Origin of the sequence: Coleofasciculus sp. C1-SOL-03 (assembly GCF_040220555.1) — a bacterium.
Lineage (GTDB): Bacteria > Cyanobacteriota > Cyanobacteriia > Cyanobacteriales > Coleofasciculaceae > Coleofasciculus.
On sequence record NZ_JAVJUO010000195.1, the window covers coordinates 1 to 57671 of the forward strand.

Genomic DNA, 57671 nt, shown 5'->3' on the forward strand with positions numbered 1-57671 from the left:
ACTTAGACTCAAACTGAAAGTGAGACTGCACAGGAATAGAACCAGGAGAAAGGGGCGGATTTGGAATCGGCGGTGTTGGCTTTTCATTTCGTTTGTAGTTGCGCTTTAGCGCCATAAACATTCGCCGCCCGTCGTACAACCTAGTTTGTAGTTGCGCTTTAGCGCCGATCAAACTCACGCATCTACTAATATAGAACTATTGCTATCATAACTCCCATAGCATACAACCATGGAGCCAAACTTAACCCTAATTGCCAAAGGACTCTCTCCACTTCTCGCACCAGTCAGTCGTCAGGTAGGAAAGCATCTCATTGGCGCAGAAATCCTAGAACGCCGGAAACTCAATGAAACAGCCTTACAACCTATTCTCCAAAAAGCCGCCGAGACAGTATCAGAACGAATCCAATGTTATGAACCCGCCGAAATTGACCAAATTTGCTTATTTCTGGAATCTCCACCCGCCGAAACCATCGTCCGTCAAATTTACACCGCCAAACTTTCAGATAATCCGCAAAATAATTTTGAACTAATCCGTCAGGAATGGTTAGCCGCATTCTCCTACTATACCAACATCCCAGAAGCTGAACTGCAAGACGCAGCAAATCTCATTTTAGATGATCTAATTGAGGGATGTGAAGAAGCGCTACAAAGCGCCATTGATCAGGGTAGACTTTCCGCGCATGAGGCAAAATCCGCCTTCCGTCATCAAATCGTGCGGGATGAACTGGCGACGATTCAAAAAACGCTTAACCTATTAACAGCGCCACAAAAACCCGATATTAAAGCCATTCTAACCTTTGAGGAAAACTATCGCCAGCAAGTTGGAGAACGCCACAAATATATTATTCCTCCCGATTTCGATAAGGCGCAGAAACTCCCCATCAATCGCCTATATGTTTGCCCCAACTTTATCCCAACTCCCACCAAACAAACCAATCAACCAGAATCCCTAAAAATTACAGTCTTTCTCGCTAGCATTTATCGCGTTGTCCTGCTGGGGAATCCGGGTGGCGGTAAATCCACCTTTACCCAAAAATTTGCCCATGTTTTAGCAACCTGCTATTCAGAACGCCCCTTTGCGGGTAGACAAGTTACACCAATCCTAGTTATCCTGCGGGATTATGGCGCAAAGAAAAAACAACTAAACTGCTCCATCGTACAATATATCGAAACAAAAGCGAATTCTGATTATCAAACACCGCCACCGTCTGGAGCCTTTGACTATTTACTATTGACAGGTCGAGTCGTAGTAATTTTTGATGGATTAGACGAACTCCTAGATACTCGCTATCGCCAGGAAATTAGCAGCGATATTGAATTATTCTGTAATCTTTATCCCTCAGTTCCTGTGCTGGTGACATCCAGAGAAGTGGGGTATGATCAAGCACCCCTTGACCCCGAAAAATTTGAGGTTTTTCGGCTGGCTCCCTTTGATGAAAATCAAGTCAAAGAATATGTTACGACATGGTTTAAGGTCAACGAAGAACCAGAAGAAAAGGCAGAAGCATTTCTCAACGAGAGCCAATTTGTCTCCGATTTGCGTTCTAACCCGCTTATGTTAGCGTTGATGTGTAACCTCTATCGGCGCGAAGGTTACATTCCCCGAAATCGCCCGGAGGTGTATGAAAAATGCGCTGAAATGTTATTTGAGAAGTGGGATAAAAATCGAGATATTCCGGTTGAGTTTCGCTTTGAGGATAATATTCGACCAGCGATTGCATACCTCGCCCATTGGCTTTATTCTGATGAAAGTTTACAGGGAGGCGTAACCGAACGCCAGCTTACGGCTAAACTCTCTGAGTATTTGTTAGAACATCGTTTTGATGACCGTGATCAAGCAGAAAGGGCGGCGCGTGAGTTTATCCAATTCTGTCGGGGACGAGCGTGGGTATTTACGGGGATAGGAACAACGGCAGATGGTGAGGAACTTTATCAATTTACCCATCGTACTTTTCTCGAATATTTTACCGCACTCTATTTGTTTAGAACTCAAGAGACAGCTAAGGTGTTAGCCGAGTTCCTTTTACCCAAAATTGCTAAGAAGGAATGGGATGTTGTCGCACAATTGGCTTTTCAGATCAAAAGTAAGAATTCTGAAGGTGCTGGGGATAAATTACTGACTACGGTTCTTTATGCCGTTCGTGAGGCTAAAGCGGAGGAAGTAGAAAATTTACTGTCTTTTGCGGCACGATGTTTAGAGTTTATGGTGCCTAGTCCTAAGGTGACTCGGAAGATTACCACAGCTTGTATTGAATACTTACTAGAGTGGGGGATTAAACAGGTTAATCTAGATGAGTATTCACAGGGGAATTCCATAAACTTTATAAAATCGGGAAAAACTTTATTACTGTTCAATGCTGCAACCGAGAATCGGGGAACTATTTCAGAGACTTTAGAAGAATTACTGATCGAACGATTTAAGATGAATAGTAATGAACGCGAAGCCATTGTTCTTTTTGAGATTAGCTCGCATGTTTGGCAAAGTGTCTCTAAAAAGGTTTTTGAAGCTTGTTCTGATTACCTGGAGCCACTGTATCCGAAATACTTTATAGTTTGCCATAAAACTTGGCTACAGGGAAAAGTATCTTTGGAAAACTTGATTACTTGGCATGGTGTAGATAGCCTTTTTCGTGAGGCAATATTTCCTCTATTTCTAAGTTGCTGGGGTTCTGTTGCTGAATGTTTAATGCAATTCATGAATAAATACCGCGACTTATACAACGAAATGACGGACGTTGAGAGCCAGCTAAATGACTTAAGGGAAATAGGGAAAATTTTGCTTACGTCTTCACAACCTTGGATTAGTGGCAATGAATATGACACAGAAATATTATCGAGCTTTAGGTGTTTCTATGGAGATAACTTACAGAAATCTTTAGAGCAAGGTTCTGATGTCATATTCGGAGTATTTGCAGTATTGTCTACGGCATTAGAATTGGAGCAAATATTATACCAGGATTATGCCCCTTTCCTTGTTGAGGAGCTTCAAGAAAATGATTGGTATTGCTTTGGTGGTATCCGCTGGGTATTAATCGCACGTTTTCAGCCAGTAGCCGACGATAAAGTGCAAGCAGAAATGGATCGATGTGGCTTCTCGCCTGAACAACAAGACTTTATTTGGCGGTGGATACGACGAGACATCAATCTTGTCGCAGATATCGCAGACGAAGAGATTGGCTAAGTTGTCACCGTATTTGGCGAGATTGTAGAGACGTTGCATGCAACGTCTCTACAAGATGGTTGGGGAAACCAAAAAGGTTTAAAATAGGGCGACCCGAACAAATTGAGCAGATTTGAGTAGTTCATTGATGCCAATTTGATACAAGCAGGTATCCGTGTCAACGTTAATAAATCTAAAGAACCCAAGGCGGTTTAACGAGGTCCAGCTTCAATCGCAGAATTAGCCATGTTGACCATCATCGCTTCGGCTTGATTAACATCTGTCCCCAACCCTTTTAAAGCAATTCGATAATGGGTATCTCGCCACACCCATTCAATCACAGATGGTGTACAAAAACCCTGACATCGACTTGGTGTAAAATATCCCCAGATTCCATTGGTGAGGGGAATTTTTTTAATGAATCCATCGTCAGGAGAATACCGAGAATTTACTGGCGTAGCGCTAAAAGCACCTAAGGTACAATTGGGCATTCCATCGCAGTTTTGCTTTAAACTTAAGGCAATACTATAGGTATTCGGTTGAATAAAGCTATTCACATAAATCCGCTGTTTAAACTCCGGTATTTGACTGGGTAATAAAATCAACGTGTCGGTTTGTCGTTGGAGTTGCGGTAAGACAGAGGTGAAGAGATTCGCAACAGGGGGTGGTTCTGACGGTGTATTCGGATTAGCGCGATCGCGATTAATTAACTGTCGCGCCGTCTGACGAGGAATCCCATAACTAGCCAGGGTGCTGGGGGTGAATGGAGTTTGGGTTGACGCGATCGCTTGCCATTGATTATTCTGATTAATCACAACCGTCTCCCCCGTACTATTGTCCCAAAACCAGTGCGCGATCGCATAATTATCAACCACTGTAATTTGGGTAACTTCCGGGGACAGGCGAAACCCATTACCCTTTTCCCATAAATCCAGGAGGACAACTTTCCGAATCACGCCTGTATCATCCGCTACAGCCGGAATCGGATTTGTCAGCATTGTCAGCAAAGGAGAAGTAGCCAATAAAATCAGGCTGGCGATGTACCCAAGTCCAAAACTAACCTTCATAATTCCCTTTCATCTGCTAAAAAAGTTTGTAGTTGCGCTGTCTTCGCCGATCAAACTCCCCCATTCATTAATATAGAACTATTCAGTTATTTCTGCCTTCTTGCCCTAGGGATTCCTATACAGAATCATCCCACTGACTCTCGGATCATTAGGATCGACGGCTTGCCCACATATCAACCCTATAGACCACTGATATTCTATATTAGAATCTATGGCTGGAGCATCGGTTGGCAACTCTAAACGATACATACCCGGAGTTGTAGGGAGTGGGAGTTGTGTCTGATAAAAATAGTCTTCATCAGCATCTTTTAAGCTGAAAAATACTTGTTTAGCTCCGGTTTTGGGAAGATATACGGCAAAACTGGGACGTTCGACATCCGTTTCGCTATGGCTGGGCATTAACGAGGATAAGCTTTCATTGTCCATTAGTTCATCCCCCGGACACATTCCCCGAGAGGCACCACCAGTTGTATCGTATGGAGTTCCTTCTTTGGGCGGATCAAACGTTACCCACAACTGGGTATCAATTGAGTCAGATTGTGCCATTAAATCCGAACCGACTAACACGTCCAAGGATAACGCTATGCCGAATAGGGATAAAGATTTAACTACGTTCATGATTTCAATCCTCCTCGGATTTATGTTTGGTAATTGAGCAACCTCTGACCCCAAAATAATACGGTTTTGAAACCTGCTCTGATCAATAATTACAGCCAGTTCCCCACTAAAATAAAAGGTGCCCAGTAATAGGGATGCTGATAGGCTTCTTGCTTTAATAATGATAACTGAGCTTGCCGCAGGGCTTCCGCTCGGTTGCCATCACCTTGGCGCAAATGATGATAAAATTCAATCATCGCATCGGCAGTGGATTGGTCATTCACTGACCAAAGCGTAGCAATGGTACTCCGAGCGCCAGAACGCACAGCTAATCCAGCTAATCCTAAAGCGGCTCGTTTGTCTCCAGTTGCCGTTTGACAAGCACTGAGTACTAACAGTTCAATCGGTTCAGAGTTACTTTGTTCTCTCGTTTTCAGCAATTCAGATAAGGTATTAGCATTGAGACGTTTATCCCAGGTAAGAATAAACGTGTCTTTGGGTTGAGAACTAAACTGACCATGGGTGGCAAGATGGAGAATGTTAACGGAATGGTTTTTGAGTTCCTTTTCTATTTTGGCATAAGTAAAGGTTTCATTCAATAGAATTTCTGACGGTAAATCATCACTAATTTCTTTAACTTCTTGCTTAACGGCTGGTAAGGGGACAAAGCCTTGACGGGCTTCTGTTAATCCTGCGGTTAAAGAAAATAGGGGAACTTGTTTGAGCGATCGCGGCTCAAGTAACTGCAATCCCGGTGTTAACGCCACACTGTAGTTTTCAATCAAATACTGGTTGCCATCATGGAGGGCTGTCATAGGGATATTCCGCAAAACGCCATCCAAAACAAAGACTAAGGTTTTAATCTGGTTACTGGTTGGTATTTAAGATGGGGGCTAGAATCGCGGGATTGGCTTGGGGTTGGAGTAAGTCAAGACTTTGGTTAATCGCCGCTTCTGCTTGTTGCCATTGTCCCACGTCTTGATAGACTAAGGATAAGTAATGTAACGCTAACGCCTGATTCATGCGATCGCCAGCTTTTTCATAATTCTTTACCGCCTCTTGCCAAGCCTTTATTGTATCAGCTAAATGTCCAGTTTCCTCTTTGATTTTACCTTGACTGACAAGGTTAGAAGTATCTATACTCCCCTCTCCTAGATTCTCTATCTGTCTCCCCTCTCCTTGTAGGAGAAGGGTAGGGTGAGAGGTCAAAAAACGGTTAGAAGAATCCTGTGCCGCGACAGAACGAACCGTCGTCACCACGAAGCAAGTGACTAGGACTAATCCCCAGAAAAATAGTTGCTTTTTACTGCTTCTTCTTAACCGTTTCATAACCCCTCATTTACTCTAAGTCGTCGGTATCTGGGTCAATCCTCATTTCCCGCAATCGTGCCGCTAATTTTGCCGCTTTTTGTTCGGCTTTTTCCGCCCGTTGTCGTTCCAACTCCGCCCGTTCTTCACCAATGTTCCCATTGTCATTTGTCATTCGTTTTTTGTCCGATCATCTCCAGTTATTTCCCCCATTCTATAAAATTATTGCCCCCATCCTTCAATCCCCTCTGCGCCCTCTGCGAAAACCTCTGCGTCCCTCTGCGTTAAAAAATATAATTGCAATCTCACCTATTAAATTTAGTCTAATTAAATTTAGTCTAAGTCATTTCTCCCCTCACAGGAAGACGATCCTCCCCCCAAATCCACCCTTTTTCCTCCACTCGATTCAGCCGTTAGAATCACCGTACCCTCTTCATCCACAATCCAACCTTGAGCTTCAATTATCCGGTTTTCAGATGTCTCAGATGGCAAGTTTACAGCAGGTTGCTGATCAGAAAACGCTGCAACATTTCGCCGATCTCGCCAAACTGCATTTCCCTGCAAATAGTCACGGGGATTATCGGGAATACCGCCACGTCCGATAACCGTAAAGCGATTCCCGGTATCCGCCGGACAACCCGCAATAATTTGATTGGACGGATCAGTAAAATTAAAGGGTAACTCAGTTAAGCCGCGAGATGGATCAACATTAGGAGTATTAATCGTAATTGTGCCATCAATCCCTAACTGAGAACTCGCCGTAATATCACTATTTGGGGTAAGTTGATCACTCACCTGCAAGCCAAAAATCCCTTGCGTGGTTAACAGCCGCACCGGGTTCATTGCCAATAATTTCTATGGATTCAGCGTTAATGGTTAAATCCCCCGCATCACCACTACTATTAGTTCGGGCGGCTGTAGAAATACCCGTTCCTACCTCTGAGGTAGTTTTCGTATTTTGAATCAGCATTAATCTGAATATTACCCCCTTGTCCAGAACCAACCGTAACGCTAAAAATTTTCGACCCACCACTCAACACCAGAGACGGGGCAAAAAGTCCAATGTCGCCGCCTTTGCCTAAACTGGTGACGCTAGTAATAATTGAATTATCGATAGTTAGGGTTGCGCCACTATTATTAACCAGTTAACAAGCTGCTTAAAAGCAGCTACATTATGTTCCTTATAGCCTTCTGCCATCTGCCTTCGGACTTCTGCCTTCTTGTACTAGCCTGCTACATCTCTACTTCTGACAGCGTTGCCGATAAATTTTAGCGGTTTTATCCTCAGGCACAAATTCTAGACACCGTTGAAATAATTTAGCCGCTTTACTAAACTCTCGTTGCGAATAAAGGCATAACGCTTGTTCAAATATCGTCTTTGTTTTCAGCTTGCGCTGACGAACGGGAGGCGGATCAGCATCAAATACATCAAACACAGACACGGTTTGGGATTTACCTTTAACCTTGACCCGACCAATGAGACGAAATGAATAGTGAGAAGGGTCACGCAAATGGTCAAAGGTGTAATGTGAAATCAGCAGCGATACCCCATACTCTTTGGTCAAATGTTCCAAGCGAGAGGCTAAATTCACCGCATCACTCAGCACTGTACTATTAATATGGGTTTTACCGCCCACTGTTCCTAACATCATCAAGCCAGTATTAATACCAATCCCAATTTCGATAGGATATTCCCCAGCTTTTTGTCGCTCTTGATTATAGCGTTTAAGGTGTTGCAACATAGCAATTGCCGCGTTGACTGCATCATCGGCACTGCCACTAAATAACGCCATAATCGCATCACCAATGTATTTATCGATAAACCCTTGATTCTGGATAATAGCAGGTTCCATATAGGAAAGATAACGGTTAATAAAATTAAAGGTTTCTTGCGGTGTCATCGCTTCCGATAGACTTGTAAAGTTGCGAATATCCGCAAAGAGAACCGACATATTTTGCTGAGATTGATCGCCTAATCTAACATCACAAATACTGTCTTTTTTCAGTAACTGCAAGAATTGCCGAGGGACAAACTGGGAGAAGGATTGATTCAACTGGAAAAGTTCTCTGGTAAACGTTTCACGCTCGACTTGCGCCTGTTTCCGTTCGCTAATATCTTCAATAAATCCCTGATAGTAGAGAACATTTCCCTGATCATCACAAACCGATCGCGCATGTTCGCAAATCCAAATAATGCTGCCATCTTGGCGATAAACTTGAGACTCAAAGCCGACAACTTCTCCCTGTTCTTCCATCAGTTGAATAAAATAATCTCGCCGCTTCGGGTCAACATAAAGCTGGGTTTTTATATTAGTAATTTTGCTGATTAACTCCTCTGGAGACTTATACCCATAAATCTTTGCCAACGCCGGATTCGCACTGCGATAGCGTCCATCAAGGGTGGTCTGAAAAATACCTTCTAGGGCATTTTCAAAGATACGGCGATATTTCTGTTGGGCTTCCTGCTGTAACCGCCGACTCTGATAATCGGCAGTGATCACGGCTGAACCGGTCAAGGCGAGTAATGAAGGAATTACAGGTAACCACCACCCGGCTAAAAATAAGAGATACGTGCCAATTAAACTACAACCACTTGCCAGTAGAATATAAATACCTAGGGCGAGTAATTGGAGTAAGGTGTTGGGATTCAACCATTTATTCTTGAGCCAAACTAAACTGCCGACTGCCCCCAGAAACGACCAACAAACAACCAGTATCACTTCGACTGGATTGGGTAAGACTTTAATCAAGGGGCGTCCATCGATAGCACTACTGATAATTTGACTGGTTAAATTCGCGTGAATAACAATAGCAGCAGCGCGACGGGGAGGGGCAAAGATTGTGCTATCATAAGGGGTGAAAAATAAAGCGTTGGTACTTTGGGCTTTAGACCCAATTAGGATAATGCGATCGCGGAATTTTTCTGGGGGAACGCGATCAGCTAAAACATCGCTTAAAGAAACGGTATCAAAGCTGGCTGAAACACCGCGAAAATTTAACAGAATCTGATACCCTCCCGCATCGGCATCCACATACCCCCCATCATCAGTCTGAAACGGCGTAAAGATAGCATTCCCCAAGCGATAACGCTGCTGATTGGTATTAATTCCCTCTAACGTAATCCCCTCATCCTCTAAATAGAGTAACGCCAGACGGGCGGCTAAACTTAATTGTAAATCTCCATTCTCCCGTTGAATCGATAATAACCCTCTGCGAATCTTGCCATCTGCATCCACCATTAGATCCGCCAAAGCAACTTGGTTTAAAGCGTCCAGAGTGGGTGGAGACGCCACGCGATCGCCCACTCGTTTTTCTACCCCAATTAAATTGGGCGTAGACTGCATCACCTCCACCCATTGCTGATGTCCCGGTTCTACAGGTAAATCTCGATACAGATTTAAACCAATCACTCGGGGTTCAGCCGCTTTCAGCGTAGTAATTAAGTCAACCAAAACCCGATCCGGAATGGGCCACTGTCCCACTTGATTAATATCCGTTTCATCAATCGTGACTAAGAGAATGCGAGAGTCTGGGGCTTCCTGAGGGCGCAGCCGAAAATATTGATCCAGCGTTGCCCATTCCAATAACTGAAATAAACCCGCCGCATTCAGGGCAAGGATAATCAACGTCACACTCGGCGCGATCAATAGTACTCCTTGCCACTGCTTAATCCAGGTTTTCAGCTTTGAACCCATCAGATATCTCCCGTCTGATATCTCCCGTCTGAATTCCTCCATCTCCAACTGCTAACTCCACCATAGCGATTGGAGGTAACATGTTACCATTACTATCAAGGTCTTTTAGGAAAATTCCGGTAAACTTTGTCTATAAATTAATGTAATATTACGCTTCGACAATTTAAAATTACGCTATTACTAGCATTAAAAATTATATAGGACAAGGATTTGCTTAACACACCTTAATCTCTTAGACTAGAAAATAGAATCCTTTAAAATAGCGATAAAATGCTCAAGTCTATTAACGCTCTCCTCGGACGCCATCCCGAACGCATCAACGCCAACGTGGAAATTTACACCTGGCAAACTTGCCCCTTTTGTATTCGTGCCAAGCTATTACTGTGGTGGAAGGGCGTTAACTTCACCGAATATAAAATCGATGGCGATGGAAGTGCCAGAATGAAAATGGCAGAACGGGCAAATGGACGGCGAACCGTTCCCCAGATTTTCATCAACAACCAGCATATCGGTGGCTGTGATGATCTCTACAGTTTAGATAGTCAAGGCAAGTTAGATCCCTTATTATATCAGCCTGCTCAAGCGTGAAACAGTGTAGAGACGTATTATGCTACGTCTCTATTGTGACCCTTCACAACCTTCGAGGAAACCGGGTTTGTAGGGGCGGGTTTTACTACTATCGTTTCTGACTCACCCGGATGTGACTAAACCCGCCCTGACCGAGTGTAGGAGCAGGTTGTACAATTATCGTTTTTTAAGTTGTCTGTTCCCTGTTCCCCGTTCCCCGTTCCCTGTTCCCTGTTCCCTGTTCCCCGTTCCCTGTTCCCTGTTCCCTGTTCCCTAAAAATAACAATCAACAATCCGATAAATTTAGAGAAAGCTGCACATACTCACCCCCTGCATCACCCTCTGTCTGAATTTTTACCTCTTTTGAATAAGCATCAAGCTGTTGACAAGACGTCTCTAACACCTGACAACTTCGCGCCAACCATTGCTGAAACACCTCAAACCGCCCATCTGATGGATGCACCACCTGATACACACGCACCCGCTTTAAACGCTTACTATCACGACCAATACATTCAAGCCCATAGCCAATTTTATCCAACAAACGCCGGACAATCCGAATCGGTGTGGCATTTCGCGCCAATCCAATCCCCAACGTGGTTTTAATCGACGCCCGATTCGATAATGCCAATCGCGCCATCGCCTGCAAATCCTCATCGGTTCCTCTTAATTCACGCCCCCTATCTGTCAGCAAAACGGGAACTCCCAGAAGTTCCATCGTTCCTACCGCCGCCCCCAATTGAGAACGATTAAAATCGGGTAAGAAAATACTCCCACCGCCTAACTCAATCAATCGACGTGCCATCGCCGCATCCCGTTGTGCCAAAAGGTCTCGCCCTAAGGTGAGAAAATAATGGAGTAATAGCTTTTGATGCCAGCCATCATCATCCTTAGCCACCAGTTGGGCAGTCACTGGAATCCGATACCGCTGCTTTAACTCATACTTGCGAATCGCCCGTCGTTGGGCAAGGGTTTTCACTAATCGTTTTTGTCCGGTATGATATTGGTTATCACTCAGATTTTTAGCCCGGGCGATCGCTAAACATTCGGCTTGATAGTTTTGGTCTTTTACTGCCGCTATAGCAGCCGTCAGCGAATCGGGTTCATCCTTCCCCTCTGTCTGGGAAGCCGAGGAAACCATAACCTCTCCCCCCATCTCCTCCTCCGCAGCCTCAACCACCTGATGCCCTTCCCCACGCAGCGCCGCCAGTACCGATTCCCGATACTGAAACATCGACGCATTATGCCTTACCGCCATTCTTGCCCAACACAATAGGGATTCGGCTTGAAAACCCGTCTCAATATCATCCAGGGCATCAAAATCAGATTGTTGTAATAATCGAATATTAACCTGAGTCAAACGGCGTCCCGAAGTCAGCAAAGCGGGAATCGACGTAGAACCATTCCCCACCCGATTAAACCCACAGGGCGCCACCCAGAGAAACCGAGGCAGATTTTGTCGCACTCGCCCCAACGCCTGACGCACCGAGTTCTCACTTTGTACCCCAATTGCAATTCCCCAAACCGAGGTGAAATGTCCCTGCAACTCAATGCTGACTCCCGTTTCAATCACCGGACTCGCCAGAACAATATCATACTGACTCAACACCCCATCCAAATCCCGCATACAGCCATACGCCGGATGCGTCGGTTCAGCCAGGGATTCTGAATCAATGCGGAGAATCTTCGCCTCTGGAAATCGAGAACGCAGATAGGCTTCCAACGTACAGGTTCCCCACTGACTCCCCCGTTTCTGGGCGGACAGGCAAACAAAGGGTTTCCCTCCAGCAGTAATGTGTCGTTCTAAATCCTGAATCAAGCGTTCTGGCTTCGGTTCGGGATAATAGTTGACTCGCCATGATTCAGACTCAGTAGGTTTCCAGGTATTGTGAATAATATAAGGATGGTGGGGAATCCCCGATAAAGAAATCAAGTAATCGATAGAAACATCACTCAAATCCGCATCCGCCACATAGACTTGCCCGTCACCGCCTAAAACATTCTGCATCAACGTCTTCAGAGATTTCAGAATCGCCACGCGATGACTACTGCAAGTATCCGAATCCAACCCATGCCAAAGAACCTGTTCGACTTCATCAATAATCACCACCCCATCTGACCAGTTTACCGCCTCAAACCTCGCCTGAGAGGTAGGATGGAGAGAGTCCACGCAGAGACCATAACCTAACGTAGCCCCCGTCTCTGTATCCTGTATCTGAGTGATATAATTCAAGCCAAAGCGCTGACACAACGCCTCCACGAGTCGCACCCGATGACCAATCACCAACACCCATTTCTGCCGCTTAATCGCCTCTTTAACAATTGTTTCTAACCACTGGGTTTTCCCGGTGCCTTTGGGAGATTTAATTCCAATCAGTTTAGCATCGTCAGGAATCGAGAGTTCCCCTAAATAGCGACGATTCACCTGTACTGTGGGCGAATACGTCAGGCGAGTTAAGGATTGGGCTTTCCAGGTATCCAGGGGGACAGCCGTTTGATAGGCTTGGTCAAAGGCTGTCTGAGTCTGGTTGGCAATTAAGTCATCTACCCCTTTTCCTTGGTCTGGATGCCAACTGATGACTTTGACAGAACATCCCTGTTGGGTTAACAGATATCCTAATTGACGAATCGCAGCATTGACAGCTTTGATGGTATTCGGTTTAGTATCTTGGTCAAAGGCAATATAAATCGTTCTCCCCGGCGTTGCTAATTTGAGTAACTGGGGGATGAGGCGAGACTTACCGATACGATTTCCCTGGTCATCTTTAGGGACACGATAGCCCCCAAATACACCAGGGAGGGCAATAGCCGCATAGCCGGCGGTGAGTAAAGCCCCCGCTTTCTTTGCGCCCTCAGTAATACACAACGGAATTTCGGGATGGACAATCAACCACTGCCAAAATTCGCCGGAGACATTTTGAGTTTGTAGGGGCGGGTTTAGGGACTCCCCTGGGACGATTGATGATAACGTTTCTACAAAACCCGCCCTGACCGAATGTTCACCCTTAGCAACTATCGAGAGCATGGTTTGTAGGGGTGGGTTTAGGGACTCGCCTGGGGCGATTGATGATAACGTTTGTACAAAACCCGCCCTGACCGAATGTTCACCCTTAGCGACTATCGAGGGCATGGTTTGTAGGGGCAGGTTTAGGGACTGACTTGGGGCGATTGATGATAACGTGTCTACAAAACCCGCCCTGACCGATGCGTCGGGGAGGGTTTCATTTCCCGTGACGTGATTAAACCCGCCCTCAGACGCACCATGGCACGTCTCTACATCAAACGGAAGCGCCATATTATAGCGATTAGCAATACCTTGCCACAGATGTAGGGGGACACGCAGGGCAAAAACCCCTGTAGGGGTTAGGGGCGGATGTTCGTATTTAATCGGTTTCCCTGTCTGAGTATTGCACCGAGGAGAACTAGGCTTAAAACACCCCCAAAGGTCATCATTACCCGTGAGTAGGTCAATTCCGGAACACCACCATCCCCCCTGTTCGGTATGTTCGTAGCGTTTGAGGATGCGGTGACTGACCCGACCATCATTCCGTCGGGGTAATGTATCGGCGTAGAGTAAATAGTTGGATGGGCAAGTACCCCTTAAGGGGATAACGTTCAGGCGGGTGAGTTGGTCATCGATACAGCTATTGTTCCATTCTTGCAGATAATTCACGGGATTAGAGATTAAGTGGGTCATACAGGAAACTACACTACATCTAGTAGCCAAACTGGATAGCTAAGGAAAGGAACACCAATTATAGGGGGTAGTGGCAAATGATTAAAGCGTCCCGTGAACAAGTGGCGGTGTAGGGGCGAGAAAAGCGAAGTCCAAATTGTAGTGGCGTGGCACACCTAATTGGGTGGATTAGCCTTACGCCCAGAAACTGTAGGGGCGCAAAGCCTTGCGCCCGGTTTAACGATAAAATCTATGCCAAAATTTTAGTAGGGTGCGTTAGCGAAGCGTAACGCACCATTGTTCTGCCTTCTTTAAGCACGTTGGCAAAGGGTGTACGCCGACAAAGGGCGCACGTCGGCAAAGGGCGCACGTTGGTAAAGGGCGCACGTCGGTGCGCCCCTACGGTTTCGGGTTGAGTTAAATTCATGATGGAATTCAGGATAATTGAGGTAAATTTCCAAATTGGTTAACTCTTCAGCACAAAAAGAGAGAAAAATGCCTCAACCCTGAATTTAAACCCTGAATCAGCCAGAATTACATCTTCTTTTCAATTGCTCAATAAAACTGAATTTTCCCGAAAAAAATAATGCCACAATAAAAAGCAACAACCTAAACCTAGGTCGATAAATCAATGACTAAATGCTCCCTTTTTCTGGCTGTATCGGAAAAACTTTGATAAATGGTGCATGGGGCGAGTCGAGAAAATTAATGGATTTCTCCTTAACGATAGTGCAGCGACTCGCCCCTACAAGACAGGTAACACATAAAATAGATTCCCCAAAACAATAAAATTAGGGCTTGACTTTTCCGATAACTTTAGGTAAGTTTATATCATGGAAAAATGTGCCGTCCTATAGACCCCGTTCAACCTGAACCTGTAGTGGATTGATACAGCTAAAATTGTGGAGTAGATTTGATATCTGAATCGGGCGCACGTCGGTGCGCCCCTACGGTTTCCGGGCGTCAGATTATCAGATTAAATGAAGGGTTGCCTACAGATGGGAATTTACGGATAAAACTACGTCAATCCTGACCAAGTTTGAACCGTGCGCCCCCTAATTTTTTGCCCAAACCACGGTGTATTCCTGGAGAGGGATTTCAGGGTATCTTGTGCCACTGTCCAACTCTGATGCGGGTCAAATAATACCAGTTCGGCGGGTTGTTCATTGGCAATCTTGGCGGGGGATTGACCTAGACAAAACGCGGGATTTGTGCTAAGTGTTTGCCAGAGTTGCAGCGCAGAACATACATCCGTTTCCACTAAATGTTGCCAAAGTAAGGGTAACGCTAACTCTAAACCAATGACTCCCGGTGGCGCTTCGGCAAAAGCAACGGTTTTCTCTTCGTAGGTGTAGGGGGTATGGTCAATGGCAATGGCATCAATCACGCCATCTCGAATGCCTTCGATGAGGGCGATGCGGTCATCGGGATTGCCTAATGGGGGATCTAGGCGTAAATTGGGATTATAATTGCTTACATCTTGAGTATCCAGCAGCAAATGCATCCAAGAGGTACTCGCCGTCACCGGAATCCCGCGTGCTTTCGCCTCTTGAATCAGTTCCACACCGCGACGAGTTGAGATCCGCATTAAATGCACCGGAGTCGCGATCGCACTGACTACTTCTAAGATGGCAGATAAGGCGGCTGATTCTGACATCGCAGGATTTCCAGGGATACCAAACCGGATAGAGTTCGCCCCTTCCCGGATCACGCCATTTCCCTTTAACTTCGGGTCACACGCCCACAACGCCACCGGGATTGGCAACGGGTGCAGGTATTCTAACACTCGCCGCAGTAAAGCCAGATTCGATAAAGGATGCCCATCGGCAAAACCCACGACGCCTGCGGCGGCTAATTCAGCCAGTTCCGTCATCTGTTGTCCTTCTACGCCCTGGGTTATCGCACCCCAGTAATATAGGTGAGGAGAAGATTGGCTGGGATGGGAACGTTCCTGCTGGCGCACACGGGCAAGTCCAGAAGGATTATCTAACGGTGGTACGGTATCCGGCAAAATCGCTAATCGGGTAAAGCCTCCCGCCGCCGCCGCCGTGAGAAGTGATGTCCATGTTTCTCGTTCCTCATATCCGGGTTCCCCCGAATGACTGTAAAGATCAACTAAGCCAGTCCCTAAAATTAGACCTTGGCAATCCCGCACCACAGTATCGCTTGACCACTCCGTAATTTTCGGTGCAACAGCCTTGATGATGCCGTCTGTAATTAGCACATCAGCGAGTTGGTCGGTTCCGGACACCGGATCTAAAATCCGAACCTGTTGCAGTAGTTCATTAGTCATGGGAAACACACAATTAGGGATTTAAGGACGGAGGGTTCAGTCATTCATCGTTCGGTTGCCAGACAGCCAAATACTTGACAAATCAGAAATCCCCGGATTTGATGATTGTTGGTTGTTCAACAAAGTCCAGAATATTAGCCGTGCGGAGACTATTTGTCAAGGCAAGTGTTCAAGACCAACCTAATGATCGAGTGACAAATACTCAGGATCAACAATGGCTTACCTTGGTTTTAGACCCACAGCTATGGCAAGGGAAGACCGATAAATGGGTGAACCTTCCGGAAAGCTAATGCTGTAAACACTTCTGGAGTAGAGAATTTCGTCTAGCGGCTATAGACTTTATTAAAAGTTCACACAATCTGGAGTGTTATCCTGCCACAGTCTTTCTATTTGAATCTCTTATATCTGCTATACAGGGAACAGGGAACAGGGAACAGGGAACAGGGAACAGGGAACAGGATAGTGTAGAGACGTAGCATGCTACGTCTCTACACCCCCTTGAAATACGGGGATGAGATACTCTGACAAGGTAAAAGCATCCACGCCCAACTCGGTGCGTTCCTGTGCGGCTAAAATCCCAGCTTGGGCGTGCCACCAAGCCGCCGCCGCAACAGTGGCGTCTAAGGGAAATTTGGCTGTAGCTGGCTGTGCGACTAAACCGCCAATCAGCCCTGTAAGCACGTCTCCACTCCCACCACGGGCTAGGGCGGGTGTACTTTCTGGCACCAGCCAAACCGATCCCTGGGAATGAGCGATCGCACTTCTGGCACCTTTTAATAAAATCACGGATCGACTCAACTGAGACGCCTTTTGTACCGCACTCACGCGATCGGGAAGCAACTCCGCCGAATCGGGAAATAACCGCTTAAATTCACCCACATGAGGCGTTAACACCGTCGCCCCCTGACGCCGGATTAACGTAGGAATCGTTTTTAGTTCCGCCAAACTATTTAAGCCATCGGCGTCTAAAATCAGGGGACATTCCACCCCCATTAATCCTTGAACCAAAGACTTCCCATCCAGCGTCAAACCCGGACCACAGGCGATCGCACTAAATTTACTTAAGTTTACAGAATCAGGAAGTTGTGCGATCGCGCCACTGGGGGTTTCCGGACACCCAATCACCAGCGATTCTGGGACATGACTGACTAATAACGGTTTCAGGGATTCGGGAACCGCCACAGACAGCATTCCCACCCCAGACGCCCGCGCCCCCAGTGCGGTTAAAATGGCACCGCCAGAATATTGGGTTGAGCCACAAATCAGCAGTAGATGCCCTTCCTTATACTTATAAGTAGCGGCTGGACGTTTTAGCGGTAGACAATCCCGCACCATAGAGGATGTCACCCGCATAAGTCCCGGTGATTGACCCAAAACTGCCCAAATATCCGCCAAGGGGATACCGAAATCAACTAACTCCGCCTCACCCAGATAATCCAATCCTTGGTCTTGTAAAAATGCCTGCTTCCATAACCCCAAACAGAACGTGCGACTTGCCCGAATTGCCGTACCCAAGACTTCCCCGGTATCCGTATGAATTCCAGAAGGTAAATCGATACTGAGGATAGGTTGGGAGAGTTGATTCAACTGCTTAACCATATCCGCCAGATTTCCTTCGAGCGATCGCGTTTGCCCAAAGCCAAACAATCCATCAATAATTAAATCACAATCCAGCAACGGCTGAATCTGCTCATAAACAGGAATCCCCAAACTTTCCGCATACTCAGCATGTTGGGAGGTTAATTCCTTAAGCTTATTAATCGGACGATAAATCAGCACCTCATAACCCTGACACTGTAACTCCCGCGCCACCACCAAAGCATCACCACCATTATGTCCCGGACCCACTAACACACCCACACGCCGCGTTTGCGGATAAGGATAAAGGGTTTGAATCCGCCTCGTAATCAACCCCGCCACCTTTTCCATCAACGCCGCGACAGGCATTCCCGCCTCAAAGATACGCCCTTCAATCTCGCGCATCTGCTCAGCAGTAACTACGATTTGTTCAATTTGTTCGCATCGCTTTGTCGGTTGCACAGCAGTTATTCCCCATTTCGCCATCTTTGATTATTGCGCTATCAGACGTAGATTTGCATCAGTCCCCTGAAAGATGAGCAACGTGCCAAACTGAAGTAACCCCCTTTTTGCCCTGAAGCCTGTCAGGGACAGCACAAAACTCTCAAGTCGGTTGAACTTTTGCGTAAGCGGGATTGGGTGTGACCAGCAATTGTTTAGACGTTCGTAGTTGCGCTTTAGCGCCATCAACGTTTGCCTCGCTACGACAAATATTTAGTTCAGTTCAAGCTAACGATGGCGTTAGTTTACCCCAAAAAAATGCTACGCTTACTGGCATAACACAGCTAAAATAGTGAAATCTATTTAACCATTAAATCGGGCGCACGCCGTGCGCCCCTACAGTTTTCCGGCGTAAGGTTAATCTATCAAACTTGGTGTGCCACACCAGTACCATTACATTACCATCAAAGGAATTCCGGGAACAGAAACGAATTAATCCGCTCAGCTAAATTTGCTGGTTTTGGCGGATCACCTGGGAAAAGTCCTAATCCATAAGCACCATCTGAAATAATAACAGTTGGCGCTTGCCAAGCCCAATAGCGGGTCAACGCATCAGCCTGTTCAATTTGCACTGAATCGATAACAGTGATAGACACAGCAGGAGTTAAGTTTGTAGGGGCGGGTTTTACCATTATCTGCTGCAAGAGACCTAGACGTGAATAAACCCGCCCTGACCCTACCTATCGTTCATACATAATGATACAAAATAGCTACACAAGTCAAGCGATCGCACACCTTAGAGTTCTAAGGGCAGAGATAGAGGACGAGTTGTCTGGATAATTTGTGAGAAAATCCCCAAAATCAAGTCCAAATTATTCAGATAATGTTCCCCGCGCTCAATAGAAACTGTCATTTTGACTAATTTAATAAATTTCCAAATACTTCCGGTTGTAATAACTCCATAAATACAACCAATTTCATTATTTTTGTGTTCGTTAAAAATCTGAGCTGCGACCATCTCGGCAATACAGTGAGGAATTCCTGATTTAATATTATCATTCTTAGCTTCCACCAGTGTGACAACTGGTGCTGTCACTTCCAACTGTTTGGGCGAATGACTGAGAATAAAATCACATCGACCGTTCAGTCCTCTGTCTTTATCAATGTTAAAGTCAGCTCCCGAGAATAGGCTAATTTGGCGGTTGCATTTTCGGCGAACTTCGATGAGGATAGGAGTAACAATCATCTCAGAACGCGCTTTTTCCGTATTAATCTCTAATGCCAGAGGAATATTTTCCTCTAAGGTTTCACTCAATAGAGGACTAGGCAGAACAGGTTCTACTGCGTCAAAGAGTTCAACTCGTTCTTGAATAATCAGATTAAAGTTGTTCTCTAGGTCTTCTAAGGTAAAATCACTGTATGACATTTTTTCTAAAGGTTATTTTCCCTAATACAATATAGTGAACACAACAATCATAGCAAATCATCGGTTTACTATCCCCTTTCTAATCCAGTCCGCGCAGGCGGACTACCCTTCGGGAAGGCTTCGCCTATGTTTGTGTAGCAGCGATTTAAATCGCCAATTATAATTTTAATTTTCAACTATAAATTTCATCGCGAATAACCTCTAAAAATGCCTTGCCAAATTTCAGATCAGGTTCCAAATAATTCCCTTCCGCCCATTCATTCCACGAACGGATAAAAATTAGCCGTTTTTCAGATTCCCGTTCCGATACCGTTTCAATCGCCTCTTGCAGATGAACTCTAAATAAATTCGGCGTTGATTTCAGAAACACCAACCCATAGATACCTGTTCTCGGTGTGTTATCCCAATTCGGAAAGATACAGGGATAAGTGACAAAATACGGGTGACTGCCTTTAAAAGCACACTTAATCGCTTTTTCATAAGAGTAAAGTAGCGGATAATCCGAAAACTGTTTGTATTTTTGGTAGAACCTCCGCGATGAAAACGTGCTAAACCTTTGCTTAACTTTAGTTAAACTCCGCTTCCCTGGGAAAATCCGGGCTGAATCCTGCGTAAAAACATAATCGGGATTAATAATAATAGACGCATCAAACCCATTAGATTCAGGAAACCAGTATTCATGTCGGGCAACTCCAATTAAATAAAGTCCCTTTAACCCCGATTTAATCGCTAAATCTCTCCAACAGTCCGTAAATTGTTTCGGGTCTGGCAACTCCTCCGGATTATAAACCAAAAATAGAGGTTTACCCTCAACCGTGATATAACGGGAATCAGTAAACGCATCCAAGAGGGTATAAAAATGAGTCGTATAATCTGCCAAACCAGGATACGTTTGCTCAATTAAAACCCGATCCGGACAACCATGCCAAATCCCCGTCCAAGTTTGATTTGCCCAAGCTAAACAAAACGGAAAATTCGGCTCACCTGATTTTAATACTTCATTAAACGGTCGTTCTAAAACCCGCTTACCCGCAAACCAATAATGCCAATAACAAAACCCTTCAATTCCATACGCCCTTGCCAGATCCGCTTGCGCTTGTCGGGCTTCGGGTAAACGTAAGTCGTAAAAGCCTAAATCAGCCGGAATTTTAGGTTGGTTGTGTCCGGGGAATAATGGCTTGGCTTTGGCAACATTTGTCCATTCGGTAAACCCTTTTCCCCAGGCTTGATCATTTTCAGGGATGGGATGAAACTGTGGCAGATAAAACGCAATTAGACGAGCTTTTGCTGAGTCTAAGGGGTTGGTTGTCATTCTGGAAATGTCCTAATAGATATCATTGGCTTAATATTAACCCCTCAGCCCCCTTCCCACCCCTCTAGTTCTCCCCTTTTTTGATCCCCCTCCCATCCCCCTTCAAAAGGGGGAAGCCAACGGATGCTTCGCTTTTTTTTGCAGGGAAGGGGGAGAATTCAAAGCCTTATCAAGAGCAGGAGAGAGGTTTGGAGAGAGGTTTTCCAGATCCGGTGAAAAGTAAGGATAAGGAGAGGGTTAGGGAGGGGTCTATAAGAGGAGGGTTCCGTCTCAAGGTATTACAGATATTTGAGCTTAAGTTGACACCAATGATTCATCAACAGTTCCCTAAAGATAGTGGTTAAATCATAAATTCGTGTAAATCCTGATTTGATTTATTGCACCGTGAATGGTACTTATTATCCCTTGATCCCCATTTCCCTCCCTCCCTGGAAACTATCTGATACAATAGCGCTTACGTGTAAAAACACCCTCGATCGCGAAACGCATGAGTCAGTTAAACAACGCCTTTACCCTTTTTTTGAGTTTGCTGGTCGAAGCCATGCCATTTTTACTCATTGGCGTCTTATTTTCCGGCTTGCTGCTGTTGTTCGTCGATGAGGGACGACTGATTGCGTCTTTACCGAAGAACCCCTTCCTCGGTGCGGTTGTGGGAAGTTGTGCGGGATTTTTCTTCCCGGTGTGTGAATGTGGGAATGTACCCGTGTCCCGGCGGTTGCTGCTACAAGGCGCCCCCCTATCGGTGTCAATCGGGTTTCTGCTAGCCGCCCCCACGATTAACCCGATTGTAATTTGGTCAACCTGGGTCGCGTTTCGAGATCAACCAGAAATTGTCGTCCTACGAGTCTTGTTTTCCCTGGGTATTGCTATAGTTATCGGTTGCGTCTTCAGTGTTCAGAAAGACGTGCGCCCTTTGTTGCAACAGACTGTCACCCGTTCCATGGTACTTCCCAGAGAATGCCAGGTGAAACCACCTCCGCAAAAGGAACCCCAACCCGCCCTGCTGCAATCGGGAACATTTTTACTGGGTCAACCGGGAACTCCTGTGCGGATGGATGCGACAGTTCTGCAAGCCTCACTCGCGGCTACCCCCGCCCGGAAACCGTGGTCCGATCGCTGGCGTTTGTTCTTAGATAATACCGTGCAAGAGTTACGGGAGTTAGGCGCAGTGTTAATTATTGGGAGTGCGATCGCGGCTACGATTCAAGTCGCCGTTCCCCGTGAAATTATCCTCAGTTTGGGTTCGGGTCCTGTCACCTCAATTCTGGCGATGATGCTATTAGCCGCCGTTGTTTCTATCTGTTCAACGGTTGACTCCTTCTTCGCCCTCGCCTTTGCTTCTACCTTTACCAGTGGTTCATTATTAGCCTTTTTGGTCTTTGGTCCAATGATCGACATCAAGGCGATTGGTTTAATGTTCTCCGTCTTTAAAGCTAGGACAATTCTTTATTTATTTGCCCTCGCCGCCCAATTAACCTTTTTGCTCACCTTAATGGTTAACTTACATTTAAGCTAGTAGAGACGCCCCTTCGATTCGCTAGTATAACCGGGTGTGTAGGGGCGGGTTTAGGGACTAGCGTTTCGCCATTAATAATAATGTTTGTTCAAAACCCGCCCTGACTCAATTCTGAACGAGAGAATTATTTGACAAATGACCAATGATTAAAAAACAACGTCTTTTACTCCCCCTCCTTGATATTATCACCCTAGGCATCTGGGGTATTTTGTTGATTCAATACTGGGTCAGTGGCGAATTACAGTTACTCATTCACCCGAATTACTTTGGCTTAGTGCTAGGAACCGGGATACTTTTGCTAGTGCTGGCGGTGTTAAAAGCCATTCAAGTCATCGGTCAATTACCACCCCGAAATCCCAAAACAATGCCGATGATGGAACATATTAGCTGGTTTCCACCGGGTTGGAGTACAGGGTTACTGCTAGCCACGGCGATTCTAGGGTTATTAGTCGAACCCAAAGTCTTTACCAGCCAGACAGCGATTCAACGCGGTGTCATGGAATCCTTAACCGCCACCCGCACCCAGCCTCAATCCTTCCGCAGCCTCAGCAAACCCGAAGCGCGATCGCTGATTGAATGGATTCGCACCTTAAGTGTTTATCCGGAACCTGATGAATATGCGGGTCAAGCGGTTAATGTTAAAGGGTTTGTCGTTTATCCCCAAGACCTATCCTCGAACTATTTATTAGTAACTCGCTTTGTGATTACCTGCTGTGCAGCGGATGCTTATCCAGTCAGTTTACCCGTGAAACTTCCGGGAAATCGTCAGGCGTATAAACCGGATACCTGGATACAAGTAAAAGGGAAAATGATTACGGAAACCTTACAAGATAAACGGCAATTGGTGATTGACGCGAGTGAGGTGGAAAAAGTCCCTGAACCCGATAATCCTTACTATTACTAATTTCCTGATTATATCATCTAGTTGGGTCAAGTTGCACTAACCAAATCTCGCCTCTTTTAGGATTAGTCATATTCGTTTTCCCAATCTTCCCCATCTAGAACGGAAAACTCTGTTAAATCTGGATCATTTAAGAAATCATCGGCTGTAGCGGGAATAAAGGAAGCTAGAATTTGATGGCGTTCGGCAATAGGGAGTTGTGCGATTTCACTCAGAGATGGGTGTTCTTGTTGGAGTTTAACCGATGAACTAGAATCAGGTGTTTGCTTTCCCAGTTTTTGCCCAATAAATTCCACAAAATCTAGGACTTCTTGCTGCTTCTCAATGGGTAGTATACGCAAGCGATTTAAGACCGCTTGTTCAATATCTGTGGTTTTCATTAGTAAGTTGCCTATCTACTTTCTCTGGGTTGATTAGGGTTCAGTTATCATTATCCTGATTAGGATTACAAGTCAAGGGTTCTTGATGACAGGTAAATGCTTTTCACCTGAGTCAATCGCGTGGCAAATTGCAAAGCGGCTAGAATATCATCCGGTTCCAAATCATCGTAGTCGGCTAAAATCTCATCGATACTCATACCAGCACTGAGCAATTCCAGGATGAATTCAACCGGGTAACGTAGTCCTCGTATGCAAGGTTTACCGTGGCAAATATTTGGATCAAGCGTGATTCGCGCTAAAAGGATAGTTTCCATCTGTATAGAGGTTTAGTCTCAACAATAATTATCTCAACCTTTCTTGTCTTATGGTTTAACGACTAAGGGTTTATCAGGGTTAATAGATATATCTGTCCAACCACTCCCTTTAGATACAGGCGTCAGCGTTAAACCTGTCTGAAGTTTGGGTGAACCGTTTCCTCTTTCCAGGAACGTTTTCTAGTCCATTAGAACTAAAGTAATTGTATCAAGTAGTTTTTTTACAGGGAACAACACTGCTAATATTATAGCGGCGATCGCGTCTCCTCACAGCCGATTCAAATCCCCGATGTCTTGAAGACACCGGGGATCTCGCCCAATCATCCAGTTCTGTTTAAATCCCCGTAAAAACGGCTGACGTTAAACTATCAGCATTCACCCCATTCAAAATCGCCAAGGTTTGATCATTAACCTGAATCAAGGAATCATTACCAGATTGGCTAATATTCAACTGACTAAACATCAAACCTTCTGCCAATCCAATCCCATCTTCCTCGATGCGAAAATCGACAATTGTATCCGTTCCTTCACCCACTGCCAAAACAAAGATATCACGACCGCGATCGCCTGAGAAGTTATCCCCCACTAACCGATCATTTCCTAAACCACCGCGCAGGATATCATCACCCGCATCGCCCCACATTTGGTCATCGCCGTCTTCCCCATACAGGGTATCATTCCCGGCTTTCCCGCCAATGCGATCATCACCAGCCCCCCCATAGATGACATCATCGCCGCCAACGCTTTGCGGAGAACGCTGATTCAAATCCCCTCGCAGTACATCACTCCCCTCACCACCGAAAATCAGGTCATCGCCTAAACCCCCTGCAACCGTATCATCTCCCATTCGACCATAAAGGGTTTCGTTAGCGTTAGTCCCCACCAATGCTTCCGACTCAGAGGTTCCCCAGAAAACATTTGGATCACCCCCTAAACTCAAGCGAGACATTAAGGGGTCATGATCACTGGCTGAGTCGTTAAATTCGCTATTCGTATGCACCGCATCAAATTCCGCATTGGCGCTTAAATTATCGCTGATCAAAATATGATCCAATGACTGGGAATTTCCCCGGAAGATAAAAGAATAACGCTCATTTTCCGGTAGCGTTTTAGTTAAGTTGGTCAGACTCTCTCCCTTGAGGATATCTAGGGGCGATAAGAACTCAAATTCATTTAAATCCCCCAGTACCACCACATTAGCATCGGGGTCATTCGCCAAGATAGTCTCCACATAATCGTTAACTGTTTGGGCTTGGGCTTCCCGTTGATCTACACTCCCATTCACGGGCGGTTGCACTTGCCCAAATAGAGGCGTACTGCCACCTTTTGAGGCAAAATGGTTATTGATCAGGGTAACCTTTTCCCCCTTAAATAGGAACTCAGCCGCCAGAGATTTCCGGCTATCCTCAAATCCCGGATCTCCCACACCAATGCGTTCACCGGAGTTGGGAATCAGGTCTACGCGGTCAGGGTTATAAAGATAACCGACCCGAATATTACCACCTGGTTGACCGCCATCTTGATTATTCACTGGGGGACTATCAAAGAATTCATACTCCGCACCACCAGCAGTGATAATCGTATCAATTAAGGTTTGATAGGTTTGGCTAGCGTCAACTGTACCATCATTCGTCGATCCGGTATTATCTTGAATTTCCTGGAGGGCGATGATATCTGGTGTGTTCAGATTGTTAACAATTTGATTCGCGATCGCATCAAATTTCCCTTCGGCGATATCCTCATCCCCATCCTCATCATTGGGGTCGAGATTTTCTACATTGAAGCTAGCCACAGTGAGTTGATTCTCCGTCCCGATCAAGTTAGTGACTTCCGGTTGTAACTCTGAAGAAGTCGGAGTAAACGCCTCGGTCGCCTTCACTTCAAAGTTGCCGAAACTGTAACCCACTACACCCGTAACATCACCCAGTTTATCGCCGACCTTTACCGATGGCGAAAACCCCGGTAAGATATCATCATCAACCTGAATCTGAATCCGTTCGGGATTGAAGTCATCGGGACTAATATTAATCGTCCCTCGGTTACTTAATCCTGTCGCATTCACGCCATTATCGGCGACGGTGAAAATTTCCCCAAATCGGTTAATCGGACTAACGGCTAACGCATCTTGAACAGTGACTCGCATTCCTTCTAACGTTTCATAGAAGTCTATGCCATCTTCAGCCGGATCAAAGATGCTAAAGTTATCATTATCGATAATTTGATTCGGGGGAATGCGACCATCTGTTCCCAGGATAACGGCTGTTGGTAAAGCATTCCCTGTGGACAAGGTGGTAATTGTTGGATTACCGCTGATTTGAGTAATGGAAAGATTCCCCGTATCGGCGCCACCAGGGATAAATTCACTAACTGTCCCTTCCACGCGCAACTCATCACCAAGACTGACAGTGGGTTGAGACTGGGTGAAGACAAAAATACCATCAGCGGTTAAATTATTACCATCCCCGGTGGCGTCTTGCAGGTAAAATCCATTCCGATCAATGGCTGTAACGATACCGTTGGTGATTACCGATTCACCCTCAAAGGGCGAAATGTGACCTATACCTTGGATATCGTAAATGGGGATAATAGTCGGTGGTTCTTCGGTAACCCGTTGATTCACTGTACCCGGCGTGTTCAAGGCTTCACCCACAACCGGACTTCCACTGAAACCGGGAATTCCGGAACCATCAAAGTCATTGCGAACCCAATCGGTTACCGACTCATCCGTACTATTAACAAAACGAGATGCGCCGCCAGGAGTAAACGAAATCCCATCATAGCCTGGAGTTAAGACAACAGCCGAGTACGTGCGATCGCCACTGTCACCATCACTCACGCCAATACTATCAGCAATCGTCGTCCAAGGGGTTAAATCCAAAACACCATCATCATCGGTATCCAAGTCATCCCCGGAACTCCCAGTAAAGTTCTCGACTAACAATAGTGTCTGTGTACCATTTTGAAACCTGCTATTAACAAACCCCGTTGTCCACAAGCCATTGGCGTCTGTTGTGCCTAGGGAGTTAACCGTGGTAATCTTACCCAGAGTTGATCCGCGATCGCCTTCAATTTGCAGTAGGGAATAATTACTATAGTCGCTATTGGCGTCAGCGACAATTTCTACATATTCGTTGGTATCTGATCCGGTGTGATTAAAGACAAACTCGTTAATCAGTGGCGTGGTGGGCGTACTATGATTACCAAAGCTTTGTCCTTGATTAATCCCATCAAACGTATCACTGGTTGTTTCCATCCAGGAAAAATCAGTATAGGTTGTCCCCGTTCCGGTCAGTTGTAAAGACGCACCAATCGGGGTACTACTTCCCTGAGAAACACCACTATCAATACTGGTCATTCCCGCTGCTACTCCGTCTACAGCCGTAAAACTACCTTCATAGCTAAGAAACTGGACAACGCTACCATTATTATCCACCAAAGCTATACCATCTGGGCTACCATTTTGAATCCCATTCGTCGGATAGTTGAATGTAACCGTACCAAAGCCATTATCTTGGTCAGGAATGACGCCAGTGAGAGAGGTTGTCGTGTAAACCAATCCATTCGCACCGTTATATAAAACGATACTCCAGTCTGTCAGGTCAATTCCTGCCAAACCCGCTAGTTCAATCGCTTCACCGACATCGGTTCCGGTGTTGTCATAGTGAATTTCATTAATAAATACGTTAGCCATAATCAATTATTTTTTTTGCTGAAAAATACGGCAATTACAAGCAATAATTAAGCTCGGTTAATGTTTTTCACATCACCTCACTGGTTGGGAGGAATTCAATTAAGGATTGACAAAAAATATTGATAATTTTATTGAACAAGACTCTTGACTCGCCCCCTTTAATTCTAGATCTAACCTGATAGGAAAAAATCTAGGTTAGTCAAGACAACTGTATTTTATCTGACTGGGGCTTAAGAGGAGGTAAAGATAAATCTAAGAATTGGGTACTTTATCGAATCTTCATATTTGCGGTAGGTAGGGGTATCATATTCAGATCCCCGACTTCTTAAAGAAGTCGGGGATCTCGCCCTGAAGTTGACACCATTGCTCCCCCAGCTTCCCCTAACCCAATTTTATTTTGTCCGACTCCTACGAACCAGTCACTTCAATAATTCCACAGCCAACTCGTCCACCAGCATTACCCGTAGGTTGACCAAAATCATCTGGCTTTTCATGAAGAATCACCGCCCGATTCCCAATCGCATATTTCCCTTCAGTAAACGTGAGTCGCTCAACCGTCATACTTTTTGTGCCAGTACCGTCTTCAGCAATCGTAATATTGCCTAAATCTCCTGCATGAGCATTCTCAAACCCATCTTCAGTAATTAATCCATGTTTGACATCATCTGGATTAAAATGACCGCCAGCCGCATTCCCTTGCTCCGCACAACTACCCGATTCATGGATGTGGAAAGCACGTTCTCCCGATGGCGCATTTGTCATTGTCACTTCAATCAACATACCGTCCGCCGTTGTCGTAAACTCAGCCTCTCCCAAAACTTCTGAGGGATCGGTTGTGCTGTTAATTACGGCTGTGGCGGTGCTAGCTTGTTGTTCCGCGACTTCTGCTTGGGTTTCGGTTACAGGTTCCTCCGTCACCGTGTTGGTTTGCTGACAGCCGTACACGAACATTAGTAGCGTCGAAAAAAGCGTGATCGCGATAATTCTCAGGGGTTTATTAATCAAGTTCATTTCTGGTTAAGTTGCAATCGACTACAGATTCAATCAAATAAGTCAAATTCAAGCTGTTATTAATCTTCAGCTATTGCTTAAAAAATGTCAATTTCCATAGACTCAACCTGAGTTGCCCCAACGGGCGGTGAAAAGGTAAAAGTATCAGCCGCAATCACAGGAGATGGTACACGGCGAATAATTTGTTCGGTCATCTTGATATCCATTCCGTCCGCTTTCCCACTGATTTGGAGCTGATTCACGGCTGCTGTATTCGGTTCCACCAGAACGGTGAACGTAAATCCAGCTTGGCTATCCTTATAGTTATAGGCATAGTAATCTTGTCCCTGTAAATTTCGCCGACCTCCTTCTAAAGGAACATCTTCAACTTGAAAAAAAGATTCCAGCAGTTCAATAACATTGTCGGGGTCAACTAGCCCGTCAGCAAAGGCTTGCCTAAACTGGGCAGACATCTCTAGAAACAACATCGAAGAAAAGCCAATCAAAAAGCTATCATTTCCCTGGTCAAAATCTTCATAATCCCTAACCGCATATTGGTTTAATTCAGGGTTGTAAATCCATACCTGCTGACCATCAGAAACCAGACTATACGTCGGTTGGGCAAATCCGCCTGACTCCGGCGTGGAAATTTCAGTGCGAAACTGTTGGGGAGATTGGGCAATTGTTTTAACCAACACCGAAAATTGACCTGTAAAACCCTGTGCCTCAAAACTGAATTGCATTTCGGATTCAGTTTGATAGCGTTCGGCTTGAATAAAATTAGCAACCGTTTTAGCTAAAAGACTGACATCCAGTTCATCCGTCAAGGGACGACTCATTCCCGACGCCGGGTTCGACTGGGTAAGTTGATCTGACGTTTCATGCCATCTGGAAAAATCAACATCAAACCTAACCCCCCAGCCCCCTTCCCGGCGGAATTCAAAGCCTCTCTCCGGCAAGGAGAGAGGTTTTCCAGATCCCGTGAAAAGTAGGGTCAGTTGATGGGGTGATTCTGATAGCGGGACTTGAACCTCCCTAGCTGTAGACCGAACCAGCATTTCCTCTTCCACAGTTCGTTCCGCCTGAGCAGTCGCTATACTAAATAATGTCCCGTTTTGGTTGATAGAGGGAAGGATACCCCAGACATTCACGGTGGCAGTTATGCCAAAAATTGTAATTGCTTTTTGTAGTCGGTTCATTGTAATAATTACTCATGATTCTTTATTACCTTAAACCAAAGCAGGCATTATGAATCATGAATTTCCTGTTCCCTGTTCCCTGTTCTCCGTTCCCTGACAAATGATACCCTTTGATCTGCAAGCCCCCTTTAAAGCCACGGGCGACCAACCCCAAGCCATTGACCGCCTGACAACCTCTCTGCAAACGAAAAATCGTTTCCAAACTCTCCTCGGCGCCACGGGAACAGGTAAAACCTACACCGTCGCCAAAGTCATCGAACAGATGGGCAAACCCACTCTGGTACTGGCGCACAATAAAACCTTAGCCGCCCAACTCTGTAACGAGTTGCGGGAGTTCTTTCCCCAGAATGCGGTGGAGTATTTTGTCTCCTACTACGACTACTACCAACCGGAAGCCTATATTCCTGTCAGTGATACCTATATTGAGAAAAGCGCCGCGATTAACGATGAAATCGATATGCTGCGCCACTCCGCCACGCGATCGCTCTTTGAACGGCGAGATGTGATTGTGGTAGCCTCGATTAGCTGTATCTATGGCTTGGGTATCCCCTCCGAATACCTGAAAGCCGCGATTCCCCTGCGAGTGGGTACAGAATTAGACCAGCGTCAACTCCTGCGGGATTTAGCCTCCGTCCAATATTCCCGCAATGACATCGAAATGGGGCGGGGACGATTCCGCGTCAAGGGGGATGTCTTAGAAATTGGTCCGGCTTACGAAGACCGAATTATTCGCGTCGAATTCTTTGGCGATGAGATTGATGCTATCCGTTATGTTGACCCGGTAACTGGTGGAATTATCCAAAGTCTTAACGCCCTCAACATCTACCCCGCCCGTCACTTTGTTACCCCCGATGAACGATTAGAAGAAGCCTGTGACGCCATCGAAACGGAACTCCAAGAACAAATCACCACATTACAACAGGCTGGCAAATTACTCGAAGCCCAACGATTAGACCAACGCACCCGCTATGATCTAGAACTCTTGCGCGAAGTCGGATATTGTAATGGTGTAGAAAACTATTCCCGTCACCTTGCTGGACGCAGGGCGGGAGAACCCCCAGAATGTCTAATTGATTATTTCCCCAAGGATTGGTTATTAGTCGTAGATGAATCTCACGTCACTGTACCCCAAATTCGGGGAATGTACAACGGCGACCAAGCCCGGAAGCGGGTATTAATTGACCATGGCTTTCGCTTACCCAGTGCAGCAGATAATCGTCCCCTGAAGGCAGACGAATTTTGGACAAAAGTCAACCAATGTATCTTTGTTTCCGCGACTCCTGGAGATTGGGAAATTGAACAGTCCCAAGACCAAGTGGTGGAACAAGTGATTCGTCCCACCGGGGTTGTTGACCCAGAAATTTTTGTCCGTCCAACTGAAGGTCAAGTGGATGATTTATTGGCTGAAATTCAGGAACGGGCATCCAAAAAAGAACGGGTACTGGTGACAACCTTAACCAAGCGCATGGCGGAAGATTTAACCGAATATCTACAGGAACGCGGCATTCGTGTGCGCTACTTACATTCGGAAATTAATTCAATTGAGCGAATTGAAATCTTGCAGGCATTGCGGGAGGGTGATTTTGATGTACTTATTGGCGTGAATTTGTTGCGCGAGGGATTAGATTTACCGGAAGTGTCTCTGGTGGCTATTTTAGATGCCGATAAAGAAGGATTTCTTCGGGCAGAACGTTCTCTGATTCAAACCATTGGTCGGGCGGCGCGTCATGTTCGGGGACAAGCCATTCTTTATGCGGATAATCTCACCGATAGCATGGCAAAAGCCATTGATGAGACCGAACGACGCCGAGGAATTCAATTGGCATATAACCGGATGCATGGGATTACCCCGCAACCGATTGTCAAAAAATCGAGTAATGCGATTTTGGCATTTTTAGATGTGTCGCGGCGGTTGAATCATCAACAGTTGGTAAAGGTTTCTGAGCAAGCCGAGGATTTACCCTTAGAACAGATTCCTGAAGTGATTAGTCAATTGGAAACCCAGATGAAAGAGGCGGCGAAGAATCTGGAATTTGAGCAAGCTGCCCAGTATCGCGATAAAATTAAGCATCTGCGGGATAAATTGGTGGGTCGGTAAGGGAAAAGGAAATGGTTAAACACTATAATCCTCAAATTCATCATCGACGTTCAATTCGCCTAAAATCATAATGATTATAATCAGGCGGGAGCTTATTTTGTGACCATCTGTGTTCAAAACCGTGAATGTTTACTTGGTACTATCACGAATCAAAGAGTACAACTTAATGAATATGGCGAAATCACTGATCAGGTTTGGAACTATCTTCCCTATCATTTTGAAAACCTAGAAATTGATGCTGCTGTTATCATGCCCAATCATTTTCACGGTATCATCTGTACGGGTTTGGTCTCCTGTAAGGGTTTGGTCTCCAAACCCCCCAATCCTCCCAATTTACCCAATCCCCCGAATCCCTGTACGGGTTTGGTCTCCAAACCCCCCAATCCATTTTTTATGCAAAAAACACAACTCGGTAAAATCATCGCTTATTTCAAATATCAAACAACTAAATTAATCAATCAAAAACGGGATTCAATCGGATCTAGATTTTGGCAACGGAATTATTATGAGCATATTATCCGTAATGAAAAAACGCTCAACATTTTGAGGCAATATATAATTGACAATCCATGGCGTTGGGACAATGATCAATTACATCCAAACAACCCATCAAAATGGTAATTATTCTGTAGGGATTTGGTTTCCAAATCCTTATCTAAATCCTTACGGTGGTGTGGGAATCGGGGGTTGGGAATCGGGGGTTGGGAAATCAGGATTGGGAAATCGGGGTTGGGAATTCGTGATTGAGGGGTTTGGAGGGTTTGGAGACCAAACCCCTACGTCAATTCAAAATGTTTCGATATTATCATCGTTTAAATGTATAACGCCCTATTCTAACGTAGAATTTAATAAACTACAGATGCCACTCAACCCACCCAGACCAAATTTTAAGTGGTAGAACCCAAAAAATCTTAAGTGCCATGAAACCCCTAAACCTAATTATTCCACTATTACTTGTTAGTACATCTGCTTGTGTTGGAGTGACTGTCGAAGAAACCAGTGCTGAGGTTCAGGCAAAGATAGCCAAAGCGAGAGATTGCGCTGGCTGTGACTTGAGTAAGATTGATCTCAATGGTGCAGACTTAAGCGGCGCTAATCTCAAGGAGGCTATATTAGATGGTGCGGATCTGAGTAATGCCAATTTAGCTGAAGCGGATTTGAGTGGTGCGTCTCTAGATGGCGCGAATTTGAATGGGACAAACTTCAATAGTGCCAACTTGAAAGGGGCTGATTTAAGTAATGCGTCGTTAATTAGCACAAACTTAGTTAACGCCAATTTACGCAAAGCCAAAATTAAGACCGCGAATGTTTATCTCACAAATTTTTGTGGAGCGACTATGCCCAATGGAAGTCGCTCTATGCAAGGGTGTAGTTAACCCAAATTAAGCGAATAGTTAGAGCTTGCTCTCAAAAACTGAAACTATTACAGTTTTATAGTAAATCCCGGTTAGCTACCCCTGTTATAACCTAGTCCGCGTAGGCGGCCTACCCTTCGGGAAGGCTTCGCCTATGTTTGTGTAGCAGCGATTTCAATCGCCGTGGCAAAAGGGGGTAATAAAGGCGGATTTGGTATTACTCGTGATTGACCTGGGCAATTTGCAAGGCAGAAAGATAGGATGTTTTGAGCCTTACTGTACAGATCCTCTCTAAAGCGTCTCTCAAACCTGAAAATAAGGACGCTCGTTGCAGCGACTCTAACTTTATGTAGGGTGATATTGTACTCAAAAGTGTCAAATACTCATCAATGCTATGGGTCGTATGACAAACTAACTGTTCTGACAAAAAATTCTGAAATAAACCTGAGTTGATAAAATCTTGTTGAATTTCTTTTAGGTTTGCTTGATAGGTTTCTATCGATCCATATCTGGCAAATTTGGGAATAGATGGCGCTTGAGTTTGATAAACTTCATCGAATTGGTGACAAATTTCATCATTGGGGTGCGGCGGTGTATTCCACAACATAATTATAGATCCTTTGTCTTGCAAAGCATCAGCCGATTTTTGCACCCTAATTTCGGGTGAAACCCAATGCATGGAAGTTGCGGCAAGAATAGCGTTGAATCGCCCAGGTTCTAGCTGCCATTCTTCAAAGGTTGTATTGATAATTTCCACATTGGGATAGGCTGAACAGTTGCTTTTAGCGAGTTTGCACGCGGCTAGACTTGGCTCAAGACAAACCATGGAGAAGCCTAATTCAGCAAATTCTACAGTGGCAATTCCTGGACCACATCCTATTTCTAGAATGGTAGCTTGAGCGGGAAGTCGAGCTAACTCAACAGCGCGATGAATTAGGGTTTTAGGATAGCGTGGTCGAGCTTGATGATAGACATTGGCGACATCACTGTACCAGTGTTTTCGTTGTTCTAAGGTATAGGCTGCTGTGATTTCACTGCACCATACTTTGACTGATGCTGAATCTTTATCTGTCATAATACCCATAATACCCAGGTGTGGTTAAAAAACTACAATGGATTGTTGGATTCATCCACTTTGACGACTTGGGGATGATGTAGAAGTGCTTCTTCCGGTGTCATCTGAGCGTAAGCAATTACAATCACGTTGTCTCCAACAGCATTCAGACGAGCCGCCGGACCATTTAAGCAGATGACGCGACTTCCCCATTCCCCAGGAATGGTGTAGGTTTCCAAGCGGGAACCATTATTCACATTGACGACCTGTACTTTTTCGTAAGGCAAAATATTTGCCGCTTTTAGGAGTTCCTCATCAATGGTAATTGAGCCATCATAGTGCAGGCAGGCATCGGTTACTTTCACCCGATGCAACTTGCTTTTAAACATGGTAATCAGCATTTGAAAAAAATAACTCTAATTAAATTTTACAATATCTTTATATTTATTGACGTACCCGTTTGCCTACTGATAAGTACATAGGTGAGTTAAATTTTTTTCAATTCCTGTTGCCCGTTGCCCGTTCCCTGTTCCCTGTTCCCTATTCCCTATTCCCTATTCCCTATTCCCTATTCCCTATTCCCTAGAACAGGGGATGCACCCATCGGAGTCTTACGCCAAACGACAATTATGCCATTGCCAATTTAACCGCCCGATTGAGTTGTTCTGGGGAAAAAGGCTTCGTTAAGTAAGCTTTAGCTCCTTGTTTCATACCCCAAAGACGGTCAATTTCTTGATTTTTAGACGAACAAATTATAATAGGAATGCTAGCTGTTGCCGGATGACCTTTAAGTTTTCGACACAGCTCAAAACCACTCATTCCTGGCATGACAACATCTGTAATAATCACATCGGGTTTTTTGTTGGTTGCGTGAGTTACCGCCTCTTTGGGCTTAGACACTCGAATAACGGTGTGACCCCCTTGGCGCAGGTAGTTCTCGATCAAATCCATCTGACTAGCGTTGTCTTCAACAAGTAAAACTGTACTCATGGTGGCTAATTCCTATTCAAAACAGCAGGGCAAAGTGTCACCTTAGCCTCGTGGTTAAAACGGTTAAAACGTAGGATTACGTAGATCGTGCGATCGCAGCATCAGTTTTCCACTCAGCCGTTTGGCTTGTGCCTCTGAATGGTTACCGATTAGAGTTGTAACCGGACAAGGTAAAATGCAACCTGAGTGAGATTAACACGCCTCCTGTTTCCATCGCACCTCGTCTGCTGCGTTTGGCTCGCTTAAAAATGAAGATGCATTCCCAAATGAAGAGGTAATGGTTTAGGCTTCAACCGACAATCATAGCACTGGATAATCTTTCCGTGGAAGGGCTTTTACGAATCTATTACACAACGCGATCAGATCGTCATTTGTCCTTTGTACTATGTTATTGGTCAGGGGTTGAGGGACATTTACACCATTTAATCGGGTTAAGTTTATTTCGACCGACCGACTTAGCTATCCTGTAAGAGTTCATCGATCAAGGATTGCAAGTCATCAAGAGAAAGTACTTCCGTCTCTTCTGCTGACGCTGTGTCCAGGTTAGCAGACGACGGCTGACGCGATAACTCCTTGAGGTGATCCTTGAGTTGCTCCCTCATTGACTCGGTTGTTGAGAGTATTTGCGTTACCTGCTCATCAGTTAAGCCAGAGGGTTCGTTCATCGCCCTAATTAATTTCTTCAAGGCATAAAACACCTGCATTAGCAAAGCTTGTAGTGTTTGGTCAACCTTGAGTGAACCCTGCTGTCGAATCAAATGAACACAATCGACCAAGCATAACCCTGTTTGATGAATGCCTTGGGTATGAAACTGACTAATCGGCAACAGGTTCGCCCCTCCCACAATACCACAACGAACCGCGTGGCAGAGTTCGTTCACTTGGTCTGGATCATGGAGCGTGCTTCGCAGATGCAGCAAATGCTGCTCGATGAGTTTTAGGTGCGCTTCAGCAGCCTCAAGGTAGTAGCCTTTAATTTGCTGTAGCTGGTCTGGCTGCATACAGAATGTCCTTGCTAGATGCCGGATTTGTCGTCGGGTATAAGTAGTCGGACTTTCATTAAAGTTAACGGTTGAGATTAGGGAATAGGGAATAGGCAACAGGGAACAGTCAGGATTTGAAGCTTTTTAACATTTCTTAATGCCGTGTACAGAATTGATGTCTAGGTACTTAACTTAACATAGTGATTAGCGATCAATCATTATCCATTCCTTGATCAAAAAAATAATCTTACTCTAACTTTTAGGGCAGGTCAATCGCTAATTTATGTTAAGAAACAATGGCTCTACTTCTCATCATTCATGGTGTTTTACATTTGTGTTCTTCGTCAATACGGTCTGCCAATGTCATTATCGACGATACCGCCCTTGGACTCCCCCCACTTATGAGCATTGAAACTAACCGCACGCCTAAATAGCGGAGTTTGTCCGGTTTCAGGTATGGTGTCAGGGACTTCCATCCTTCTCGGCGAACTTTCCGCGCATAAAACAGAAGGCTGCGGAAAAAATCCTGAAATCGCCTTCCCCAATAGGCTTTCTGAATTCCGCCTGGATCAAGTCGTATATTATGTGGATTATAGTTATTTCGATTTAAGGGATTCAGTTTTGTTAGTCCTTCGGTTTGAGCAAACTGCTGGTATGTAATCCCCTGTTTTCGGGATTGGGGATGAGTATAGGGATAAATCCATTCCCATACTGCCCAATCTAGACCAGAAAACAAAAATTCTGGCACATCTTTAGTCACCTGACAATATTTTAAGCGAATCCCGATGGGAATTTCTGCCCAAGGTCCATGCTGCCACACAAAATCGGGATCAAAAAAGGCTTTAAAGGCAAAATCTTTCCCATTTATCCTGAGACGAGCTACCCGACCAATCATTCCCGCTCCTGCTATTTCTACTTCAATTTTCATCGCTTGGGCAAATAGGGGAGGCAGGCAAGAATCCCCGGCGTTTTTGATCAGAAGTTTTGTCTGGGTCTTGTGTTGTAGCCGCAGCCTGACTCGTTTGAGGTAGAAGGTTGTGCGATCGCCTTCCTGAACCGTCCCCCCCACATATCCGGCTAAATGGTCGAGAAATCGTCTAATTTCCCGCACTCCAATTCCGTTGTTTAAATCAATGAACGCTGAATCAGGAACATGGAAGTATAATCGTGTCTGACCCGATTGCTGACGCACTTGTTGGCAGAGACGATAGAACTGACGAGGCGGTAACAGTTCCTGCTGGGCTTGCCAAAGGATAGAGGTTAAGGGAGATGCATTCACGGGAGGGCGATGGCTCATATAAGCTAGGTTCATAGTTGCGCTGTCTTCGCTATAAACGCTTAAATCAGTGGTATTCAGGTTGATCTACTATGATCATCGCTCAAAAATAGACAAGTTGGGAATTGGGATTGCTTGGCTTTTCGGTAAGTAGTCGGACTTTCATTAGAGTTGGTTGACGGTTGAGATGGGGAAGGAACAGGGAACAGTAAGGATTTGAGCCTTGTTAACATTTATTAATACCGCAGACAGAATTGATGTCCAGGTACTTATGGGTATCCAACCGACTTGAACGTTTTGTGCTGTGATCAAGGATTTTCCCTCAATCACAAACCTTGGTAGCCAAGAGAAATTAAACGGCAAAATGTATCAAATAATACGGAAATTTGGATAAAAGCTCTTCCTTTATCCTCTGCTCTCCTACTCCTTTACCCACCATTTCTCTAAGCCGAAGTAAAAGAAAATGACTAATCTTATACCGCCAAGGAAGCCAGAAAATCTCATGGATTCTAAACTTCAACAGAACCAATTTAAAATTCTCTTTTTAGAGATTCAGCCAATTGGCGCATATCCAATCAAACATCTGGCTGAGGTAAAATAGGCAAAAACTCCTTCACAATTGAAACTAAAGCCTATAGTCTCCTGCCATGGCAACGAAAATCCGCAAATTCTCAGATGCCCTTGAAAACCACTCCTACCCCGTTGGCTTCCCAGGTCGTCAATTCTTTGAATGGGGAAATCAGAGAGATAGGAGACTTAATTCAAAACTCTGCCGACTAGGGAAGCGAAGGATCAACACTCAAAACGCTCCCACTTTCCCTGTCTTTTCCTGGTAAATAGCTGTTTAAGCTGTATAGAGTTATAATAGCACTTTTAAAATCCCAATGAGTTAAGTTTACATTATGAACTTTGATAACAATCATCAGAAATGTTTGGATAAGCTCATCTGGGCAACCCATCAGCTCGACGTTAAAGTTGCCCAATCGCAGCTTGCGAATCTTGCCAAAATCATCGTACAAACGATGATGGGTCCCTGGCGCTATTTTCATTCCATCGAACATATTTTAGAGGTCGGTGGCTCGACGGATGCCATTGAAGTTCTGGCGGCTTTATTTCACGATATTATCTATGTGCAAGTTGATGGGAGTATTCCGTTTAACCTGACACCGTATCTCGCTCCTTTTATTGAAGAGGAAAGAGGTAAGTTTTTTGTCCGCACCGATAATCCAGGTGAACGTGATGCCATGTTTGAGCTAGTCGCCACCCTGTTTAAGGTTGCGCCAGGAGAGGAACTATTTCCCTTTACCGGACAAAATGAGTTTTTAAGTGCGATTGTTACCGCTAAACTACTAGAGCCTGTTTTGACGCCAGCGCTGATTGTGCAGGTTGTGGCTTGTATCGAAGCGACCATTCCCTTCCGCACGCAATCCGATTTTGGGTTAAGTCCTAGCGAAGAATTATATCAGTCGTTAAAATTTATCAATCAGCGATTTAATCTTAACTTAACCAATGCCGAACTCCTCGAAACCGTGAAGCGTTCAGTACGGTTGGCAAACCGGGATGTTGGTGGATTTGCTCATCCGAGTTCGGCTGTTTTCTTATCCAATACCTGGAAGTTATTACCCGAAACCAATCATACGTTGAAAAAGTCAGAGTCCTATACCGTTAAAGATTATCGCGTTGCCATCCAAAAAATGGCAGTTTTTATGAAATTCCTGAACGCCGAACTCATTTTTCGACAGTTCCGAGGAGAACCTGACGATCGCATTTATATCCATTATGTCCAACAAGCTCGCCGGAATTTAGAAGTGGCGCGGCTCTATTTAGACAGTAAATTGGTAGCGAATGCTATTTTAGAAGCTTTATCCCTGCGTTTAGGGTCAGATGTCCCCTTAACCATTATGATGGGAGACTTTGGCGATGAACAGAGTTCCATGAGTCCTTTGAGCGATTATTTTCCCACGCTGATTAATCCCCATCGCCCTAAAACGCTTCTAGAACGGGAAGTGTGGCAATTATTAGAAGGGGGACGCGCTCAACGTATTTCCTTCGATTTCAAAACGTCTCCCTTGACTAGCTTTGTTGTTCAATACATTGGATTTGAGGGAATTTGCCAGATGTGGCAATGCAGCCAAGAGTTCTTTCAACGAAAAATAACGTCGGAAGAATTTTTAGCGAGCTGTGATGCTGATCTGGTGAACATTATTATCGATGGAGTGGCTAAACTTTTGGAAAAGCGAAAAGTCGCCTTATGTCGTCTCTATAAACCGTTATCGATGAATGGGGTTAAACAATGACAACATGATTAGGCATCCGTATCTATTTTTTCCAGATATCCCAACCTTGTAGAGACGTAGCATGCTACGTCTCTACAATCACCAAGGAGGGTGATAACAACCTCACCTAAAAATTCTGGCGGTTGGCGATCGCCCTCTCCATCCGTTCCAACACCTGCGCTACAGGAATCGCCCCTAAGTCTTGGGATTGCTTCCCAGCTTCGCGAATTCGGACACTGAGACTATCAGACTCAACCTCCTTCGCCCCGACAACCGCCATCACCGGGATTTTTTCCTTCTCGCCATTGCGAATCATCTTCGGTAAGCGATCGCCACTGGTATCGACTTCCACGCGAACTCCCACCAGGCGCATCTTCTGCGCCACATCCTTGGCAAAGGATAACTGTTCATCACTCACGGGTAACAGTCGCACTTGCAGGGGGGCTAACCAGAAAGGGAAGTCTCCGGCGTACTCCTCAATCAAAATCCCAATTAGCCGTTCCAATGAACCAAAAGGCGCACGGTGAATCATCACCGGGCGCTGGCGTGTCCCATCTTCTGCCACATACTCTAAGTTAAATCGCTCTGGCAGGTTATAGTCCACCTGTACGGTTCCCAATTGCCACTCGCGATCCAAGGCGTCATGGAACATGAAATCCAGCTTCGGACCATAAAACGCGGCTTCGCCAATCCCTTCAAAATGCCCCATTCCCAGGGTTTCCACTGCCCGACGAATGGCGTTTTCTGACTTATTCCACGCCTCATCTGAACCAATATATTTGTCTTGGCTGGGGTCACGGAAACTTAAACGGGCTTTAAAATTTTCCAGCCCTAGGGTGCCAAACACGGATAGAGTTAAATCAACCACCCGCAAGAACTCATCATCCAGTTGTTCCGGGGTGACAAACAGATGAGCATCATCTTGGGTAAAGCCGCGAACTCGGGTTAATCCTCCCAGTTCTCCGGATTGTTCATACCGATACACAGTGCCAAACTCCGCTAGGCGCATGGGCAAATCGCGGTAAGAACGCAGTTCATGCTTATAGATTTGCACATGAAACGGGCAGTTCATGGCTTTGAGGACAAAGCCTTCGGCTTCTGACTCTCCCATCATCGGGAACAAGTCTTCTTTATATTTCTGCCAATGTCCTGAGGTTTTAAACAAATCCACGCGACCAATATGCGGGGTGACGACAGGCTGATAGCCGCGCTTAATTTGCTCCTGCTTGAGGAAATCTTCTAAGGTACTCCGCAGGATTGTGCCTTTGGGCGTCCACAAGGGCAAACCGGGTCCTACGGGGTCAGATAAGATAAATAATCCCAGGTCTTTGCCTAGCTTGCGATGATCTCGTTTCAGGGCTTCTTGTTTGCGCCGCTTATATTCTGCCAGTTGTTCCGGTGTCTCCCAGGCGGTGCCGTAAATGCGCTGAAGTTGCGCCTTATTAGCATCGCCGCGCCAGTAAGCACCCGCGACACTTTCTAAGTCAATCGCTTTGGGATGAATGTCGCCTGTGGTTTCGACATGAGGACCGGCGCACAAGTCCCACCAATCTTCTCCGAGATGGTAAATCGTGATTGGGTCTTCTAAATCCTGGAGGATTTCGAGTTTGTAGGGTTCTCCGAGTTCTTTGATCCGGCGTTCGGCTTCTTCACGACTGACTTCTTCCCGAATCAGGGGGAGTTTACGCTTGAGGATTTTTACCATCTCTTTTTTGATGGCTTTTAAGTCTTGCTCGGTAAAGGGTTCGGGCTTGGCGAAGTCGTAATAAAAGCCATTCTCAATCCACGGACCAATCGTCACCTGTGTCCCCGGAAATAACTTCTGTACCGCCATCGCCATGACGTGGGAGGCGGTATGGCGAATTTTTTTCAGGCTCTCGGATTCACTGGTCCGAGGCAAATGGATTTTTTCGGGTTTTTGGGGGGCTTCGACGTTGGACATGGGTGACTGTGCTATTAAATTACGGTTCATGGTTCATGGTTTATGGTTCATGGTTCATCGCTCTGAACAATTAACGATTTCCAATTAACCAAATAACCTAGGTTTCCCTGGTTCCCTGTCTTCATTCCATGATACTCACGTTCTCTAATCAATGCAGGTTGCCTAGTCGGTTGCGTATTGTAAAGAATTGTAACTAGCGTTAAGATAAATTTACAGATGAATTAGTGTTGAAGAGTAATGCCTCAGTCTCAGCCTCACGAGCAAGATCTGCTCAAGTCAATACTGCAACCCCTCTTAGAGGATTTTCGATATTGGTTTTCGCGATCGCATTCGTTACTCGAATCCGAGGAGATCAGTTTTTTAAGCCGACAGCAGCAGACGGATTTACTGGATCGAGTTAAAATCGCCCAACGGGAAGTGAATGCAGCCGTAACGCTATTTCAAGCCACCGATGGTCAAGTGGGGATTGAACCCGCTACATTAGTGCCATGGCATCGGTTAGTCAACGAATGTTGGCAAGTCGGGATGCGCTGGCGCTCATTGAAATCAGGAGAATCCCAGTCGGACATTTCCCAAAATGCCAATATTGAGCCGAAAGAGTGATCAAATTTCTGCCGAGGTTTGATAAGCTAAACGGATTACCGATAAAAACGTACTTTCAAAGACCCACCTAAGATAATCGATTAACAGATCAACGGTTTAGTCTGGAGGATGATGCCATGTTACACCTACTTTATGTAATTGCCTTTACCGTTATTGCATTTCTGGCGATCGGGAATTTGATTCGCAGTTTGCTGAGTTTAAGTATAGATGCTCAACGGCATTACGCACCTGCGGGAAAGGCTTCATTTGCCACGTCTAGTTCTAGCAACACTCGTGTACCCCATCCCGAACTGTTAGATGATACCGGGAATCCGACAAGTGAACCACTGCTGGTGATGAAATCAATGACAGTTGATGACGCCCGTACCCAGCTTGATGCTCTATATGATGCTTCCCCTAGCAATAGCATTGACAAGTCAGAAGACGTTTAGTGCGGATGCAGATAAGGTAAAGGCTATTTTAAGTAGGTAGACGAAAAAAAGCATTACAGCAATTTTATAGGCGGGTTGGAGCAACAGTTAGCTGTCCTGATGATTCAGCCTTCAAAACCCGCCAAGCTACTTTATGTTTATTTGGTCTATCTACTTAACGTCGTTATTTTGATGATTCGCCAATATCGGTAACCCCGATGACTCCCATCAGTCCGGAAATGTTGATCAGCACTGATCAGCGTCGTTCTCCAGTGAAGATGCCTTTGAAGATATCCTGAATATCTTCCTGTTTATAATCCTTAAATTCCCCAGCATCAAACCAGATACCATAACAGATTGGGCATTTTTCATACCAAATATGGGACTGTTTTAGGTCAACCATTTTGGTCATTTTTGCTTTGCATTTCGGGCAGTTAATATCTTCAATGGCATTAAATTTACTGCCGATTTTGGGATCACCCGTATCAATTGCTTCCGAACCCTCGATTGTCTTGAGAGTTTGGGCTTCTTGAGAATCAAACCAAATGCCATGACAATCAGCGCATCGGTCTACTTCAACATCAGCATAAACTACAGGTTCTAGGCTTCCTTGACACTTAGGACATTTCATTGATGTCATTTTTCTACCATTCCATTCGGGATTTTTTTAAGATGGCTGTAGTTTAGCAATTTTGTGGGCAACCTATAGAGTTTTATTTTTAAAAGTTAACGAAAATAATTTGTAGGGGCGGGTTTAGGGACTCAATTTAAATATCCACCGATAACCTCTCAACAAAACCCGCCCTCCCCACCAATATAGCGGTACTAAGACAGGTTAGGACATTCTTTACTGTTCCCTGTTCCCTGTTCCCTGTTCCCTGTTCCCTGTTACCTGTTCCCTGTTACCTGTTCCCTGTTACCTGTTCCCTGTTCCCTGTTCCCTGTTCCCTGTTCCCTGTTCCCTGTTCCCTGTTCCCTGTTCCCTGTTGCCTGTTCCCTGTTCCCTGTTCCCTGTTCCCTGTTACCTGTTCCCTGTTGCCTGTTCCCTAATCTCCACCGCTAACTTTAATTGTGTCCACCTAGTTACTTATGCTTCCGTTCACTGTTACCTGATTAAGACTACCCAGCCATTTAGTTCTTGGCACGCGATAGGGTTTAAATATCAAGGGTTCCCAACCACCAAACTTAACCAAGTGAGCCAGAAAATGTAACGTCCCGGCTAGAATATCAGTCCGTTGCGGTTGTACAATATTACTTAATTTTAATTGGTTCGGAGATTGCCAAAAGTCCTTCATTGATGCCACAATATCCGGAGCATTGGATAAGCGCACGAATAAAAAGACAACTTGAGCCATTTTTGCTTCAACAGCCGCTGGGTTTTTGAGTTGATTACCTTGGAACGTTCCGCCAAAACGCTGCTGAATAAATCTTTTCACCTGATGGGAATAGGCTGTCGAATTATAGTCAGCAATTCCTTGAGAAACCGATTGATAGCGACCCGAATTAATCAAATATCCGATAACACAAGCTGCCACATCAGCGGTATAGTCAGAATCTCTAGCAAAGCGAGTTAAGGCTTCAGATAAGCTTTTGACAGCGAGGGTTTCATATTGCGTTCGATAAACAATAATTGCTGAACCAATATCACCCGCCCATGCTGTATGATCCGCTGTCCATTGGGTTAAATCTGACCATTGAACACCGGGTTGATTAATTTGGTCAGACAGGGAGGCGAGAAAGTGACCAAAGTCTGTCATTTCACCACTTAACAAGACATCCCCATTTAGTTTTCCTTGATCTTCCCCTTGAATATAGTCTTGATGATAACCTGTTGCGGTACTCCATAATCGGCTTGTATAGTTTTTCCGGGTATAGCCGCGCAGGATATTGGCAATTTCATACGCTGATTTATCGGGGTTGTCCTGTTCAACGTTTCGGATAAATTCTAAGGCAGTTTCCAGTTCAGACATAAATTCGTCATTCGTCATTTGTCATTTGTCCTTTGTTAATTAGGACATCGCTGCCCCGCTGGATGTCATTAAATCTTATATTCAAAACGGCTTGTTGTAATCGTGGGGACAACCAATCATTATACTGCGGATAAACGGGTAAGCGGGAGAGGAGATGCCATCCGGCTGGTTCGAGGATATTTCGTAGTCGCTGAATTTGAGGATGGGGATAATTGGGATTTACCTCGTCTTTGGGTCCAATTCCGCCCAAATCTCTCGCCCCTGCGGCTAAACAAGCGAGTAACCATTGGTTATCTGACACTAAATTAGGCGGAATTTGCAGGGTAATATCAGCGGGTAAAATTTGACGGGCTTTGGCTATGACTTGGGGTAATTGCTGCGGATCAAATGCGGGGGCTTGCCAATGTTGTTGATCACCGGGACTATGAGGTTGTAAGATCACTTCTTGAATATGACCATACTGATCATGTAGCTGGGCGATCGCATCCAAGGTTTCCCACCAATCATCACTTATCTCACCAATACCCAACAATAGCCCTGTGGTAAAGGGAATCTGTAATTCCCCCGCCCAAACAAGCTGTTGTAGCCGTACCTGTGGTATCTTACTGGGAGCATGACGGTGAACGGTTTGCTGGAGTTGGGGTGTTATCTGTTCCAGCATTAACCCCATCGACACATTCACCGACTTTAGCGATCGCATCTCCTCAAACTGCAACAGTCCAGCATTAGTATGGGGTAGAAATCCCATCGATAGGGCGAGTTCACATAAATCATAAATCCGCTGGAACCAAGCTTGACGACGGTGCGAGTAGGGATGTACCTCACCACTGAGAATAAGGATTTCACAAATTCCTTGGGATTGAAGCTGCTTTAAGAGATGATCCGCCTCAGTTAGCGTCAACCATGAACTTTGACCCGGATCAGCACGAAAATTACAGTAGCTACAACGGTTAAAGCATTCGTAGGTTGGAACCAGCGTGTAAGCGGGACTATAGGTAATAATTCGAGAAGCGCTAATTTCCATTCTCTCCCAACTCTCTACCTGACATCACTATAAGCTGCACTTGATCGCAGGAACGTACCCTATCGTTTTAGCCAGGGAGTAGCGACTAGCTATTGACTTATATAATATGTATATCATATATTACATTTATGTTATGAAAAATAATATTTCACGCAGAATTTTACGAATGGTTCTTGAAACAAAACGATGAGATACAGGAATCCATTGCTATGGTGCTTGATATTCTTGAAGAGCAGGGAGCAAGTCTTGGTAGACCCTACGTTGATACCATTAAAGGTTCATCGCTTCCAAACATGAAAGAGCTACGTGTTCAACACGCTGGTGAACCGTACAGGATTCTTTTTGCTTTTGACCCGAAAAGGCAAGCAGTTCTTTTGCTTGGTGGCAATAAATCTGGAGATAAACGCTGGTATGAGAAAAACATTCCAATCGCAGAGCGGCGATTTAGAGAATACTTAGAAGAAACCCAAGGAGGTGAACTAATATGACAACTTATAAAACGTACAAAGAAGTAAGAAATAACTTTTCTCCCGAAGCTAAAGCACGTATTACTGATGGAGCAAACAAAATCAGAGAAGAACTAAAAATTCTCCGTACTCTTCGAGAAATCGCAGGCATTTCACAAGAAGAATTAGCCAAGCGACTTGATGTAAAACAGCCCTACATTTCCCAACTGGAAGGACGAGAAAATATTACACTCAATACGCTCGTAGGAGTGGTTGCTGCTTTGGGCGGTTCTGTGGATATTACTATCCATTTTCCGGAGAAAGAACCCCTATGCTTTTCTCATATTGAAACCCTCTTATCTCGGTAAGGATCAGAGTCAGAAATATAAATGTAAGTAGGCTCTGGTGTTGGAAGTCTTACGGTGGGGAGAGGGAATAGGAAATAGGCAATGGGCAATGGTTTAATTCTAAGACAGTTTCAAGTTCAGACATAAATTCGTTATTCAATTGGAAGCTGGGCGATCGCATCCAAGGTTTCCCACCAATCCTCACTTATCTCATCAATCCCCAACAATAGCCCAGTTGTAAACGGAATCTGCAACTCCCCCGCCCAAACAAGCTGTTGTAGCCGTACTTGTGGGATCTTACTGGGTCTAGCTGTATCGCATTGAGTCTGAAAACGCTGTAATTTATAATTCAGCCAAATCTCAAAATGTTCTGGTAAACTAGCTTACAGATGTTTGCAAAAGCTGGTAGACATTGGCTGGTGACGAAATTACCTAGAGTTTTTGAGCAAATAGGCTTGGACGCAGTCAATAATCAGGCAACTGAGGCGGTATTATGTATGAACCCTTACAAAAGAAAAATTCATCCTGGATTCCTCCAACGGCACAGAAAAAGGGTAAGAGTCCTTCTAAATTCGGGCATTTTTCGAGTCAACCCAAGCCAAACCAAAAATATTCCCAGCCACAGGCGATAGGGGAGTATTCCAGAGAATCGGCAGATAGACTAGCAGCGAATGTAATGCGAAGTCTGGAAGCCAAAGGTCAGCAAGAGGCAGAACAGCCAACGGTGCCACCTGAGTCCGAATCCAGAAGGATTTTCGTTGCTGATATCGTCACACAGAGAATTCCCCCCCTGACGCCACACACATTGAATCCGCAGGCAAGAATAGCATCTGGAGTCTCGCCAGAAAACTCGATTCAACCGCAATGTGCTGATTGTACTTCCCAACAGCAAGAGCAATCAACCGCAGATGGGAAAGAGGTTGACCGGATATTCTTAGAGGCAGGAGCTATTCACCAACGGCAGCCATTGCACCAACAAAAACAAAAGCAACCAGCTCAGATCAAAGCCAGACAGCCACATGAGAAAGGGACTAGCTGGAGCCAATCTAACCAGAATGAAACCCTTCATGTCCTAAATCCCGCGCTCCGCCCTCCAGGAGGAGATCCCTGCTTTGACCTGTTGGAAGCCATGGTAGAAATAGCTCAAGAAATGGACTTTCGCTTTCAGGATATGCGACGAGACCGACATGGGCTTTACGAAGCTAAAGAGCAGGGTCCCCAGGCTGTCGATGAGCTGAGACGCCGAGGGTATGGCTCATGGGAGGGACACAAACAGCGATACACCGATACTCTACAACCGCAATTGAATGATCTCTATGATCAATGGAGAAAGGATAACCGTTGTAATAATGATGACATAGACTATTACGAGGCTCATGGCGACTGGGATCTAATTACGGAGTATCTCAGGAAAAAAGCACCCCAAAAACCAGACAGACACAGATTTAGTATCCCGGAATGGGCTCGACAGGCGGGAGTCTTTTTACGGGATGGTATCCTCTGGATTCCCAAAGTCATCGGATTAGTTCTCATTGGTATCTTGGTAGCCCTTGCCCGGTCTTTTGGCATACCAACCCAAGTCTACTAGAGCCAAACCTCTTTTCCCACAGGAAGAGAGATTTATCACCGTTTTCGTCAACTTGTCTGTTCCTAGTCTAAAAAAGCGCTATGGAAATTACCTATCCTTGGGGAGATACAGATAGCAGCGATTGGTTAAAGGTACTCTCTCTACCGATTCTGGAATGGGCGCAACCCTTTATTCCTCTATTAGACTTACCACCAACATTTCTAGAAGCCCAAAAACAATGGCAGTTTCTTCACACCCAAGGGGTGAAAGAATACGAAACTCGTTTGTGGGCAGGAGACTGGCCCGTGGGAGTTGAAGGGGGTCCTGGAGAGTTAGTGCGGCAAGTCGTAATCAAGTTCCTCGGTCAACTAGCCGAGCAGAAAGGGGAACCAGTCGCTATTGCCTTGGCACGATGGGCACTCTTTCACTTCTTCTGCCCAGAAGCTAGAACGGCTCTGTCTTGGTGGGGAAGAGTCCTACGTGATGCCTATCTGCGGGAAGATTCCCGTCGCGGTCGCCGCAAGGTGCCACCGCCGGAGGTGTTAGTTCCACTCCTGTCAGAGCTTTACCCCCTAATTGATCTAGACCGTCGCCAGGACATCTATGCCCAAATTAAGGCGGTCGCACCACCCGCTCCACCCGAGCAACAAGAGCAAATTCCTGATACAAAAATGGAGCATTGCTTTGAAGCGTATTCTTTGCGTATTGCTGTCAATCAAGCGTTGAGTTGCCAAGCCTTACAACTGATTGCCCGGAAACTGAACCCTAAAGCGCGGCAAGAGGTCGTCGATTGGGCACAGCTGCAGTTGAAAACCATGAGTCCTCGTCATGGAGGAGCTGCTCAGGCTCAACAGCTTTGTGGAACTAAGTATTTGCGCCCTGACCCTCCTTGGCAATGGCAGGATATTCCTTCAATTTTTGATATCCCGGCAACACCAAAATTTCTTGAGTCATGACTTAAATTTCAGCCATATCTTCGGAACGCTCCAACCAGATAGCTCTCAATCCCGCTGCTTTAGCCCCCTGATAATCTTCCCGCAAACTATCACCAACGTGCCACGCTTGTGAAGGTTCACATTCATATTTCTGTAAAGCGCAAGTAAAAATTTTGGGATCAGGTTTAGCCACCCCCGCTTCTGTGGAAATCGTGATTGAACTGAAAAACTCATCTAAATTCAGTGCTTTTAGCACTAAGTAAAGACGAGAATCAAAATTCGACAAAACACCCAATTGAATACCAACTCGCCGCCACGCCTCCAGCGCTGGGATAACATCTGGATAAATAAACCAGGGTTCGGCGGTGGCAAAGTGGGTATAAAGGTGGTCAAAAAAATCGGTAAAGTCAGCAAACTGTTCCAGAACACCAACTTTTTGGAACGTGCGCAGGGCAATTACACGCCACCATTCAAATTCACACTCATGAATCTCTTCAGAGTCTGTGTCAGGAAAAACCAAGGGATCAGCCGCAGCAAAGGCTTGGAAAAAGGCATCGTTAACCAGTTTCGGTGGTACATTCACATTAAACTGGCGAGCGATCGCACTGTAAACCTGACCTACACTTCCGCGCACCCCAAATAATGTACCGACGGCATCGAGTAAAATGACTTTTGGATTTGTCATTTGTCCTTTGTCATTCGCCATTTGTCATTGGTCATTGGTCATTTGTTTTATAGTTATCGTACCTGGTCAGGGCGGGTTTGAGGGAACGTTATCGTCAACCGTGAAACGAAAATCCATAAACCCGCCCCTACATACCCTCGTTTTTGAGCAGATTTAATAACGGTTGTGCCATCCAATTTAAACCAACTTTAAGCTGATGGTCTAGGGTGGGCATACGATAAAGATAGGCAAGACGCCGCGCTAGGTGGGCGAAGACTCCATCAAGTTTTAATCCTAACCCGGTTAGTGTGGCGTTGTCTGTCCCTAATGTCATCATTTCGCCTAAATGCTGGTAGCGGAAGGGGAGTAAGGGACGCCCAGTTAGAGATGCCCAAATATTCCAAGCGGCGTAATCAGCTTGCTGGAAGGCGGATTGAGCCGTATTGGGGACTTGTTGACCGGTGATGTCTCGACAATCGGCTAGATCCCCTAGGGCATAAAGTTCTGGATGGTCAACCACTTGTAGGGTTGGGGTGATCATGAGTTGACCCCGGTGGTTTTGTTTAAAGGGGAGCGATCGCACGACGGGGGCGACTGTGGTACCAACTGCCCATACCACTATATCTACTGGAATGGTATCCACCTGTCCTTTGTACAGCAGAGAAATGGTATCAGCGCTGATCGCATCTACTGAGGTGTCTAGGTCGATCCATACCTTTCGTTCATTTAACGCCTGTTGTGAGGCTTCACGGTTAAATTCGGGAGAGGTTTTCAGAATCATCTCACCTTGTTCAATTAACCGGATGCGTCCGCGTTCTCCTAACCGTTCAGCGAGTTTGCAGGCGAGTTCCACGCCACTATACCCACCACCGACAACCGCGACACGAATTTTTTCCTTGTCAGATTCTTCGAGAATGCGTAACCGTTCTTCTAACCGATAAGCATCTGCGATCGCTCGAAAGGGAATTGCATGTTCAGCCACACCAGGGACGATCTCCATCGGTGTAATTCCGCCTAGGGATAAAACCAGGCGATCGTAAGCAAATTCTACGCCATCCTGTAATTGTACCCGCTGTTGCTCACTATCAATACCCATCACCGTCGCTTGGGTGAAGCGCACTCCTGTATTTGCCAGGAGTTCTTCAAACGGTGGGGCAATTTCCCAGGTTTGCAGTTCACCTGTCAGGAGTTCGTACAGCAGGGGCATAAATACGAAGCGATCGCTTTGATCAACGAGTATAATTTCTGGCTGCTGTGATTTTTCCCAAGGGAGTTGGCTTAAGCGCAGGGCAGTATACAGCCCCCCAAAGCCTCCACCGAGAATACATAATCGGGTTGTTTGGTCACTCATTGTTGAATGGGCGGATTATCCGTGGTAGGGGAACTTCCTTCCAGGATAGCAAGAGGCAGTGTAGAGACGTAGCATGCTACGTCTCTACAATCCTTTATATATCGCCGCGAATTTCTTCGACTACGCCATCTCGTAGGAGAATTTCGACCTGCATTTTGCGAACCAAGTTATCTCCGGCTTCAACGCGGAAGAAGCTTTCGATCTGACCTTGATTGACTTCTTGGTCAAGTTCGAGCATCTGTACCTGTTGCAGTTGCTGGAGTTGCTGGTTTTTTTGCTCAAGCAGCTCACTTTTCTTTTGATTGACCTGCAATTGAATACTTTCGATTTGCTGCTTGACTTGAGGACCCGGAGGATTCACACTTTGCTTTTGAATTTCCGCGATCGCCCGTTGCCCTTGCATGTCTAACTGTTGAAGTTGAGAGTCCAGTTGGTTAATTTGTGCCTGGAGTTGTTGTTGTACCTCCTCTTTCCAGCGGGGTGTGACAATGGCTTTAATATTAACCGGTCGCTTCAAGAGTAGGTTGGATTGAGATTCTTTGGATTGAGAGTCTTCTGTAGGCATATAGGTATTTCTCAGTAGGTCTGACACTTAAAAAGGTAAGGGTTAATCCGGCTAACAGGATAACCTAAAGTTTGGGGGCATAATCATGTTAAGAGCAACAGGCAACTTGCCAGCAGACTCTTTCACCCTATTTCCCCGCAATCAGGCGAACATCCCGTTAATGATATCGCGATATCGTTGAGTAACAACGGGTCGCCGGATTTTCAGTGTTTGAGTCATCATGCCATTTTCGATAGAAAAGGGTTCTGAAATCAGCGCAAATTGACCAATGCGATCATCAGGGCGATAACCGGGTCGATTTTTGACTTCCCGGTTCAATTCTTGCCGGAATAGGTTCTGCACCTCTTTACTTTTCAGGTCGATACCCGTCCGGAACGACTCGCTGTCCTTCTGCGTATCGGAGTTGGGCAAGTTTAGGGTAATATTTTCAGCGGCTGCCCACTGTTGCAGGGCATCCAGATTCGGCACAATTAACGCACCGAGCGATCGCTGATCTTGACCCACTAGCATAATTTGGTCAATATAAGGACTTCGCAGACAGGCATCTTCAATCGGTTGCGGCTCGATATTTTCGCCGTTGGTCAATACGATGGTATCTTTTGCCCGTCCTGTCAAGACTAAATCATGGTTGGGCGTCACCCATCCCAAATCGCCGGTATCAAACCATCCCTCGGAATCAATGGCTTTTGCCGTTGCCTCTGGATTTTTATAATACCCTTGCATCACTTGGGAACCTTTCACCAAAACCAACCCCTGTTCACCTGTGGGTAAGGGTTTCCGGGTTTCGGGATCAACGATGCGAATCTGGGTTCCGGGCATGGGGAGTCCGGAGGAACGGCGCAGGTTACGTTCCATCCGGCGAACGTTCGTCACAGGAGAGGTTTCAGTAAGTCCATACCCCACCAGAATCTCAATCCCGGCAATTTCAAAGAAGTTTTCTAAATGCATTGCCAAGGAACCCCCACCACTGATAATGGTTTTGATTTGACCCCCGGTTGCCTCCCGCACGGTTTGATAAATGAGTTTGTCGGCTAATTTGTGGGCGGGTAACAGGAGTAAGGCTTGGATGCTGGCACTGAGGCGTTCCAGGGGGCTTGGGTTAAGCTGGTTCAAGTCTAACCTTTGGGCGATTCGCCGCGCTGCAATATAGCGTTGACTGATATCCAGTAAGCTGAACACTAATTTTTGCTTATTCGGTGGTTGCTCCCGAAACTGCTTTTGCACCCCGTCATAAATCGATTCCCACAGCCGAGGAACGCCGATCATGTAGATGGGTTTAAAGGCTTTGAGATCGGCTTTGACATGGCGAATTGTGGTGTAAATTTGGGTACACCCTTGAGACAAGAGGAAGTATTCAACGGTGCGTTCGTAGACATGCCACGTCGGTAAAATACTCAAGATGCGATCGCCCGGTTGGGGTTGGAGGACGATACCAAAGGTCGTCACTTGATGTAACAGGTTACCATGGGTTAACATCACCCCCTTGGGTTTCCCAGTGGTGCCGGAGGTGTACATTAAGGTGGCGAGGGTTTGACGGGTCGCCTGAACCGGTTGTAGAGTTGCGTTTGACCCCAGAGTCATCACCTCAGAGAAATTAAGCACCTTGAGCTTGTCTTCAGCAGGTGGGTCTTCATCGGAGAGTAAGATCACAAACTGAATCGGCAACTCGTCAAGATGAGGTTTGAGTTTGGTCAGTGTCTTGGTATCTTCGACAACTAAAGCAATGCTGCCACTGTGTTCTAATATATACCGCAGTTCTTCGGGATCAGCTTGGGCGCTGCGAACCACATTTGCCGCCCCAGCCGTCATGATCCCCTGATCCGCAATCAGCCAACGGGGGCTGTTATCGGCAATCAAGGCGATACGGGGCGGAAGTTCCGAGGACTCTTGTTCCTGCTTGATCACCGGATTATCGAACAAGGTTTGTAATCCCGCCGCCAATTGGTGAATCTGGCGTACCAACTGAGTGTACGTGAAGATCACCTCGGGTTGGACATGGGGATCTCTGAGGGCAATAATCTGTCCAAATCGCTGCGCCGCGATCGACCAAATTTCCGGTAGAGACTGGATAGAGGAATAGTCAACCAAGGACTTAAGCCGGTGACGTTCCTGGGGACTCATCGACAACGATATAGAATTAGTCGGCTTTGTGTTTAACATCTATTACAATCCCTTGTTTTTTTTACCATACTCTTTTGAAGTGAGGCAGAATAGGGGTTTCAGGTGGACAGAATGTCTTCTGTCTGTCATTATTGTGTCTTCCTATACCTCATCTCTCCGTCTCCTGAACAATTGTCACCAACGATGGCGGCAACGCTGAGGTTGAAGTAGGGGAGGAATTTCCTTCCTAAAAACCGGGGGTATCAAAGGAAGAGTCAGGATCATCTATTGTTCAAAGGGGGAAGACTATGAAACTTTTGGTTGTTGAGGATAATCCTACCTTAGCCCAAACCATTGTGGCAGGATTAACTCAACAAAATTATGTGGTTGATCTAGCCCAGGACGGTGAGACGGGGTTAGACAATGCTTTAGCCTATAACTACGATCTAATTTTGCTTGATATTAATTTACCTCATTTGGATAGTATTAGTCTTTGTCGCCGTTTAAGACAAGCGGGAAATACCAGTCCAATTGTTTTACTGAGTGCATCAGGGGCAACGCAAGATATGGTGGCGGGGTTAGATGCAGGCGCTGATGATTATATTATTAAGCCTTGTCCCGTTGAAGGGTTAGCGGCTCGAGTTCGGGCATTACTCAGACGTAACCGAGATGCCAGTACCCCAACCTTGCAATGGGGAAATTTGGAAATCGATCCGAGTACCTGTGAGGTAACCTGTCAGGGACAACCCTTGCGTCTATCTCCTAAAGAATATGGTCTTTTGTATTTGTTGATGTCATCTCCCACCCGGATATTTAGTCAAGATTACATTATCGAAAAACTTTGGGCGTTCGGAGATCCACCCAACCGGGAAACGGTTAAGGCACATGTTAAAGGATTACGACGCAAGCTCAAGAAAGCGGGTGTAGGTGACATTATTGAAACTGTGTATGGGTTCGGTTATCGTTTGAAGGAGCTGTGTGAACTGCAAACGGCGTCGTCTAAGCTTAACCCTATTCTGGAACGGTTTGTGGCAATGCGCCAGATGGAGTATTTGATCCTTAATCCCGATTTAACCATTCGCGAGATTTCTGATCAGGCTCACAAGTTTTGTGATTTTCCCGAAAAATTAACCCTTGGTAAATCGGTCTGCATTAGTTTTCCAGAGTTAATTGGTTTAGATGATATATTATTGGATGTTTGGGCAGGAAAAACAGAAGATTTTAGGTTGGAAGGTGTGGCGCGTTCCCATAATCCGCAGCGACCGGAGTATATTGATATCTATAGTATGAATGTTGATAATCAGTTATTTCTGCTGTTTGAAGATGTTTCCCATCAAATGAGCTGGAAACAGACGGTTACTCAACAAGAAAATGAAACCTATCTTTTATTGGGGTTTTAATCGGGTCTTTCGGACTTATTGTGCTAAACTATCAGTTTTGATGAATCGGGAAGCTTGCCACACAAGGACTGTAGCTTTTAATTGCTTCAAAACAAATTGAAATTTTGGTAAAAATAGTTAAAGCTATTGCTGTAAAATATTCTGGCAAATAAAACTAACAATTTAGCACACTAATTACGAAAAATTCGACTTATTCAGCAGACCCTATTTACACAGTGCCAAAAACGGCTGTCCGACTACTTACGCCTAGAGCGGGAAGGCGCGATCGCAATCGCTGCTCCGGCTTGTACTTAATTCAGTGATATTCCACTTTAGAGTGATGAAAGACGTGGCAGCTTCTCTTTATCCTTTAGGTGAAGCTAAAAGCAAAAACCAATGAATAAGAACATGAGAACCAGTATAATTTCAGGACTTACTCTAACATTAGCACTTGGTTGTAGCTCTTCCCCACTGTCTGCCCATGAATCTTTCTCCCAGCAAGCTAACACCCTCGACACGAATAGGGAAACAATTGCATCAGAAGTAAGCCACACCAAGCAGACATCTCCTCCAGACTTCAATGATTATCCAGCAACCGAATCTTTCTCTGGTGCTCCTGCACCCGTTGACTTAAGCAGTGACCCAGATGCTAGAAGATTCCGCACTGTTTTACGAGAGGGCGCACAAACCGGACCCAATTTTGCCGGAAAATATACGGTGGTGACTTGGGGATGTGGCACAAGCTGTCAATCCGTTGCCATTGTCGATGCTGAAACTGGCTCAGTTTATATGCCAGGTATTGTGGCTGAAGCGGGTGTGAAGCATAAGTTGGATAGTCGGCTACTCGTGGTTAATCCGCCAGAAAATACTCCGGGAAATAGACCCGATTGGATGGAAACCAGTTATTACGTCTGGGATGGTACAGAGTTAACGGAAGTTTCGACATCATCGTCATCATCGTCACGCAAAGAGGAGGTTGATGATTGGACAGATACCTTCTTTTATGCGGTTCGTCCAGACATGAAAGGGAGGAGTATTGATCCTTATAGAGAACTTTATGTTCGAGAATGGAATGCCCTGCGCGGGGTCGTAAAGAATTGGGTGGGGTGGATTGAAAGTAACTGTGGTCCTGCAAGTTCTGACCAGGATCAAGCTAGCGTGAACAATGTAAGTGTTCGTGATAAATTAGCTGATGCGGTTTTCTATGCTCGTCATCCTGAGTTAAATGGGCGTGAAATCCGCAGTGGAGAAACAGCTTTAGCGAATGAATGGAAATCAATTCATGATCGTATTTCTGGGGTTCTATTTTCAGGTTTTTGCTAAATAAGGCTTTGAGATAGGTGCTTTTGGACAGGGTGGAGAAAATACAGCTTATGGGTAATTTCTAGGATGAGTTTTATTCTAGAATTTGCGTCGCTGTCGCGTACATCGAAGACTGGTTATCCCTGCGAGGCGACAGACGGAGGACTTCATTATATGGAACCCTGCGAGGAATAACGTCAATCAATGAATTCAGGCTCTACCGAGCATAGGGGGGAGAACCAGCGAAATCGTTACTGAAAAGGAGGAAAAAACCAGACCTAATGATTAGGCAAAACTTCAGTTCAAAAAAATCAAAATTAATATTTAGCTGTCTATCTGTGGGAATTCTTAGCAGCGTAATTCCCTTAAGTTGGACTTTGCCCGCCAATGCCCAAAATCTTATTCAAGATTATCAGAATCGATATGTAGCTAATTTGAGTAAAGACACAACTAGAGCGGATAATAACGTTGAGTTTAACTGTCAAAACATCCTAGCATCAGCTTCAAACTCCTCGACGGATGAATATGGACAAGCCGAACCAGAAGCGGCTTACTACAAGCTAGAACAGTATTCTCCTCAAGAACTGCCAACCCTGAATCAAGGTAGTACAGGACAAAGAGTAAGACAATTGCAACTCTTTCTGGAAGATCAAGGCTACTATGATACCACCAGAGAAGACCTGGCAATTGATGGCATTTATGGCAAAGGAACCGCCAGTTCGGTAGAACAGTTCCAACGCATTCATGATTTGACTAATGACAGTATCGTAGGTTCCCAAACCTGGCAGGCTATCATCAATCGAATCGAGGAAATTTTATCAGTTCCACCGTCTCAACGGCATACTCTGAGTAGCTATTTACCAGAAGTTTGCCGACGGGTTCAATTTCTAGCTGAAATCTATAGTGATAATCGTAGCCAAGCT

49 protein-coding genes and 3 pseudogenes (1 of these 52 running past the window's edge) are annotated in these 57671 nt (G+C 45.4%); 18 read left to right on the plus strand and 34 right to left on the minus strand.

What is annotated here, in order from left to right:
- Positions 1-229: 229 nt before the first annotated feature.
- On the plus strand, positions 230-3181 hold the full coding sequence (locus tag RIE73_RS29945; RefSeq protein WP_446404642.1) for an NACHT domain-containing protein: 2952 nt from the start codon (positions 230-232) through the stop codon (positions 3179-3181).
- Between the two features lie 191 nt (positions 3182-3372).
- Here RIE73_RS29945 and RIE73_RS29950 read toward each other — a convergent pair whose 3' ends face one another.
- The 8 genes and pseudogenes from RIE73_RS29950 to RIE73_RS29985 form a co-directional block, all read right to left on the minus strand.
- The gene (locus RIE73_RS29950; RefSeq protein WP_446404643.1) at positions 3373-4227 is read right to left on the minus strand and encodes a hypothetical protein; all 855 of its coding nucleotides are present in this window, start codon (positions 4225-4227) and stop codon (positions 3373-3375) included.
- A gap of 105 nt (positions 4228-4332) precedes the next feature.
- Positions 4333-4845, minus strand: a complete 513-nt coding sequence (locus RIE73_RS29955) for a DUF928 domain-containing protein (protein ID WP_446404644.1) — start codon at positions 4843-4845, stop codon at positions 4333-4335.
- Between the two features lie 89 nt (positions 4846-4934).
- A pseudogene (locus tag RIE73_RS29960) lies at positions 4935-5693 on the minus strand (CHAT domain-containing protein); the annotation flags it as partial.
- Positions 5692-6153, minus strand: coding sequence for a tetratricopeptide repeat protein (locus RIE73_RS29965; RefSeq protein ID WP_446404645.1), 462 nt, complete (start codon positions 6151-6153; stop codon positions 5692-5694). The gene RIE73_RS29965 and the pseudogene RIE73_RS29960, both read right to left, overlap by 2 nt.
- A 10-nt stretch (positions 6154-6163) precedes the next feature.
- Positions 6164-6307 carry a hypothetical protein gene (locus RIE73_RS29970; protein WP_446404646.1) on the minus strand — a complete coding sequence of 48 codons (144 nt, stop codon included), beginning with the start codon at positions 6305-6307 and terminating at the stop codon, positions 6164-6166.
- Between the two features lie 158 nt (positions 6308-6465).
- On the minus strand, positions 6466-6975 hold the full coding sequence (locus RIE73_RS29975) for a hypothetical protein (RefSeq protein ID WP_446404647.1): 510 nt from the start codon (positions 6973-6975) through the stop codon (positions 6466-6468).
- Positions 6920-7102: a hypothetical protein gene (locus RIE73_RS29980; protein WP_446404648.1), complete on the minus strand. Its 183-nt coding sequence runs from the start codon at positions 7100-7102 to the stop codon at positions 6920-6922. Before RIE73_RS29980 ends, RIE73_RS29975 begins: the two co-directional genes overlap by 56 nt.
- 271 nt (positions 7103-7373) lie before the next feature.
- On the minus strand, positions 7374-9827 hold the full coding sequence (locus tag RIE73_RS29985) for a CHASE2 domain-containing protein (RefSeq protein WP_446404649.1): 2454 nt from the start codon (positions 9825-9827) through the stop codon (positions 7374-7376).
- Between the two features lie 270 nt (positions 9828-10097).
- Here RIE73_RS29985 and grxC point away from each other — a divergent pair, with 270 nt between their 5' ends.
- On the plus strand, positions 10098-10415 hold the full coding sequence (grxC, locus tag RIE73_RS29990; protein ID WP_446404650.1) for a glutaredoxin 3: 318 nt from the start codon (positions 10098-10100) through the stop codon (positions 10413-10415).
- Positions 10416-10680: 265 nt separating this feature from the next.
- Here grxC and RIE73_RS29995 read toward each other — a convergent pair whose 3' ends face one another.
- The 7 genes from RIE73_RS29995 to RIE73_RS30025 form a co-directional block, all read right to left on the minus strand.
- Positions 10681-14067 carry a plasmid replication protein, CyRepA1 family gene (locus tag RIE73_RS29995; protein WP_446404728.1) on the minus strand — a complete coding sequence of 1129 codons (3387 nt, stop codon included), beginning with the start codon at positions 14065-14067 and terminating at the stop codon, positions 10681-10683.
- A 253-nt stretch (positions 14068-14320) separates the two neighbouring features.
- Positions 14321-14497 (minus strand): hypothetical protein, encoded by a 177-nt coding sequence (locus RIE73_RS30000; protein WP_446404651.1) that lies wholly within the window; start codon positions 14495-14497, stop codon positions 14321-14323.
- Positions 14498-15088: 591 nt separating this feature from the next.
- Positions 15089-16363: a dihydroorotase gene (locus RIE73_RS30005; RefSeq protein WP_446404652.1), complete on the minus strand. Its 1275-nt coding sequence runs from the start codon at positions 16361-16363 to the stop codon at positions 15089-15091.
- Between the two features lie 480 nt (positions 16364-16843).
- Positions 16844-18427 carry an NAD(P)H-hydrate dehydratase gene (locus RIE73_RS30010; protein ID WP_446404653.1) on the minus strand — a complete coding sequence of 528 codons (1584 nt, stop codon included), beginning with the start codon at positions 18425-18427 and terminating at the stop codon, positions 16844-16846.
- A gap of 419 nt (positions 18428-18846) precedes the next feature.
- On the minus strand, positions 18847-19074 hold the full coding sequence (locus RIE73_RS30015) for a hypothetical protein (RefSeq protein WP_446404654.1): 228 nt from the start codon (positions 19072-19074) through the stop codon (positions 18847-18849).
- Between the two features lie 104 nt (positions 19075-19178).
- Positions 19179-19808, minus strand: coding sequence for a hypothetical protein (locus RIE73_RS30020; protein WP_446404655.1), 630 nt, complete (start codon positions 19806-19808; stop codon positions 19179-19181).
- A gap of 172 nt (positions 19809-19980) precedes the next feature.
- On the minus strand, positions 19981-21120 hold the full coding sequence (locus RIE73_RS30025) for a glycosyltransferase WbsX family protein (protein ID WP_446404656.1): 1140 nt from the start codon (positions 21118-21120) through the stop codon (positions 19981-19983).
- A 487-nt stretch (positions 21121-21607) separates the two neighbouring features.
- Here RIE73_RS30025 and RIE73_RS30030 point away from each other — a divergent pair, with 487 nt between their 5' ends.
- Both RIE73_RS30030 and RIE73_RS30035 read left to right on the plus strand, forming a co-directional pair.
- A complete protein-coding gene (locus RIE73_RS30030) occupies positions 21608-22636 on the plus strand; it encodes a permease (protein ID WP_446404657.1) in 1029 nt (342 codons plus the stop codon).
- A 142-nt stretch (positions 22637-22778) separates the two neighbouring features.
- Positions 22779-23540, plus strand: coding sequence for a TIGR03943 family putative permease subunit (locus tag RIE73_RS30035; protein ID WP_446404658.1), 762 nt, complete (start codon positions 22779-22781; stop codon positions 23538-23540).
- Positions 23541-23602: 62 nt separating this feature from the next.
- Here the strand turns inward: RIE73_RS30035 and RIE73_RS30040 are convergent, their stop codons facing one another.
- The 5 genes from RIE73_RS30040 to RIE73_RS30060 all read right to left on the minus strand — a co-directional run bounded on the left by RIE73_RS30040 (position 23603) and on the right by RIE73_RS30060 (position 30111).
- The gene (locus RIE73_RS30040) at positions 23603-23917 is read right to left on the minus strand and encodes a hypothetical protein (RefSeq protein WP_446404659.1); all 315 of its coding nucleotides are present in this window, start codon (positions 23915-23917) and stop codon (positions 23603-23605) included.
- Between the two features lie 65 nt (positions 23918-23982).
- Positions 23983-24231, minus strand: coding sequence for a DUF433 domain-containing protein (locus tag RIE73_RS30045; RefSeq protein ID WP_446404660.1), 249 nt, complete (start codon positions 24229-24231; stop codon positions 23983-23985).
- A gap of 334 nt (positions 24232-24565) precedes the next feature.
- On the minus strand, positions 24566-27922 hold the full coding sequence (locus RIE73_RS30050) for an endonuclease/exonuclease/phosphatase family protein (RefSeq protein ID WP_446404661.1): 3357 nt from the start codon (positions 27920-27922) through the stop codon (positions 24566-24568).
- A gap of 408 nt (positions 27923-28330) precedes the next feature.
- Complete coding sequence (locus RIE73_RS30055; protein ID WP_446404662.1) at positions 28331-28933, minus strand: superoxide dismutase family protein; 603 nt, start codon at positions 28931-28933, stop codon at positions 28331-28333.
- 77 nt (positions 28934-29010) lie between these two features.
- Positions 29011-30111, minus strand: coding sequence for a LolA family protein (locus RIE73_RS30060; protein ID WP_446404663.1), 1101 nt, complete (start codon positions 30109-30111; stop codon positions 29011-29013).
- A 100-nt stretch (positions 30112-30211) separates the two neighbouring features.
- Here RIE73_RS30060 and uvrB point away from each other — a divergent pair, with 100 nt between their 5' ends.
- The 3 genes and pseudogenes from uvrB (at position 30212) to RIE73_RS30075 (ending at position 33585) form a co-directional block, all read left to right on the plus strand.
- Entirely contained in the window at positions 30212-32209 is a 1998-nt protein-coding gene (uvrB, locus tag RIE73_RS30065) for an excinuclease ABC subunit UvrB (RefSeq protein ID WP_446404664.1), read from the plus strand.
- An 11-nt stretch (positions 32210-32220) separates the two neighbouring features.
- Positions 32221-32830: pseudogene (locus RIE73_RS30070) on the plus strand (transposase).
- Between the two features lie 299 nt (positions 32831-33129).
- Positions 33130-33585, plus strand: a complete 456-nt coding sequence (locus tag RIE73_RS30075) for a pentapeptide repeat-containing protein (protein WP_446404665.1) — start codon at positions 33130-33132, stop codon at positions 33583-33585.
- Positions 33586-33781: 196 nt separating this feature from the next.
- On the opposite strand, the gene RIE73_RS30080 is transcribed toward RIE73_RS30075, so the two are convergent.
- From RIE73_RS30080 to RIE73_RS30100, 5 genes are all read right to left on the minus strand, one after another.
- A complete protein-coding gene (locus RIE73_RS30080) occupies positions 33782-34639 on the minus strand; it encodes a class I SAM-dependent methyltransferase (protein ID WP_446404666.1) in 858 nt (285 codons plus the stop codon).
- 32 nt (positions 34640-34671) lie between these two features.
- Positions 34672-35019, minus strand: coding sequence for an aspartate 1-decarboxylase (panD, locus tag RIE73_RS30085; RefSeq protein ID WP_006099727.1), 348 nt, complete (start codon positions 35017-35019; stop codon positions 34672-34674).
- A 226-nt stretch (positions 35020-35245) separates the two neighbouring features.
- On the minus strand, positions 35246-35608 hold the full coding sequence (locus RIE73_RS30090) for a response regulator (protein ID WP_446404667.1): 363 nt from the start codon (positions 35606-35608) through the stop codon (positions 35246-35248).
- A gap of 455 nt (positions 35609-36063) precedes the next feature.
- Positions 36064-36609, minus strand: a complete 546-nt coding sequence (locus RIE73_RS30095) for a hypothetical protein (RefSeq protein WP_446404668.1) — start codon at positions 36607-36609, stop codon at positions 36064-36066.
- Between the two features lie 298 nt (positions 36610-36907).
- Entirely contained in the window at positions 36908-37888 is a 981-nt protein-coding gene (locus RIE73_RS30100; protein ID WP_446404669.1) for a hypothetical protein, read from the minus strand.
- Positions 37889-38330: 442 nt separating this feature from the next.
- Between RIE73_RS30100 and RIE73_RS30105 the strand changes: the two genes are divergently transcribed.
- Together RIE73_RS30105 and RIE73_RS30110 are read left to right on the plus strand one after the other, a co-directional pair.
- On the plus strand, positions 38331-38468 hold the full coding sequence (locus tag RIE73_RS30105) for a hypothetical protein (protein ID WP_446404670.1): 138 nt from the start codon (positions 38331-38333) through the stop codon (positions 38466-38468).
- Between the two features lie 301 nt (positions 38469-38769).
- Entirely contained in the window at positions 38770-40164 is a 1395-nt protein-coding gene (locus tag RIE73_RS30110) for a hypothetical protein (RefSeq protein ID WP_446404671.1), read from the plus strand.
- A gap of 106 nt (positions 40165-40270) precedes the next feature.
- On the opposite strand, the gene thrS is transcribed toward RIE73_RS30110, so the two are convergent.
- Positions 40271-42100 carry a threonine--tRNA ligase gene (gene thrS / locus RIE73_RS30115; RefSeq protein WP_446404729.1) on the minus strand — a complete coding sequence of 610 codons (1830 nt, stop codon included), beginning with the start codon at positions 42098-42100 and terminating at the stop codon, positions 40271-40273.
- A 222-nt stretch (positions 42101-42322) separates the two neighbouring features.
- Here thrS and RIE73_RS30120 point away from each other — a divergent pair, with 222 nt between their 5' ends.
- Positions 42323-42688 carry a DUF2605 domain-containing protein gene (locus RIE73_RS30120; RefSeq protein ID WP_446404672.1) on the plus strand — a complete coding sequence of 122 codons (366 nt, stop codon included), beginning with the start codon at positions 42323-42325 and terminating at the stop codon, positions 42686-42688.
- A 116-nt stretch (positions 42689-42804) separates the two neighbouring features.
- On the plus strand, positions 42805-43119 hold the full coding sequence (locus RIE73_RS30125) for a DUF2973 domain-containing protein (RefSeq protein ID WP_446404673.1): 315 nt from the start codon (positions 42805-42807) through the stop codon (positions 43117-43119).
- 235 nt (positions 43120-43354) lie between these two features.
- Here RIE73_RS30125 and RIE73_RS30130 read toward each other — a convergent pair whose 3' ends face one another.
- The 3 genes from RIE73_RS30130 to cofG all read right to left on the minus strand — a co-directional run bounded on the left by RIE73_RS30130 (position 43355) and on the right by cofG (position 46092).
- Complete coding sequence (locus RIE73_RS30130; RefSeq protein ID WP_446404674.1) at positions 43355-43729, minus strand: TFIIB-type zinc ribbon-containing protein; 375 nt, start codon at positions 43727-43729, stop codon at positions 43355-43357.
- Between the two features lie 448 nt (positions 43730-44177).
- Positions 44178-45086 (minus strand): hypothetical protein, encoded by a 909-nt coding sequence (locus RIE73_RS30135; protein ID WP_446404675.1) that lies wholly within the window; start codon positions 45084-45086, stop codon positions 44178-44180.
- On the minus strand, positions 45076-46092 hold the full coding sequence (gene cofG, locus RIE73_RS30140; protein WP_446404676.1) for a 7,8-didemethyl-8-hydroxy-5-deazariboflavin synthase subunit CofG: 1017 nt from the start codon (positions 46090-46092) through the stop codon (positions 45076-45078). Before cofG ends, RIE73_RS30135 begins: the two co-directional genes overlap by 11 nt.
- A gap of 173 nt (positions 46093-46265) precedes the next feature.
- On the opposite strand from cofG, the gene RIE73_RS30145 reads away from it, so the two are divergent.
- Complete coding sequence (locus RIE73_RS30145; protein WP_446404677.1) at positions 46266-46580, plus strand: type II toxin-antitoxin system RelE/ParE family toxin; 315 nt, start codon at positions 46266-46268, stop codon at positions 46578-46580.
- Complete coding sequence (locus tag RIE73_RS30150; protein WP_446404678.1) at positions 46577-46906, plus strand: helix-turn-helix domain-containing protein; 330 nt, start codon at positions 46577-46579, stop codon at positions 46904-46906. Before RIE73_RS30145 ends, RIE73_RS30150 begins: the two co-directional genes overlap by 4 nt.
- Before the next feature lie 143 nt (positions 46907-47049).
- Here the strand turns inward: RIE73_RS30150 and RIE73_RS30155 are convergent.
- Positions 47050-47190 (minus strand): annotated as a pseudogene (locus RIE73_RS30155) (7,8-didemethyl-8-hydroxy-5-deazariboflavin synthase subunit CofG); the annotation flags it as partial.
- 188 nt (positions 47191-47378) lie between these two features.
- On the opposite strand from RIE73_RS30155, the gene RIE73_RS30160 reads away from it, so the two are divergent.
- Positions 47379-48473, plus strand: coding sequence for a hypothetical protein (locus tag RIE73_RS30160; protein ID WP_446404679.1), 1095 nt, complete (start codon positions 47379-47381; stop codon positions 48471-48473).
- Positions 48474-48553: 80 nt separating this feature from the next.
- On the plus strand, positions 48554-49408 hold the full coding sequence (locus tag RIE73_RS30165) for a hypothetical protein (protein ID WP_446404680.1): 855 nt from the start codon (positions 48554-48556) through the stop codon (positions 49406-49408).
- A gap of 1 nt (position 49409) precedes the next feature.
- Here RIE73_RS30165 and RIE73_RS30170 read toward each other — a convergent pair whose 3' ends face one another.
- From RIE73_RS30170 to RIE73_RS30185, 4 genes are all read right to left on the minus strand, one after another.
- The gene (locus RIE73_RS30170) at positions 49410-50093 is read right to left on the minus strand and encodes an HAD-IA family hydrolase (protein WP_446404681.1); all 684 of its coding nucleotides are present in this window, start codon (positions 50091-50093) and stop codon (positions 49410-49412) included.
- Between the two features lie 106 nt (positions 50094-50199).
- Positions 50200-51402 (minus strand): NAD(P)/FAD-dependent oxidoreductase, encoded by a 1203-nt coding sequence (locus RIE73_RS30175; protein ID WP_446404682.1) that lies wholly within the window; start codon positions 51400-51402, stop codon positions 50200-50202.
- 94 nt (positions 51403-51496) lie between these two features.
- Positions 51497-51967, minus strand: a complete 471-nt coding sequence (locus tag RIE73_RS30180; RefSeq protein WP_446404683.1) for a YlqD family protein — start codon at positions 51965-51967, stop codon at positions 51497-51499.
- A gap of 141 nt (positions 51968-52108) precedes the next feature.
- Positions 52109-54127, minus strand: coding sequence for an AMP-dependent synthetase/ligase (locus RIE73_RS30185; protein WP_446404684.1), 2019 nt, complete (start codon positions 54125-54127; stop codon positions 52109-52111).
- A 248-nt stretch (positions 54128-54375) separates the two neighbouring features.
- Here RIE73_RS30185 and RIE73_RS30190 point away from each other — a divergent pair, with 248 nt between their 5' ends.
- The 3 genes from RIE73_RS30190 to RIE73_RS30200 all read left to right on the plus strand — a co-directional run.
- Positions 54376-55467, plus strand: a complete 1092-nt coding sequence (locus RIE73_RS30190; protein WP_446404685.1) for a response regulator transcription factor — start codon at positions 54376-54378, stop codon at positions 55465-55467.
- Between the two features lie 387 nt (positions 55468-55854).
- On the plus strand, positions 55855-56769 hold the full coding sequence (locus tag RIE73_RS30195) for a hypothetical protein (protein WP_446404686.1): 915 nt from the start codon (positions 55855-55857) through the stop codon (positions 56767-56769).
- Positions 56770-57086: 317 nt separating this feature from the next.
- Positions 57087-57671, plus strand: partial view of a peptidoglycan-binding domain-containing protein gene (locus tag RIE73_RS30200; RefSeq protein WP_446404687.1) — the 5' portion only. The gene runs 384 nt beyond the window's last position; the window shows 585 of its 969 coding nt (coding positions 1-585); it begins with the start codon at positions 57087-57089; its stop codon lies off the right edge, out of view.

What these genes read in the sequence shown, in the direction of transcription:
- RIE73_RS29945 (WP_446404642.1), top strand. Translation starts at nt 230, where the DNA reads ATGGAGCCAAACTTAACCCTAATTGCCAAAGGACTCTCTCCACTTCTC.
- RIE73_RS30135 (WP_446404675.1), bottom strand. Translation starts at nt 45,086, where the DNA reads ATGACGAATGACGAATTTATGTCTGAACTGGAAACTGCCTTAGAATTT.
- cofG (WP_446404676.1), bottom strand. Translation starts at nt 46,092, where the DNA reads ATGGAAATTAGCGCTTCTCGAATTATTACCTATAGTCCCGCTTACACG.
- RIE73_RS30120 (WP_446404672.1), top strand. Translation starts at nt 42,323, where the DNA reads ATGCCTCAGTCTCAGCCTCACGAGCAAGATCTGCTCAAGTCAATACTG.
- RIE73_RS30090 (WP_446404667.1), bottom strand. Translation starts at nt 35,608, where the DNA reads ATGAGTACAGTTTTACTTGTTGAAGACAACGCTAGTCAGATGGATTTG.
- RIE73_RS30075 (WP_446404665.1), top strand. Translation starts at nt 33,130, where the DNA reads ATGAAACCCCTAAACCTAATTATTCCACTATTACTTGTTAGTACATCT.
- RIE73_RS29975 (WP_446404647.1), bottom strand. Translation starts at nt 6,975, where the DNA reads ATGAACCCGGTGCGGCTGTTAACCACGCAAGGGATTTTTGGCTTGCAG.
- RIE73_RS30100 (WP_446404669.1), bottom strand. Translation starts at nt 37,888, where the DNA reads ATGAGCCATCGCCCTCCCGTGAATGCATCTCCCTTAACCTCTATCCTT.
- RIE73_RS30055 (WP_446404662.1), bottom strand. Translation starts at nt 28,933, where the DNA reads ATGAACTTGATTAATAAACCCCTGAGAATTATCGCGATCACGCTTTTT.
- RIE73_RS29955 (WP_446404644.1), bottom strand. Translation starts at nt 4,845, where the DNA reads ATGAACGTAGTTAAATCTTTATCCCTATTCGGCATAGCGTTATCCTTG.
- RIE73_RS29965 (WP_446404645.1), bottom strand. Translation starts at nt 6,153, where the DNA reads ATGAAACGGTTAAGAAGAAGCAGTAAAAAGCAACTATTTTTCTGGGGA.
- uvrB (WP_446404664.1), top strand. Translation starts at nt 30,212, where the DNA reads ATGATACCCTTTGATCTGCAAGCCCCCTTTAAAGCCACGGGCGACCAA.
- RIE73_RS30165 (WP_446404680.1), top strand. Translation starts at nt 48,554, where the DNA reads ATGGAAATTACCTATCCTTGGGGAGATACAGATAGCAGCGATTGGTTA.
- RIE73_RS30130 (WP_446404674.1), bottom strand. Translation starts at nt 43,729, where the DNA reads ATGAAATGTCCTAAGTGTCAAGGAAGCCTAGAACCTGTAGTTTATGCT.
- RIE73_RS30185 (WP_446404684.1), bottom strand. Translation starts at nt 54,127, where the DNA reads ATGTTAAACACAAAGCCGACTAATTCTATATCGTTGTCGATGAGTCCC.
- RIE73_RS30040 (WP_446404659.1), bottom strand. Translation starts at nt 23,917, where the DNA reads ATGAAAACCACAGATATTGAACAAGCGGTCTTAAATCGCTTGCGTATA.
- RIE73_RS30150 (WP_446404678.1), top strand. Translation starts at nt 46,577, where the DNA reads ATGACAACTTATAAAACGTACAAAGAAGTAAGAAATAACTTTTCTCCC.
- RIE73_RS30105 (WP_446404670.1), top strand. Translation starts at nt 38,331, where the DNA reads ATGACTAATCTTATACCGCCAAGGAAGCCAGAAAATCTCATGGATTCT.
- RIE73_RS30195 (WP_446404686.1), top strand. Translation starts at nt 55,855, where the DNA reads ATGAGAACCAGTATAATTTCAGGACTTACTCTAACATTAGCACTTGGT.
- RIE73_RS30025 (WP_446404656.1), bottom strand. Translation starts at nt 21,120, where the DNA reads ATGACAACCAACCCCTTAGACTCAGCAAAAGCTCGTCTAATTGCGTTT.
- RIE73_RS30060 (WP_446404663.1), bottom strand. Translation starts at nt 30,111, where the DNA reads ATGAACCGACTACAAAAAGCAATTACAATTTTTGGCATAACTGCCACC.
- RIE73_RS29970 (WP_446404646.1), bottom strand. Translation starts at nt 6,307, where the DNA reads ATGACAAATGACAATGGGAACATTGGTGAAGAACGGGCGGAGTTGGAA.
- RIE73_RS30015 (WP_446404654.1), bottom strand. Translation starts at nt 19,074, where the DNA reads ATGGTAAAACCCGCCCCTACAAACTTAACTCCTGCTGTGTCTATCACT.
- RIE73_RS30080 (WP_446404666.1), bottom strand. Translation starts at nt 34,639, where the DNA reads ATGACAGATAAAGATTCAGCATCAGTCAAAGTATGGTGCAGTGAAATC.
- RIE73_RS30125 (WP_446404673.1), top strand. Translation starts at nt 42,805, where the DNA reads ATGTTACACCTACTTTATGTAATTGCCTTTACCGTTATTGCATTTCTG.
- grxC (WP_446404650.1), top strand. Translation starts at nt 10,098, where the DNA reads ATGCTCAAGTCTATTAACGCTCTCCTCGGACGCCATCCCGAACGCATC.
- RIE73_RS30030 (WP_446404657.1), top strand. Translation starts at nt 21,608, where the DNA reads ATGAGTCAGTTAAACAACGCCTTTACCCTTTTTTTGAGTTTGCTGGTC.
- RIE73_RS30095 (WP_446404668.1), bottom strand. Translation starts at nt 36,609, where the DNA reads ATGCAGCCAGACCAGCTACAGCAAATTAAAGGCTACTACCTTGAGGCT.
- panD (WP_006099727.1), bottom strand. Translation starts at nt 35,019, where the DNA reads ATGCTGATTACCATGTTTAAAAGCAAGTTGCATCGGGTGAAAGTAACC.
- RIE73_RS30170 (WP_446404681.1), bottom strand. Translation starts at nt 50,093, where the DNA reads ATGGCGAATGACAAAGGACAAATGACAAATCCAAAAGTCATTTTACTC.
- RIE73_RS30110 (WP_446404671.1), top strand. Translation starts at nt 38,770, where the DNA reads ATGAACTTTGATAACAATCATCAGAAATGTTTGGATAAGCTCATCTGG.
- RIE73_RS29985 (WP_446404649.1), bottom strand. Translation starts at nt 9,827, where the DNA reads ATGGGTTCAAAGCTGAAAACCTGGATTAAGCAGTGGCAAGGAGTACTA.
- RIE73_RS30160 (WP_446404679.1), top strand. Translation starts at nt 47,379, where the DNA reads ATGTATGAACCCTTACAAAAGAAAAATTCATCCTGGATTCCTCCAACG.
- RIE73_RS30180 (WP_446404683.1), bottom strand. Translation starts at nt 51,967, where the DNA reads ATGCCTACAGAAGACTCTCAATCCAAAGAATCTCAATCCAACCTACTC.
- RIE73_RS30175 (WP_446404682.1), bottom strand. Translation starts at nt 51,402, where the DNA reads ATGAGTGACCAAACAACCCGATTATGTATTCTCGGTGGAGGCTTTGGG.
- RIE73_RS30000 (WP_446404651.1), bottom strand. Translation starts at nt 14,497, where the DNA reads ATGAATTTAACTCAACCCGAAACCGTAGGGGCGCACCGACGTGCGCCC.
- RIE73_RS30190 (WP_446404685.1), top strand. Translation starts at nt 54,376, where the DNA reads ATGAAACTTTTGGTTGTTGAGGATAATCCTACCTTAGCCCAAACCATT.
- RIE73_RS30020 (WP_446404655.1), bottom strand. Translation starts at nt 19,808, where the DNA reads ATGTCATACAGTGATTTTACCTTAGAAGACCTAGAGAACAACTTTAAT.
- RIE73_RS30005 (WP_446404652.1), bottom strand. Translation starts at nt 16,363, where the DNA reads ATGACTAATGAACTACTGCAACAGGTTCGGATTTTAGATCCGGTGTCC.
- RIE73_RS30035 (WP_446404658.1), top strand. Translation starts at nt 22,779, where the DNA reads ATGATTAAAAAACAACGTCTTTTACTCCCCCTCCTTGATATTATCACC.
- RIE73_RS30050 (WP_446404661.1), bottom strand. Translation starts at nt 27,922, where the DNA reads ATGGCTAACGTATTTATTAATGAAATTCACTATGACAACACCGGAACC.
- RIE73_RS30010 (WP_446404653.1), bottom strand. Translation starts at nt 18,427, where the DNA reads ATGGCGAAATGGGGAATAACTGCTGTGCAACCGACAAAGCGATGCGAA.
- RIE73_RS29950 (WP_446404643.1), bottom strand. Translation starts at nt 4,227, where the DNA reads ATGAAGGTTAGTTTTGGACTTGGGTACATCGCCAGCCTGATTTTATTG.
- RIE73_RS30045 (WP_446404660.1), bottom strand. Translation starts at nt 24,231, where the DNA reads ATGGAAACTATCCTTTTAGCGCGAATCACGCTTGATCCAAATATTTGC.
- RIE73_RS29980 (WP_446404648.1), bottom strand. Translation starts at nt 7,102, where the DNA reads ATGCTGATTCAAAATACGAAAACTACCTCAGAGGTAGGAACGGGTATT.